Annotated in this window: 47 protein-coding genes, 1 tRNA gene and 1 pseudogene (2 of these 49 cut by a window edge); 27 read left to right on the forward strand and 22 right to left on the reverse strand. The window is 44.0% G+C overall.

Annotation, left to right across the window (positions count from 1 at the left end; genetic code table 11):
* The 3 genes in view from MAR181_RS12745 to purU are tightly spaced (at most 36 nt apart) and all read right to left on the reverse strand, a layout consistent with a single transcriptional unit that may run on beyond the window.
* On the reverse strand, window positions 1–518 hold the beginning of the coding sequence (locus MAR181_RS12745; protein WP_013797010.1) for an FAD-dependent oxidoreductase. 730 nt of this gene lie to the left of the window's left edge; 518 of the gene's 1,248 nt are visible here — the first part of the coding sequence; it begins with the start codon at window positions 516–518; its stop codon lies off the left edge, out of view.
* A gap of 36 nt (window positions 519–554) precedes the next feature.
* On the reverse strand, window positions 555–1,418 hold the full coding sequence (folD, locus tag MAR181_RS12750; RefSeq protein ID WP_013797011.1) for a bifunctional methylenetetrahydrofolate dehydrogenase/methenyltetrahydrofolate cyclohydrolase FolD: 864 nt from the start codon (window positions 1,416–1,418) through the stop codon (window positions 555–557).
* Between the two features lie 18 nt (window positions 1,419–1,436).
* A complete protein-coding gene (gene purU / locus MAR181_RS12755) occupies window positions 1,437–2,291 on the reverse strand; it encodes a formyltetrahydrofolate deformylase (protein ID WP_013797012.1) in 855 nt (284 codons plus the stop codon).
* Window positions 2,292–2,479: 188 nt separating this feature from the next.
* Between purU and MAR181_RS12760 the strand changes: the two genes are divergently transcribed.
* Window positions 2,480–3,235, forward strand: coding sequence for an IclR family transcriptional regulator (locus MAR181_RS12760; protein ID WP_013797013.1), 756 nt, complete (start codon window positions 2,480–2,482; stop codon window positions 3,233–3,235).
* A gap of 364 nt (window positions 3,236–3,599) precedes the next feature.
* Here MAR181_RS12760 and MAR181_RS12765 read toward each other — a convergent pair whose 3' ends face one another.
* The 5 genes from MAR181_RS12765 to glnT form a co-directional block, all read right to left on the reverse strand.
* Window positions 3,600–4,859, reverse strand: a complete 1,260-nt coding sequence (locus tag MAR181_RS12765; protein ID WP_013797014.1) for an ammonium transporter — start codon at window positions 4,857–4,859, stop codon at window positions 3,600–3,602.
* 262 nt (window positions 4,860–5,121) lie between these two features.
* Window positions 5,122–6,450, reverse strand: a complete 1,329-nt coding sequence (locus MAR181_RS12770; RefSeq protein ID WP_013797015.1) for an FMN-binding glutamate synthase family protein — start codon at window positions 6,448–6,450, stop codon at window positions 5,122–5,124.
* Between the two features lie 19 nt (window positions 6,451–6,469).
* Entirely contained in the window at window positions 6,470–7,153 is a 684-nt protein-coding gene (locus tag MAR181_RS12775; RefSeq protein ID WP_013797016.1) for a GltB/FmdC/FwdC-like GXGXG domain-containing protein, read from the reverse strand.
* Window positions 7,154–7,171: 18 nt separating this feature from the next.
* Window positions 7,172–8,071 carry a class II glutamine amidotransferase gene (locus MAR181_RS12780; RefSeq protein ID WP_013797017.1) on the reverse strand — a complete coding sequence of 300 codons (900 nt, stop codon included), beginning with the start codon at window positions 8,069–8,071 and terminating at the stop codon, window positions 7,172–7,174.
* A 42-nt stretch (window positions 8,072–8,113) separates the two neighbouring features.
* Window positions 8,114–9,448, reverse strand: coding sequence for a type III glutamate--ammonia ligase (gene glnT, locus MAR181_RS12785; RefSeq protein WP_013797018.1), 1,335 nt, complete (start codon window positions 9,446–9,448; stop codon window positions 8,114–8,116).
* 374 nt (window positions 9,449–9,822) lie between these two features.
* Between glnT and MAR181_RS12790 the strand changes: the two genes are divergently transcribed.
* The 7 genes from MAR181_RS12790 to MAR181_RS12820 all read left to right on the forward strand — a co-directional run bounded on the left by MAR181_RS12790 (window position 9,823) and on the right by MAR181_RS12820 (window position 18,202).
* Window positions 9,823–10,425 carry a helix-turn-helix domain-containing protein gene (locus MAR181_RS12790; RefSeq protein WP_245546159.1) on the forward strand — a complete coding sequence of 201 codons (603 nt, stop codon included), beginning with the start codon at window positions 9,823–9,825 and terminating at the stop codon, window positions 10,423–10,425.
* Window positions 10,426–11,224: 799 nt separating this feature from the next.
* Complete coding sequence (locus tag MAR181_RS12795) at window positions 11,225–12,217, forward strand: ABC transporter substrate-binding protein (RefSeq protein ID WP_013797020.1); 993 nt, start codon at window positions 11,225–11,227, stop codon at window positions 12,215–12,217.
* An 11-nt stretch (window positions 12,218–12,228) separates the two neighbouring features.
* Window positions 12,229–13,032, forward strand: coding sequence for an ABC transporter permease (locus MAR181_RS12800; RefSeq protein ID WP_013797021.1), 804 nt, complete (start codon window positions 12,229–12,231; stop codon window positions 13,030–13,032).
* Complete coding sequence (locus MAR181_RS12805; RefSeq protein WP_013797022.1) at window positions 13,020–13,889, forward strand: ABC transporter ATP-binding protein; 870 nt, start codon at window positions 13,020–13,022, stop codon at window positions 13,887–13,889. Before MAR181_RS12800 ends, MAR181_RS12805 begins: the two co-directional genes overlap by 13 nt.
* A gap of 20 nt (window positions 13,890–13,909) precedes the next feature.
* Window positions 13,910–15,562: a GMC family oxidoreductase gene (locus tag MAR181_RS12810; RefSeq protein WP_013797023.1), complete on the forward strand. Its 1,653-nt coding sequence runs from the start codon at window positions 13,910–13,912 to the stop codon at window positions 15,560–15,562.
* Window positions 15,528–16,691, forward strand: a complete 1,164-nt coding sequence (gene argE / locus MAR181_RS12815; RefSeq protein ID WP_013797024.1) for an acetylornithine deacetylase — start codon at window positions 15,528–15,530, stop codon at window positions 16,689–16,691. Before MAR181_RS12810 ends, argE begins: the two co-directional genes overlap by 35 nt.
* Before the next feature lie 116 nt (window positions 16,692–16,807).
* Window positions 16,808–18,202, forward strand: coding sequence for an aminotransferase (locus MAR181_RS12820; RefSeq protein ID WP_013797025.1), 1,395 nt, complete (start codon window positions 16,808–16,810; stop codon window positions 18,200–18,202).
* Between the two features lie 113 nt (window positions 18,203–18,315).
* Here MAR181_RS12820 and MAR181_RS12825 read toward each other — a convergent pair whose 3' ends face one another.
* On the reverse strand, window positions 18,316–19,800 hold the full coding sequence (locus MAR181_RS12825) for an aldehyde dehydrogenase (protein ID WP_013797026.1): 1,485 nt from the start codon (window positions 19,798–19,800) through the stop codon (window positions 18,316–18,318).
* 248 nt (window positions 19,801–20,048) lie between these two features.
* On the opposite strand from MAR181_RS12825, the gene MAR181_RS12830 reads away from it, so the two are divergent.
* From MAR181_RS12830 to MAR181_RS12845, 4 genes are all read left to right on the forward strand, one after another.
* Entirely contained in the window at window positions 20,049–21,341 is a 1,293-nt protein-coding gene (locus MAR181_RS12830) for a flavin-containing monooxygenase (protein ID WP_216086344.1), read from the forward strand.
* A gap of 31 nt (window positions 21,342–21,372) precedes the next feature.
* The gene (locus MAR181_RS12835; protein ID WP_013797028.1) at window positions 21,373–21,792 is read left to right on the forward strand and encodes a RidA family protein; all 420 of its coding nucleotides are present in this window, start codon (window positions 21,373–21,375) and stop codon (window positions 21,790–21,792) included.
* A gap of 13 nt (window positions 21,793–21,805) precedes the next feature.
* Window positions 21,806–22,480 carry a DUF1028 domain-containing protein gene (locus MAR181_RS12840; protein ID WP_013797029.1) on the forward strand — a complete coding sequence of 225 codons (675 nt, stop codon included), beginning with the start codon at window positions 21,806–21,808 and terminating at the stop codon, window positions 22,478–22,480.
* Window positions 22,481–22,853: 373 nt separating this feature from the next.
* On the forward strand, window positions 22,854–23,804 hold the full coding sequence (locus MAR181_RS12845) for a LysR family transcriptional regulator (protein WP_013797030.1): 951 nt from the start codon (window positions 22,854–22,856) through the stop codon (window positions 23,802–23,804).
* A 35-nt stretch (window positions 23,805–23,839) separates the two neighbouring features.
* On the opposite strand, the pseudogene MAR181_RS18630 reads toward MAR181_RS12845, so the two are convergent.
* The 3 genes and pseudogenes from MAR181_RS18630 to MAR181_RS18130 all read right to left on the reverse strand — a co-directional run.
* Window positions 23,840–24,174: pseudogene (locus MAR181_RS18630) on the reverse strand (ABC-F family ATPase); the annotation flags it as partial.
* Between the two features lie 107 nt (window positions 24,175–24,281).
* On the reverse strand, window positions 24,282–25,613 hold the full coding sequence (locus tag MAR181_RS12855) for an esterase-like activity of phytase family protein (RefSeq protein ID WP_013797031.1): 1,332 nt from the start codon (window positions 25,611–25,613) through the stop codon (window positions 24,282–24,284).
* A 490-nt stretch (window positions 25,614–26,103) separates the two neighbouring features.
* Window positions 26,104–27,021, reverse strand: a complete 918-nt coding sequence (locus MAR181_RS18130; protein WP_013797032.1) for a helix-turn-helix domain-containing protein — start codon at window positions 27,019–27,021, stop codon at window positions 26,104–26,106.
* Window positions 27,022–27,132: 111 nt separating this feature from the next.
* On the opposite strand from MAR181_RS18130, the gene MAR181_RS12865 reads away from it, so the two are divergent.
* The 11 genes from MAR181_RS12865 to MAR181_RS12915 all read left to right on the forward strand — a co-directional run bounded on the left by MAR181_RS12865 (window position 27,133) and on the right by MAR181_RS12915 (window position 45,797).
* The gene (locus MAR181_RS12865; RefSeq protein ID WP_013797033.1) at window positions 27,133–29,181 is read left to right on the forward strand and encodes a TonB-dependent receptor; all 2,049 of its coding nucleotides are present in this window, start codon (window positions 27,133–27,135) and stop codon (window positions 29,179–29,181) included.
* A 134-nt stretch (window positions 29,182–29,315) separates the two neighbouring features.
* Window positions 29,316–30,650, forward strand: coding sequence for a salicylate synthase (locus MAR181_RS12870; RefSeq protein ID WP_144011245.1), 1,335 nt, complete (start codon window positions 29,316–29,318; stop codon window positions 30,648–30,650).
* Between the two features lie 65 nt (window positions 30,651–30,715).
* Window positions 30,716–32,023, forward strand: a complete 1,308-nt coding sequence (locus tag MAR181_RS12875) for a lysine N(6)-hydroxylase/L-ornithine N(5)-oxygenase family protein (RefSeq protein WP_013797035.1) — start codon at window positions 30,716–30,718, stop codon at window positions 32,021–32,023.
* Window positions 32,024–32,138: 115 nt separating this feature from the next.
* Window positions 32,139–37,523, forward strand: a complete 5,385-nt coding sequence (locus MAR181_RS12880; protein WP_013797036.1) for a non-ribosomal peptide synthetase — start codon at window positions 32,139–32,141, stop codon at window positions 37,521–37,523.
* 16 nt (window positions 37,524–37,539) lie between these two features.
* The gene (locus MAR181_RS12885; protein ID WP_013797037.1) at window positions 37,540–37,752 is read left to right on the forward strand and encodes an MbtH family protein; all 213 of its coding nucleotides are present in this window, start codon (window positions 37,540–37,542) and stop codon (window positions 37,750–37,752) included.
* A complete protein-coding gene (locus tag MAR181_RS12890; RefSeq protein ID WP_013797038.1) occupies window positions 37,752–39,473 on the forward strand; it encodes an amino acid adenylation domain-containing protein in 1,722 nt (573 codons plus the stop codon). Before MAR181_RS12885 ends, MAR181_RS12890 begins: the two co-directional genes overlap by 1 nt.
* A complete protein-coding gene (locus MAR181_RS12895; RefSeq protein WP_013797039.1) occupies window positions 39,473–41,482 on the forward strand; it encodes a condensation domain-containing protein in 2,010 nt (669 codons plus the stop codon). The genes MAR181_RS12890 and MAR181_RS12895 overlap by 1 nt, the downstream gene beginning before the upstream one ends.
* Window positions 41,479–43,149, forward strand: coding sequence for a (2,3-dihydroxybenzoyl)adenylate synthase (locus MAR181_RS12900; RefSeq protein WP_013797040.1), 1,671 nt, complete (start codon window positions 41,479–41,481; stop codon window positions 43,147–43,149). The genes MAR181_RS12895 and MAR181_RS12900 overlap by 4 nt, the downstream gene beginning before the upstream one ends.
* A gap of 14 nt (window positions 43,150–43,163) precedes the next feature.
* Window positions 43,164–43,997 carry a class I SAM-dependent methyltransferase gene (locus tag MAR181_RS12905; RefSeq protein ID WP_013797041.1) on the forward strand — a complete coding sequence of 278 codons (834 nt, stop codon included), beginning with the start codon at window positions 43,164–43,166 and terminating at the stop codon, window positions 43,995–43,997.
* Window positions 43,998–44,089: 92 nt separating this feature from the next.
* On the forward strand, window positions 44,090–44,560 hold the full coding sequence (locus MAR181_RS12910) for a hypothetical protein (RefSeq protein ID WP_013797042.1): 471 nt from the start codon (window positions 44,090–44,092) through the stop codon (window positions 44,558–44,560).
* Window positions 44,561–44,597: 37 nt separating this feature from the next.
* Window positions 44,598–45,797 carry an MFS transporter gene (locus MAR181_RS12915; protein WP_013797043.1) on the forward strand — a complete coding sequence of 400 codons (1,200 nt, stop codon included), beginning with the start codon at window positions 44,598–44,600 and terminating at the stop codon, window positions 45,795–45,797.
* Window positions 45,798–46,410: 613 nt separating this feature from the next.
* On the opposite strand, the gene MAR181_RS12920 is transcribed toward MAR181_RS12915, so the two are convergent.
* From MAR181_RS12920 to uvrB, 3 genes are all read right to left on the reverse strand, one after another.
* Window positions 46,411–46,487: transfer RNA gene (locus tag MAR181_RS12920), tRNA-Val, on the reverse strand.
* Window positions 46,488–46,570: 83 nt separating this feature from the next.
* Window positions 46,571–46,759 (reverse strand): hypothetical protein, encoded by a 189-nt coding sequence (locus MAR181_RS12925; protein ID WP_013797044.1) that lies wholly within the window; start codon window positions 46,757–46,759, stop codon window positions 46,571–46,573.
* 28 nt (window positions 46,760–46,787) lie between these two features.
* Complete coding sequence (gene uvrB, locus MAR181_RS12930) at window positions 46,788–48,812, reverse strand: excinuclease ABC subunit UvrB (RefSeq protein WP_013797045.1); 2,025 nt, start codon at window positions 48,810–48,812, stop codon at window positions 46,788–46,790.
* A gap of 201 nt (window positions 48,813–49,013) precedes the next feature.
* On the opposite strand from uvrB, the gene MAR181_RS12935 reads away from it, so the two are divergent.
* A complete protein-coding gene (locus MAR181_RS12935) occupies window positions 49,014–49,898 on the forward strand; it encodes an MBL fold metallo-hydrolase (RefSeq protein WP_013797046.1) in 885 nt (294 codons plus the stop codon).
* 8 nt (window positions 49,899–49,906) lie between these two features.
* Window positions 49,907–51,643, forward strand: coding sequence for a SulP family inorganic anion transporter (locus MAR181_RS12940; RefSeq protein WP_013797047.1), 1,737 nt, complete (start codon window positions 49,907–49,909; stop codon window positions 51,641–51,643).
* A gap of 23 nt (window positions 51,644–51,666) precedes the next feature.
* Here the strand turns inward: MAR181_RS12940 and MAR181_RS12945 are convergent, their stop codons facing one another.
* The 5 genes from MAR181_RS12945 to ihfB form a co-directional block, all read right to left on the reverse strand.
* Window positions 51,667–51,972, reverse strand: coding sequence for a ComEA family DNA-binding protein (locus tag MAR181_RS12945; protein WP_013797048.1), 306 nt, complete (start codon window positions 51,970–51,972; stop codon window positions 51,667–51,669).
* Between the two features lie 131 nt (window positions 51,973–52,103).
* Window positions 52,104–52,805 carry an orotidine-5'-phosphate decarboxylase gene (pyrF, locus tag MAR181_RS12950; protein WP_013797049.1) on the reverse strand — a complete coding sequence of 234 codons (702 nt, stop codon included), beginning with the start codon at window positions 52,803–52,805 and terminating at the stop codon, window positions 52,104–52,106.
* A 77-nt stretch (window positions 52,806–52,882) separates the two neighbouring features.
* Entirely contained in the window at window positions 52,883–54,061 is a 1,179-nt protein-coding gene (gene lapB, locus MAR181_RS12955; protein ID WP_013797050.1) for a lipopolysaccharide assembly protein LapB, read from the reverse strand.
* 5 nt (window positions 54,062–54,066) lie between these two features.
* Window positions 54,067–54,390 carry a LapA family protein gene (locus tag MAR181_RS12960; RefSeq protein WP_013797051.1) on the reverse strand — a complete coding sequence of 108 codons (324 nt, stop codon included), beginning with the start codon at window positions 54,388–54,390 and terminating at the stop codon, window positions 54,067–54,069.
* Window positions 54,391–54,464: 74 nt separating this feature from the next.
* Entirely contained in the window at window positions 54,465–54,773 is a 309-nt protein-coding gene (ihfB, locus tag MAR181_RS12965; protein WP_013797052.1) for an integration host factor subunit beta, read from the reverse strand.
* A 212-nt stretch (window positions 54,774–54,985) separates the two neighbouring features.
* On the opposite strand from ihfB, the gene ppa reads away from it, so the two are divergent.
* Window positions 54,986–55,516, forward strand: a complete 531-nt coding sequence (gene ppa / locus MAR181_RS12970; protein ID WP_013797053.1) for an inorganic diphosphatase — start codon at window positions 54,986–54,988, stop codon at window positions 55,514–55,516.
* Between the two features lie 158 nt (window positions 55,517–55,674).
* Here ppa and trxB read toward each other — a convergent pair whose 3' ends face one another.
* Window positions 55,675–56,628 carry a thioredoxin-disulfide reductase gene (gene trxB / locus MAR181_RS12975; protein ID WP_013797054.1) on the reverse strand — a complete coding sequence of 318 codons (954 nt, stop codon included), beginning with the start codon at window positions 56,626–56,628 and terminating at the stop codon, window positions 55,675–55,677.
* A gap of 126 nt (window positions 56,629–56,754) precedes the next feature.
* Complete coding sequence (locus MAR181_RS12980; RefSeq protein ID WP_013797055.1) at window positions 56,755–57,525, reverse strand: HesA/MoeB/ThiF family protein; 771 nt, start codon at window positions 57,523–57,525, stop codon at window positions 56,755–56,757.
* Window positions 57,526–57,615: 90 nt separating this feature from the next.
* Between MAR181_RS12980 and MAR181_RS12985 the strand changes: the two genes are divergently transcribed.
* Window positions 57,616–57,671: the 5' end (the start) of an inosine/guanosine kinase gene (locus MAR181_RS12985; RefSeq protein WP_013797056.1), read on the forward strand. Its footprint extends 1,243 nt past the window's final position; 56 of the gene's 1,299 nt are visible here — the first part of the coding sequence; its start codon is at window positions 57,616–57,618; its stop codon lies beyond the right edge, outside the window.

Raw genomic sequence — 57,671 nt, forward strand, 5'->3', positions numbered from 1 at the left:
CACAAGCCAGCTAATATCGGCATGTCCGCTGGATTCATGTTGAGGGTCGGCACCAATTCTTGAATCTGTTGAGGGTCAATTAGCTCCGTTTTACCACCAAAATGCGTATTCACTTCGGTACGTTGACGGAAGGATCGAACCGTCGCATCTGTGTGCGCCAAGGTCAATTGTCCACGGGAGGAATACATGATGTTGAAGTCAAATTCATTGGACAGTCCTTGAAACATATCAACGGACTCTTTATAAAATTTAACCCCTTCCGAGGTCAGGTAATTAGAACGTATCACCGCTGTGTTCCGCGCCGTATTGCCACCGCCTAGATAACCTTTTTCTAAAATAGCGATATTGTTAATGCCGTGGTACTTGGCAAGATAGTAAGCCGTGGCGACACCGTGACCGCCACCACCAATAATGATCACGTCGTAGTGCTTTTTAAGTTCTGTCGGGGAAGGTAAATCCGCATCCTTTTCAAATGGGTAGTCGTTTTTTAAACCGTATTTCAATAGGGAAAAAGGCATTTTTCAGCTCCTTAAAAAATCTGATTTGGCATTAAGCTAACAACCCAATTGATGTTGAGCGGCGGTTAACGTGTTCTGCATCAGGCAAGCAATGGTCATGGGGCCAACACCACCCGGAACAGGTGTGATTGCAGCCGTTTTGGACAATACGCCGTTAAAATCCACATCCCCCACGAGCTTCCTTTTGCCATCCAATGAGATTTGATTAATGCCAACATCAATGACGACGACACCAGGTTTCAACCAGTGTTCTTTCACCATCAGAGGTTGGCCCACAGCCGCCACGAGAATGTCTGCACTGCGGCATATCTCTTCAATGTTTTGTGTACGAGAATGCACTAAGGTCACAGTACAATCCGCTTGAAGCAGCAAATTCGCAATGGGCTTTCCGACTATGTTAGAACGACCAATCACCACCGCGTGCTTACCCGACAAGTCATCCATCTGCCGCTTCAGCATGATCATGCAACCCAGTGGCGTACAGGGCACAAGAACTGGCTGTCCGGTGACCAACTTGCCGACGTTTTCCGGATGAAAACCATCAACGTCTTTTGCTGGTGTGATGGCTTCAATCACTCGAGGTTCCGACAAGTGTGCCGGCAAAGGAAGTTGCACCAAGATGCCATGAACAGACTCATCTCGATTGAGCTGATCAATTAATTCATCTAACTCGGACTGAGTTGTGTTTTCTGGCAAGTAATGGGCAATGGATTGAAGACCTGACTGCTCAGTACGTTTAATTTTATTGCGCACGTATACACCGCTCGCAGGGTCTTCACCCACTAAAACAACCGCCAATGCGGGTGTCACCTTGTGTTTCAGTTTGAACGCCAACACGTCATGCGCCACGTGTTGAACTATCTCATCAGCAAGCGCTTTACCATCAATCATGACCGTCATGATGTTCTCCCTGTTGGCCTACTTAAACACAACCGTTTTATTGCCATACATGAACACACGGTGCTCAAGATGCATCCTCACCGCCGTCGCCAATGCCACTGTCTCAGTGTCTCGACCAACGGCGACCAAACGCTCAGGCGAATAAGTATGATCCACAGGCTGAACGGACTGTTTTATAATGGGCCCTTCATCCAGATCAGAGGTGACATAGTGCGCTGTCGCCCCAATGAGTTTAACACCGCGCTGATGCGCCTGATGATAAGGCTTGGCACCTTTAAATCCGGGTAAAAAGGAATGATGAATGTTAATCGCACGGCCATGCAGTTTTTTACACATTGCATCCGATAAGATCTGCATGTAACGAGCTAACACGACGAGATCCGTATGGGTTTCATTGATAATGTCCAGCAACGCGGCTTCTTGCTCAAGTTTGTTGTCTTTATTGACGGGCAGGTGCACAAAGCGAATGCCTTCACGCTCCACCATCGGCCTTAAGTCCCTATGATTTGACACCACAGCGGTAATCTCCATAGGTAGCTCGCCTTTGCGATGACGGTATAGAAGATCATCCAGACAGTGGTCAAACTTGCTCACCATCAGCAGCACTTTTACCGGTTCGCTTTTGTCAAAAATCTCCCAGTCCATATTGAATCGAGCCACTTGTTCCTCAAAGCCATCTCGAATGGAAGTGATCGTCTGAGAGTGACCTTCTATGCGACATTCAGCTCGCATAAAAAAGCGGCGGTTTTCTTCGTCATCAAATTGGTGCATTTCAGAGATATAGCAATCATGCTCAGCAAGATAAGACGACACGGCCGCTACAATGCCGCTCGTCGCATCGCAAGAAGCCTTTAAAACAAACTCGTTAGACATACCACCAAACCTCAAATATAAAAAAATTATTCATATATAAATTAAGAAAGTTGATTTTCATGCTTTAAAAATCAGTTACATTCAAATATATTAAATTCAATTATTTTTGAAAGTTAAAAACTAAAAAACCTTCAAATAAAACAAAACTAGTACATATATAAAAAAATTAATCATATATGGAATAAATCATGACAAAAACCACTGAATATCAGGTTCCGGCGTTATCTCGAGGTCTGCAAATAATCGAGATGTTTGATAGCCAAAAAAGAGTCTTAAACACACAAGATTTTGCTGACAATTTGGGGGTCAGTGCCTCTTCCACCTATCGGATTGTGCAAACCTTGCTGGATATGGGTTACCTAAAGAAAGTCACCAGAAATGCCTACGAGCTCGGCCCTCAAGTCGTTTCCCGTGGCTTTGCCTTTTTGGCTGGCAAAGATTTGGTCGACATTGCCGCACCTTATCTGAACGACCTAAGAGACAGAACGTCGATTTCCTGTCATTTAGGCATACGCGACGGCTTAGAAACCGTTTATATTTATCGCTCTCAAGCCTCTCAACGCTTATCAGTGAATATTCCACTGGGCTCTCGCTTGCCTTGCCATACCAATGCGATGGGGCGCGTGTTACTTCAACAACTCAGTGACATTGAACTCAATGCCATGTATCAAACTCAACAGTTAGACTCTTACCCAGGCCCCTACCCGCAATCTTTTCCTGAGTTAAAAGCCCTGTTAAAAAAAGAATGGGAGCAAGGCTATTCAAGCAATCGATCGGATAATGCCACCGCCATTGCCGTCCCCATCACCAACTATTTAGGCAAAACAATAGCCGCCATTAACATCTCGGGGGCCGACCAAGTCATGAATCACCAAGCACAATTTGAAGCGGCGAAAGAGGAATTACTCAATACAGCAAGCGCCATTTCACAGCTCGTGCCTTAACGCTGTCTCGGCCTAAATAATGTGCTAAAAAAGCCCTAAATAATGTCCAAAAAAATGGGCGTCTCTGACACTCAATTCAGCGACGCCCATCTCATTCAGAAGTGATTAAAAGCGTTAACCATCACCTTAACCAACATAGTGTGAAGCTAGGGAAGGTAGGAATAGCAGGCTTTTATCCACATGCTGATACCTATATGGAGGTAGGTTATTAGAGCAATGCTGGAGCAATTGCCGAGGCAAGGGGACTTGTTCGCACCTTCCCTAGGAGAGTGAGAGTAGCGCCACTAAAATAGAAAATAAAAGGCCCCTTTCGGGGCCTTTTAGGTCACGCTAGTGGGGGGCGCGACATACAGTAGTGTAAACACTACTTATTGGCTTCTACACCAAACTCTGGGTAGGCATGCATACCGCATTCATGCATGTCCATCCCCTCTAATTCTTCCTCTTCACTCGCACGCAGTCCCATAATTTTCTTAATGATCCATAACGTAATCAGGCTCATTACAAACATCCAAATAAAGGTACAAATCATGCCGGTAAATTGACCGAAAAAAGTCGCGTCGTCATTTGATATCAGAACGGCAAAGATGCCCCAAATACCAGCCGAACCGTGAACAGAAATCGCACCGACTGGATCATCAATTTTCAATTTATCCATTGCCAAAACAGACAGCACAACAACAATGCCACCAATAGCACCAATCAATGACGACATAGCCGCTGATGGCGCAAGCGGTTCGGCTGTAATCGCCACCAAACCGGCTAAAGCTCCATTAATTGTCATGGTTAAATCGGTTTTACCAAATAAGAAACGTGCAAAAAGGGCCGCTGTTATCATGCCTGTTGCGGCGGCGGCATTGGTATTAACAAAAATTTTGGCCACCGCATTGGCCTCTTCAACATTGGCTATTTTCAGCTCAGAACCGCCATTGAAACCAAACCAGCCCATCCAAAGAATAAACATACCTAATGTAGCAAGTGGCAAGTTAGCACCTGGAATGGCACGAATTTCTCCGTTCTTTCCATAACGACCTTTACGAGGACCCACCATAATCACAGCCGCTAATGCCGCTGAAGCACCAGCCATATGCACAACAACCGATCCAGCAAAATCCTGAAAGCCCAATTGATCCAAAAAGCCACCGCCCCATTTCCAATACCCTTCAACTGGATAAATAACGGCAACCATGACCACGGCAAACACTAGGAAAGGCCATAAACGCATTCTTTCTGCAACGGCACCGGACACAATCGACATTGTTGCGGCAGCAAAGACGGCTTGAAAAATAAAGTCCGCCATAGACGAATAATAAGGGGCATCATCAGCCCCCCCTATAACCGCATCGACAGCATTATCTTCTCCCAAGAAAAATTGAATACCCGGAATATAAGCACTCATAGGATCAGCCGGATACATTATGTTGTAACCAACGCATAGATAAACAAAGCACGCTATCCCATAAAGCAATGCGTTTTTATTTAATATCTCCACTGTATTTTTGCCACGAACAAGCCCGGCTTCTAACATTGCAAAACCCGCGGCCATCCACATTACGAGCGCAGCACACATTAGGAAATAAAATGTATCTAACGCATAGCTAACTTCCATTACCATATTACCCATAGATATAAGCTCCAAGTTGAGAAAGTAGAATTCACTAACAAGAAAAAGATTTCTTTCTGAGATAACTTCAAGATTTAGGCCAGCATTATTTAAGACTCTGAAAAATAAAGAGTAATTTAATGATGTTTGATATATGAAATGAAAATTTATATGAGCAAATAAACAGCCGCAATAAGGCACAATAAAGAGTCAAAAAAATGCATTTTGCACAAAAAAAAGCCACGTTAAAAACGTGGCCCCAAATAGATGTCATGCCATTAATTTAAAACTTCTGACCTGGGATCCAACTTGTACCCGCTAAAGGCACTCGCGCCATGGCCGCCGATTCCACTGTTAAAGCCACAAGGTCTTCTGGCTCTAAATTGCGTAAATCATTCTTACCACAAGCACGTGCCAAAGTTTGCGCTTCAAGCGTTAATACACGTAGGTAATTGGCCAAACGGCGTCCAGCATCGACAGGGTCTAATCGCTTCATTAGCTCAGGGTCTTGAGTCGAAATACCCGCTGGGTCTTTCCCCTCTTGGTAATCGTCATAGTAGCCTGCTGCGGAACCAATTTTCTTAAATTCATCGTCCCATTTAGGATCATTACAACCCAGAGCGACTAAGGCGGCCGTACCGATGGCGACGGCATCCGCTCCTAGAGCCATACATTTAGCCACATCGGCACCATTGCGAATGCCACCAGAAACAATAAGCTGCACTTTACGATGCATGCCCATTTCCTGTAACGCTTGAACCGCTTGAGGAATCGCTGCCATGGTTGGGATACCAACATGTTCAATAAACACGTCTTGCGTCGCCGCAGTACCACCTTGCATGCCATCCACAACAATCACATCAGCACCCGCTTTAACGGCTAACTTCACATCATAATAGGTACGTGTTGCCCCCACTTTAATGTAAATAGGCACTTCCCAGTCCGTAATTTCTCGTAATTCTTGGATCTTAATCGCCAGGTCATCCGGCCCAGTCCAATCAGGGTGACGACATGCTGAACGCTGATCAATGCCTTTTGGTAAGTTACGCATTTGAGCAACTCGGTCGGTAATTTTCTGACCTAATAGCATACCGCCGCCGCCAGGTTTCGCACCTTGACCAAGTACCACCTCAATCGCATCGGCTTTACGCAAATCGTCTGGGTTCATGCCGTAACGAGAAGGCAGGTATTGATACACCAATTTACTCGATTGACCACGCTCTTCCGGCGTCATACCGCCATCGCCTGTGGTGGTTGATGTTCCAACCATCGACGCACCACGACCTAAAGCCTCTTTGGCATTCGCCGATAACGCCCCGAAACTCATCCCAGCAATGGTCACAGGAATGTCTAACTTAATGGGCTTCTTAGCAAAGCGATCGCCCAAAACCACCGAGGTGTTACAGGTTTCGCGATAGCCTTCTAAAGGGTAGCGAGACATACTCGCCCCTAAGAACAAAAGGTCATCAAAATGAGGCACCTTACGTTTTGCGCCAAAACCACGAATATCATAGATGCCCGTATTGGCCGCACGGCGAATTTCAGCCATAGTGGCGCGATCAAACGTGGCGGACTCTTTTAAGCTAGGGTTATTGTTTGTGTCATTGCTCATGGTAAAAACCTCTCAAAAATTAGTAAGCCGATGCATTGTCAACTTTAAAGGTGTAAAGCTGACGAGCCGATCCATAGCGTTTAAAATCAAGCGGATTTTCATCCACTCCGGCTTTTTCTAATAAGCCCTTCAATTCCGCAATATGCTCGCTACGCATGTCTTTTTCGATGCAATCTGCGCCAAGAGATTTAACGCTTCCTTTCACATAAATGTGCACTTCATACAAGGAATCACCCAGTGCTTCACCGGCATCGCCACACACCACCAGCGACCCTGACTGCCCCATGAAACAACTCATGTGACCAATGCTGCCTTTAACAACTATGTCGACGCCTTTCATCGAGATACCACAACGAGCGCCCGCATTGCCTTCGATCACCAACAATCCACCTTGAGCCGTCGCACCAGCCGCTTGAGAGGCATCGCCTTTGACACGAACCACACCTGACATCATATTCTCAGCAACGCCTTGGCCAACATTGCCATGAACCGTAACATTGGCGGTTTTATTCATGCCGGCGCAGAAGTAGCCTGCATGACCATGAATATCCACAGAAATCTCTGCATCTAGCCCAACCGCAATATTGTGGTTGCCTTTCGGGTTGGTCACGACCCATTCTTTTTCCGTTATATTCTCTTTGCACTCATGTAAGGCTTTATTTAAATCTCGTACAGATTGAGCCGCTAAATCAACAGTCATCATTTTCACATTCTCCTAAAACTATTTACGTTCCCAAACATAGAAGGTCGCTGGCTCAGGTTCCCAAACTTTGGCATTTTCGATACCCGGTAAACTAACCAAAGCCTGATATTCAGAGGCCATTGCAACGTAATCATCTGTTTCAGCAAGAACCGCAGGTTTACACGCAATTGGATCACGCATCACCGCAAAACCGTCTTTCGTACCAATCGTAAAAGTGAAAAAACCATCTAGATCTTTCAGCGCATTTTCCAAGGCCACTTTCAAGCTATCGCCTTGGTTAAGTCGCCAAGTTAAATAACCAGCCGCCACTTCTGAATCGTTTTCCGTTTCAAAGGTAATGCCCTCACGCTTTAACGTATCGCGCAAACGATTGTGGTTTGATAACGACCCATTATGCACAAGACACAAATCCGAACCGGTCGAAAAAGGATGACTGCCTTCCATGGTGACAGCGGACTCAGTGGCCATACGAGTATGACCAATGATGTGACTGCCCTTCATGCCACTTAGGTTAAACTTGGAGGCAATATTTTCAGGCAAGCCAACTTCTTTGAGAATTTCGATGGAGGATCCGGCACTCAAGATCAATACATCAGAATCAAGCTCAGCCAAAGCACGGCGAGCAGAACTTTCATTCGTGTTAATTTTCAGCACAACGACATTGGCGTTTTGCATCCATTTGATTTCACAGCCTAATGACGCCGATAAATTGTCACTCAACTCTTCCCAGCGATAGTCTTCGTCAGGATGTCTTAAGGTTAACTTGACCCAACCTTCGCCTACTTCATCGCCATAAATGGCAAATCCCGCACTATCTGGGCCACGATCTGTCATTGAAATAAGCATTGGCTCAAACAGTTCACCTAAACTGTTTTCAAACTTATCATTTTTTAAATAAAGCCCAACAATTCCACACATAGAAGAAACCTCAATATATTTTTAAAACGTCACAGTGGATAATCAAAAGAACTCAGCGTATTTTTCTATTTCCCAAGCGGACACTTGGCGCGAATACTCATTCCACTCAGCTCGCTTCACTTTAATGAATTCGGAGACTAGGTTTTCCCCCATGGATTCAACAAACACAGAATCCTTTTCCAATTCATCAAGTGCATCGCCAAGGGATTGAGGAAGAATAGAGATGTTCTTGGCTAGAATGTCTTCTAGAGAAAGGTCATAAAGGTTGATGTTCATCGGCTCACCTGGATCAAGCTCGCGCTCAATGCCATCCAGACCTGCTGCAATTAAAGCGGCATGAACAAGATAAGGATTACAACCAGAATCCGGTAAGCGAAACTCCAAACGACCATATGGCACACGAACCAATGCCGAACGGTTATTGTCGCCGTAGCATACATAGGCTGGTGCCCAAGTCGCGCCGGAGCTGTTCCCGCCAACCACTAAGCGCTTGTAGGAATTCACTGTCGGCGCCGCAAAAGCACAAATCGCTTTAGCGTGTGCCAAAATCCCAGCTGTAAAGTGATATGCCAATTTTGAAAGGCCCATGCCATTTTTATCACTATCATCATTGAATAAGTTTTTACCTGATTCATCTGTGATGGATAAATGGAAATGCATGCCATTACCAGTTTTATCAGGCGCTGGTTTCGGCATGAAAGAACAAATCATCCCCATGTCATTTGCAATTTCACCAGCGGCCATACGAACAAAGGTAAAGCGATCTGCGGATTCAAGGGCATCGCCATAGGTATAGTTAATTTCGAACTGACCATTCGCATCTTCGTGATCAATTTGGTAGACATCAAAATCGACCGCTTGCAATGACTCAACCAAACGCTCTAGGAACTCTCGAGAACGAGACAGCCCTTTATAGTCATAACAAGGCTTAGCAAGCGTATCGGAGTCATCCACTGGAAGTAGCTCGCCATACTCGCCTTTTTTGAACAAATAAAATTCCGGCTCAAGACCCGTGTTTAATGTCCAACCTTTCGCTTCTAAGCGTTTGATTTGATTTTTTAACACCACACGAGAACAGTATGGATGAGGTTCATCATTCACATAACCATCACAAGCCAATCTTGCGTAACCTGGCTGCCAAGGGACAATGCTTAAGGTCGACAGATCACCACGAGCCAAAAAGTCAGGTCCATGAGGCTCCATTGCTAAACCACTCACAGCGAAACCAGCAAAACCAGCCCCCTTTTCCACCACATCAAAAATATTTTTGGCGGGCACAGATTTGGTTTTTGCAACGCCATGAATATCCACAAACTGCGCTAAAACATATTTGATGTGATGTTCGTTAAGAAAGCCTTCTACTGCATCAGATTGCATTGCTGATCTCCTTACTCATAGTGAACTTAATGAATATTCCAATCGATCAGGGTTAAAAATGAGAAAGGCATCAAGCATTGTTGCTAACAGTATGAGTGACTGCCCTAGATACCCTTTCCTAAATTCAAACTCATCGACTATGATAGAAATAAAATATTCCTTAAGGGAAAATTTATTTCCCAATAGGAAAGCAACAAGTTTGCCAAAAATTGATTTTTAGGAATTTTTTTTTCCTAATAGTGTAAGATTTTGATTTTTATGATCTAAAATCATCCTGTTAAAATGATATCCATGAAATGCAGGTAGGAAATTCAAGGGCAATGAAGAAAAACGCACCATCCAGGCACGCAATCGCTCTAAATGAGGGCGAAATAGTGATTACAAGAGACTCATCGCCTAAATTAAAGCTTGAGGAATACATTGCGATGCACGTAAGACGTCGACGTGTCGCCCAAGATTTAAAAATCACGGACGTCGCACGCATCGCAAAATTAAGCCAAGGCATGGTCAGTAAAATCGAAAATGCCCAAGTTTCCACAAGCCTTGATACCCTTAGCCGTCTTTGCGACGCCATTGGTTTATCCATTTCACAATTATTTGCCGACTATGATCGACCTGAAGGTGGCGCTCTTCTCACCAAATCCGGCCAAGGCATGGAAGTGGTTCGCAGAGGAACCGAAAAAGGCCATACCTATCAGCTGCTCAGTTACAGTCGCGGCAAAAAGCAACTCTATGAACCTTTCTTAATTACCATGGATGATGCCAGTGAAGTGTTTCCTACCTTCTCGCACCCAGGACAAGAATTCATTTACCTGCTGGAAGGTCAAATACTCTACCGTCACGGCAACCACCTATATAACATGCAAGCTGGCGACTCTTTATCATTTGATGCAGAAGTCCCCCATGGCCCAGAGGTACTGGAACAAGTCCCAATCAAACTCTTGTCCTTTATCATGCATGACAATAAAAATGAGTAATCTGCCTGCTCTACAATGTGCAGCCCTTTAGAAGCTCTTTTCAAACACAAAAGCCCCGCCTATAAAAGATCGGGGCTTTAATATTTCGTATAACAAGCGATTCGAACGGCTGATCTCTGCTATCCCGAGATGACTTTTATAACCTTTTGATGTGATTAATAGTAAACCAACCGCAACACGCCATCTTGCGGCTTTAGTTGAACAAGGTTGTTTGATTCGATCCGAATCTGGCGGACGCAGTACGCGGTATTTACTGGCTCGGTAGAAAATGAGCCTATGAGCCTGAGTTGGTTCATGGTTGATTGAGAATCTTAGTTGGCATAAGTTGGTGAGATTGTCTCATGTTGCCAACTGATTCGCAGCTTCCCTATCCGACAAGCGCCCTCGCGAATAGTACTTTTACTTTATGAGCAAGCCGCCTTTTAAACAATTTAATATAATTTTTTTTGAGGGCAAGTAACCAATTTAATCCCCTCTCCAATCAAAATTAAAATATATGCCATATTTATAAAAATCTATCTAAATAGTTTAAATGCTTTTCTAACGATCTGTATTTTAAATACTTTTCAAACTAAAAAGTTCAAAAAAATCCGATATAGAAAAAATCACAACCGCTTTAATAAAGGATAAAAAGCGCCAATATTGGGCATTTAAAAAGCACTAAGCACCAATAAGAAACACCTCTCATATTGCTTCAAAAAAAATTATTTAAAGCTACAAAAAAAGATAATTGTTTAGGTCAATAGAACACGATTAACTGTAAAAAAACGCAATAATCAATCATCGAGAGGAACAAACAATGCGATTACTAGAAACAGTGTCGAAAAAGCTCGTTAAAGGTACTGCCGTTACCATTTCAGCATTAGCCCTCACAGCAGGTGCCGCAAACGCAGGTACTATTTCATTAGGCCATACGACTTGGGTGGGCTACGGCACGCTCTATTTAGCGAAAGATTTAGGCTACTTTGAAGAAAAAGGCTTAAATTTAGAACTCACGACTATCGAAGAATCTTCCATGTATATGGCTGCTGCTGCGTCAGGCCGTCTAGATGGTTCTGCGTCAACGATCGACGAAATCCTTAAATACCGCCCGAAATTTTGTTTTAAATCGGTTGCCGTTCTGGACGACAGCTTTGGAGGCGATGGCATCTTAGTGGAAGACGGCATTAATTCCATTGCAGATCTAAAAGGGAAAACCGTTGCCGTAAACGAAGGCTCTGTTTCTCAGTTTTGGTTATCAGACTTGCTAAAAAGCGAAGGCATGAGCATGTCTGACATTACGGTTCAAAACATGACAGCCGACGACGCTGCAAGCGCTTTCATTGCGGGCAGAGTTCCAGTTGCAGTCACTTGGGAACCGAACTTGTCTTACGTACGATCTCATAATGTAGGCAAAGTGCTGGTCGACAGTAGCGCCACTCCGGGCGTGATTGTTGATGTTGTTGCACTGAACTGTGATGTGATTGAAAACCAACCTGAAGACGTGAAAGCGCTGGTTGATGGTTTGTACCGTGCTGTTGAGTTCACTAAAACGAACCCAGACGAAGCCAATAAGATTATGGCAAAAGGCATCGGCGGATACCTTTCTGACCCAGCTGAACTTGCTGCTGCTGCGTCAACAGTTCGCTTCTACGATAAAGAAATGAACATCGAATTATTAGGCGCTAATGGCAATGAAGGCAAAATATCTGAAGTGATTGACCTTGCAAATAAAACTTGGAGTGAATTACAAAACGTAAACTACAACGTGACATATGACGAACTTGTAGACAATTCGTTCATCACACAGTAGAGGGTTTCGATATGTCTTCTAAGCAAGTAAGTTTTAAGCAGCTGACTTCCCCACAGGAAGAGTTGCCCAAAAAAGTTGTGCTTGGGGCAGGAACGTTAAGCTGGATAGTACTCCTATCCAGCTGGTTTTTACTCTCTGCCAGTAACCTTGTTCCTACTATGTTTCTTCCTTCTCCGATGGATGTTCTAAGTACTGGCGTACGTCTTGCGGAAGACGGCACCCTGTTCGAACATATGTGGGCCAGTGTTCAGGTTGTTTTAATTGGTTTCATTGTCTCTTCAATGCTTTCCATTCCTCTTGGGATGTTAATGGGCAGCTTCAAAATAGTACAAGCCATATTAGAGCCCCTTGTAAACTTCATCCGCTATCTGCCTGTCACGTCTTTTGTGCCGCTTTTTATCTTGTGGATCGGCATTGGGATAGAACAACGCGTAACCGTTATTTTCTTCGGCGTATTTTTTCAACAATTGGTGATGATATCCGACGTCTCTCGTGGGGTTTCGAAAGACTTACTGCATGCAGCCTACACACTGGGTACAAGTCGTTCGAAGGTTGTCACTCAGGTCATCGCACCCGCATCATTACCCGGCATATTGGATACATTACGCGTCACCATTGGCTGGGCATGGACATATCTAGTGGTGGCCGAATTAGTCGCAGCAACCAGCGGCCTCGGATACATAAGCCTCAAAGCCATGCGAGGTTTTCAGGTCGACGTTATTTTCTTGGCAATTGTCATCATTGGCCTATTGGGACTTTTGACGGATCAGTTTTTTAGAGTTTTAAGAGCGAGGTTAAGCGCATGGGCCAACTAGCAGAGCCACTGCCGTCTACTGTAAGCGACGAGCAACAAAAACAGGACAATACGACGCCGACTAAAGAGGCGACAACTTCGGAAAAGATCCAACTGCACATTGACGAGGTAACACTCAAGTTTCCAACATCGACGGGGACCGATTTTACTGCGCTGGATAAAGTCTCAATGGAAGTACGAGAAAATGAATTCGCCGTCATTGTTGGGCCATCAGGGTGCGGTAAATCCAGCCTACTTTATCTAACAGCGGGTCTCAACAGTCCAACTGACGGTGAAATCAAAGTCGCAGGAAAAGTGGTCGACGGCCCTGGAGCTGAGCGAGGCATGGTCTTTCAGAGCTACACCTTGTTCCCTTGGCTCACCGTCTCCGAAAACATTGAGTTTGGTTTAAAGCAAAAGAAAATGCCTGCGCCAGAACGAAAGAAAATCGTTCAAAAATACCTCAAAGAAGTCGGCTTAGAGAGCTTTGCAGATCGTAACCCAAAGCAACTTTCTGGTGGTATGAAACAACGCGTAGCAATCGCACGTTCGCTAGCGAATGACCCAGAAATTTTACTTATGGACGAACCGTTTGGTGCTTTGGACAGCCAGACTAGAATGCAAATGCAGCAGTTATTACTGCAAGTATGGGAACACAGTAAAAAGACAGTTGTGTTCGTCACACACGATATCGATGAAGCCATCATGCTCGGAGACAGAGTGTTTGTGATGGGCGCAAGACCCGGACGCATCCAGAAAGTTCTCGACGTAAATATCCCACATCCCAGAACACTGGATATGGTAATGGAACCGGATTTCATCTCGTTGAAAAGAGAAATACTGTCTCTTCTTCACGATGATCTTACAGAAATGCATTAAGTGCTTTAAGAGGCAAACCCATGACTCACAAAACGTTTGATTATATTGTCGTTGGAGCTGGTTCAGCAGGTAGCGTGATTGCTAGCAGATTATCTGAAGACCCTGCGATTAGGGTTTGCCTTATTGAAGCTGGAGACAAAGACAACTCGCCTAGAATTCAAATCCCAGCGGGCACCATATCTCTGTATAAAAGTAAGAAGTACAGCTGGAACTATTATTCTGCGCCACAAAAAAACATGAATCATCGAGTACTCCACTGCCCTCGAGGAAAAGCACTTGGAGGCTCTTCCTCAATGAACAGCATGATTTATATTCGAGGTGATGCAAAGGATTATGAACAATGGCAAACATCTGGCGCAACTGGCTGGGGCTGGAACGACGTACTCCCTTACTTCCAAAAATCTGAAAAGAACCTGTTGGGTCAATCAGAACAATTCCATGGCACGCAAGGCGAGTTGCATGTCGACAAACCCAATAGCCCAAACCCGTTTTCTCTAAAGTTTGTTAAAGCCGCCTCACAGGCATTGGGCTTAAGTCAAAACTCCGACTTCAACAGTGATACTCAAATGGGTGTCGGCCTCTATAATGTGACTCAAAAAGATGGTTTTCGCCAATCCAGTTTTAAAGCGTTTGTTCAACCTATCGTTAAACAGCGTACAAACCTCACTGTGATTCCCAATGTTCAGGTTGAAAAAGTTCTCATAGAGAATAAAAAAGCCATAGGTGTGATCGTCTGGCAGGAAGACGAAAAAACAACACTGATTGCCAAGCAAGAGATTGTCTTGAGCGCTGGCGCGTTGGGTAGCCCATTCATTTTGATGAAATCAGGCATCGGTCCAAAACAAACGCTCGAACAAGCTGGAATACACGTTCAGCATGAGTTGAAAGGGGTTGGGCAAAACCTACAAGATCACTTAGATGGCTTGGTTACGGTAAGGTCAAATGCAACTCAAACATTGGGCTTTTCATTTGGCTCCTTACCTCAGGTTTTAACGTCTCCTTTCCAGTTTTTCCTAAAACGAAAAGGTTGGTTAACAACCAATTATGTTGAAGCTGGCGGGTTTGCCTCCACGACAAATGACAATCGCCCAGACATACAATTCCACTTTGTTCCCGGATACCGCAGTCACCGAGGTCGGCTGTTTGAATGGGGGCACGGCTACGCAATCCACACCTGCGTATTGAGGCCAAAAAGTATCGGGCATATCTCGATCACCAAAGAACAAAACTTATTGCTCGATTACAACTTTTTATCGAATGAAGACGACGCAAAAACCTTAATTGAAGGAATACGCTGCGCTCGAAAAATCCTCTCCGATTCTGAATTTGATGAGGCGCGAGGAAAAGAGATGCTGCCCGGAGAGCACTGTCAAACGGACGAGCAGCTTATGGATTATGTAAAAGAATATGGCGCAACCGTGTTTCACCCTGTCGGCACCTGCAAAATGGGCACGGACACGCAATCGGTCGTCAAGCCAGACTTAAGTGTTCATGGCATATCGGGTCTACGTGTCGCCGATGCCTCGATCATGCCGACTCTAATAAGCGGTAACACCAATGCCGTCTGCATAATGATTGGAGAACGCGCTGCTGATTTCATAAAGAAAACTCAAGAAAGTTACACAAAAAGGCAAATTGATGGCAACCCAGCTGACGATAAACACGCTCACTAAACTTATCTCATTCGACACCACCAGTGTGCATTCTAATCTGGCGTTGATGGCTTATATTCAATCATTTCTCAATGAATATGGCGTTGAATCAACACTGGATTACAATCAAGAGAAAACCAAAGCTAACCTGTATGCAACGATTGGCCCGATAGAAAAACCCGGTATTTTATTATCCGGACACACAGATACGGTTCCTGTAAAAGGCCAATCATGGTCAACTGATCCATTTGAGCTAACACTTCTGGACAACAAAGCATTCGGACGCGGCACAGCGGATATGAAATCTTTCATTGCCGTTGCACTAGCCTCGGTGCCCAAAATGCTAAGCACAAACCTGACCAAGCCGATTCATTTTGCGTTCTCATACGATGAGGAAATTGGCTGCCTTGGCGTGCGCAGTCTAATAGAAAAACTGAAGCATCTGGATGTAAAACCCGCTGCCTGTATTGTTGGCGAACCGACTGAAATGAAATTGGTAACGTCACACAAAGGAAAGCTTGCAGCGCGTGTCACCGTGACAGGAAAAGAATGCCACTCGGGGATGGCGCCACACGGCGTAAATGCAGTGAACTACGCTGCCAGACTGGTTAACTGGCTTGAGAACGCAGCAAACGATAAAGCACAAAATGGCCCCTTTCACACACAGTATGACATTCCGTACTCGACCATCCATACCGGCATAATACAGGGCGGAACGGCATTAAATATCGTACCAAATCACTGCCAGTTTGATTTCGAAATTCGCAATATCGCAGACGATAATCCACAAGACCTGTTAGGACACTTTGCTGACTACTGCCAAGAACTAATCGGCGAAATGACACAAAAAGCGTCTGATACAGATATCGCCATCGAAGTACTTACCGAATACCCCGGACTCGCTAAAGCTAATGATGACGCAATCATCTCATACCTGAAAAATCTCACTGATGACGCAGAAGAAGGTCAAATAAACTTTGGCACAGAAGGTGGCTTGTTTAGCGAGCGCTTAAAACTTCCCACTGTCGTGTGTGGACCCGGAAGTATGCAGCAAGGCCATAAACCCGATGAGTTTATTTATATTGAACAATTGGCTAAATCAGAAGCCTTCATAGAGCGATTAATTGACTCGTTAAGCGAGTCACCGTAAGCCTTTTGTCGCTTTAGTTTTTCCTATGCAAACAAAGAAAAAACATATTTTACCGAAGCCAGAACTCTCTATAAATTATTTAAACAGATTATAATTCTATTCCGAGGAACCATTCGATGTCTGAAAATAAATCCGCCGAAATGTACCAAGTCTGGCAGCAAGACAAGGACCATTACATTCATCCATGGACAGACTTCTCCACGTTTAAAGAGACAGGTTCGATTGTCGTTGAAGACAGCGACAATGTTCACATCACAGATGGAGACGGAAATCAGTATCTAGATGGTATTGGCGGTTTATGGTGCGTCAACATCGGTTATGCTCGTGAAGAAATGGCACAAGCCATTGCAGAGCAAATCATGAAAGTTCCGTATTATTCTTGTTTTGGACACCACACTACCGTTCCTGCGGCGAAATTGGCCGCAAAAATAGCAGAGCTGGCACCGGGTAATCTGAATCACGTTTTTTATGGTTGTGGAGGATCAGTAGCAAACGACACCGCTGTTCGCATTATTCACTTTTACTTTAATCAGCTTGGTAAAAAAAGTAAGAAAAAAATCATTTCACGCATTGATGGATATCACGGCAGTACCTATATGGCGATGTCTATTACAGGCGTTAAATTTGACCACATTGGCTTTGATATCGATGAACAGCTTGTTCATCATATTTCCTGCCCCAACCCTTATCGTCGCCCTGAAAGCCAATCCATTGAAGACTTCTGCGATGAAAAAGTTCAAGAGCTGGAAAACAAGATTTTGGAGCTTGGGCCTGACAATGTTGCCGCTTTCTTTGCTGAACCTATTATGGGCGCAGGCGGTGTCATTGTTCCGCCGAAGGGCTACCACAAACGTACGCTAGACGTCTGTCGTAAGTATGGCGTGCTTTACGTATCGGATGAAGTTGTCACTGCATTTGGCCGTCTAGGACATATGTTTGCCTCTAAAGACGAGTTCGACATAGTGCCAGACATCATCACCTGTGCAAAAGGCCTCACCTCAGGCTATTTACCGTTAGGCGCGACGATTCTGTCTGACGATATTTACGAAGTAATCAGTAAGCCTCAAGCAGAAGGCGCTCTATTTACGCATGGCTTTACCTATTCCGGCCACCCAGTAAGCTGTGCAGCAGGCCTTAAAAATATAGAAATCATGGAGAGAGAAAACCTCTGTGGTCACGTCCAAGAAATCGGTTCGTATTTTGAAGAGCAACTAAAGACGCTTATGGATTTGCCCATAGTGGGTGACGTGCGCGGTAAGAAATTTATGGTTTGCGTCGAGAATGTGGCCAATAAGGAATCAAAAGAACTGATTGATCCTGAAGCTCAAGTCGGTAATAGAATTGCCGATCATTGCCAAAAACGAGGACTCATCGTCAGACCGTTAGCACACATGAACATATTATCCCCGCCGCTAACCTTATCGAAAGATAATGTGGATTTCTTAGTATCGACATTGCGAGAAAGTATTGTAGAGACAATGAAAGACTTAAAACAGGACGGTTATTTATAAGACTATTGCCCCCCATATTCAACCGCCTACTTGGCGGTTTTTTTTTACTATAAAAACTAAAAAAACTAAAAAAGCCCTTTACTCAAAAGTAAAGGGGTTAACATTATTTTGTGCTAACCGAGTTTAATCCAAGTAGTTTTTAATTGAGTAAACTTGTCGAAAGCATGCAGGGAAAGATCACGGCCAAAGCCAGACTGTTTATACCCCCCAAAAGGCGTCGACATATCCAATGCATCCATAGTATTTACGGAAACCGTACCCGCTTTAAGCCGCTTGGATACCAAATGAGCGCGGTTGAGGTTAGTCGTCCAAACCGACGCGGCCAAGCCATAAATCGAATCATTTGCTAACCTGATCGCATCCTCTTGATCGTCAAACGGCATAATAACGACCACAGGGCCAAACACTTCTTCACGGGCAATGTTCATTTCCGGTGTGACATTGTCCAAAATCGTTGGCGGAACAGAATTGGTCGTGCAGTCTCCCAAACCACCTGTCACCAAAATCGCCCCTTCGTCCAACGCCTCCTGAATATAAGTGCGGACTTTAGCTGCGTGATTAGAATCGATAAGCGCCCCAACTTGCGTATCTGGATCCATCGGATCACCAACCACCATAGATTCCGCTTTCACTTTCAACTTTTGTATAAAAGCGTCTTTAATACTGCACTCAACTAAGATTCTTGAGTTTGCAGAACACACCTCGCCTTGGTTGAAAAAGATCCCCATCGCGGCATGTTCCACTGCATTATCCAGCTCACAATCGCCAAAAATGAGATTGGGGCTCTTACCACCTGTTTCAGGCCATACGGGTTTCATATTGGATTCTGCAGAGTAACCCATCAGCAACTTTGCCGTCGGCGTCGACCCAGTAAAAGTAATGCAATCAATGTCGTTATGAAGACCCATTGCTTTACCAACAATGTGTCCGTGTCCCGTCACTACGCTCAGAACCCCGTCGGGTAATCCGGCTTCCTTGGCTAATGCCGCAATACGTAACGCAGTATGAGGAGACTGCTCAGCGGGTTTCAATACCACTGAATTACCTGAAATTAGAGCGGGGGCCAACTTCCAAGCCGCCAAATCTAACGGGAAATTCCACGGAACGATGGCGCCGACAACACCAACTGGCTCCTTGGTAATTGTCGCAATGTTTAAACCGTCTGTTGGCGCGACTTCACCGTATATTTTATCGATGGCTTCAGCATACCAATCAAAACACGCAGCGGCGCCCAATATATCGACATTCATTGCGTCCATGATGGGCTTGCCCACGTTTATACTTTCTAGTAACGCAAGCTCTTCTTGATGTTCGCGAATCAGTTCAGCTAAGCGCTTCATGACAGCTTTACGGTCTGAGGGGGATTGATTCGCCCAAATGCCCTGCTCGAACGAATCTCTGGCATGTTTTACTGCCGTATCGACATCCTGTTCAGTACACGCAACCACATTAGCTATTTGTTCTTTTGTAGCGGGATTAACCACCGCATACGTTTCGCTATTTAACGCATCGACAAACTTCCCTGCTATAAATGCGCGGGATTCAATTTCTAAATTAGCGTTTTTTTCAAGCCAATATTGTTTTGTATATGAAGACAAACCACTAACCTCTCAAATGTTATTTAGGGAGGCATCTCTCCCTCTACGTATTTATACCCTATTCTACAAACATACCCATTTATCAATTAAACCTAAATTATAATTAAATAAACTCCTAAATAAGTTTTATTAATTCGATCAAGGTTACATAAAATTTTTCAATTCAAGGATTTAGATAATCGTATTTTATTAATAATTCGACCTACCGTAACCTTCCAGTCATCAGTGCAAAAATCTTATGCATAAAGGTGACTAAATTGAAATTAGATAACACAGTAGTTGATACGCTAGTAATTGGCGCAGGTCAGGCAGGGATTGCAACCAGTGAGCACCTTACTGCCCTTAATGTTCCGCATATTGTTGTAGAAAAAGATCGGATAGCAGAAAGATGGCGTTCTCAACGCTGGGACTCGCTGGTCGCCAATGGCCCTGCATGGCACGATCGCTTCCCAAATCTTCAATTTGAAGAGCTTGACCCTGATGCATTTCCAAGTAAAGAACGCGTGGCGCGTTACTTTGAAGAGTATGTTGAAAAGTTTAGTTTACCGGTTTACACCGACGTCACGGTAAAGCAGGTCTCAACGCTTCAGGGGGAAGCAGGGTATGCAATCGAAACCAGTAAAGGGTGCATAAAAGCCAAACGTATTGTGTGCGCAACTGGGCCATTTCAGAAGCCATCCATCCCCCCGATCGTGCCCGAGCTTACCAACCTAAAACAGCTCCACTCATCTCATTATTTTAATCCAGAGCAGCTTGATTCTGGCGCCGTACTTGTCGTGGGGGCAGGTTCATCAGGTGTTCAAATTGCGGATGAAATAAACCGATCAGGTAAAAAGGTCTACCTTTCTGTAGGCCCACATGACCGTCCTCCGCGTTCATATCGTGGCCGAGATTTTGTATGGTGGCTTGGCGTGTTGGGCAAATGGGATGCGCCCGCTGCTGCGCCGGATGCAGAACACGTTACGATCGCCGTAAGCGGCGCACACAAGGGTATAACAATCGATTTCAGAGAACTTGCCAATAACAATATCACGCTATTAGGACGCACCCATGCATTCACCAATGGCACACTGAGTTTTTCAAATGATCTTGTTCAAAACATTGAGAAAGGTGATGAAAACTATCTTTCATTGCTAGAAGAAGCGGATGCTTACATCGAGAAAAATGGCTTAGATCTCCCAGAAGAGCCCAGTGCAAAACGAATTTTACCTCAGCCAGAATGCATGCTAAATCCAATTCGTGAGCTGGATTTAGCCGCATCAGGGATCACCACTATTATTTGGGCAACCGGTTTTAAGTCAGATTACAGTTGGCTGGATTTAGACGTTTTTGATGATAAAGGTGCTCCACAACACCAACGAGGCGTCACTGCGTTATCTGGAATCTATTTCGTGGGGTTGCCTTGGTTATCTCGTCGTGGATCAAGTTTCATCTGGGGATGCTGGCACGATGCAAAATACATCGCAGATCACATTGAAACTCAAAGAAAGTATCACGAGTACGAATGCCATGTTCCAGAACCAAGCGTTGAAATTGCCTAACTCCATCATCATCCGTTAATAGGAAAAATACATGCCGACTCATACTCGAATTCGTATGTTTAATACTAAAGAAACCTACCCTAACCAATCGCTTGATAATGATCTATGCCAAGCCGTTGTGGCAGGCAATACCGTGTATGTTCGCGGTCAGGTAGGTACTGATTTTGACGGTAACCTTATTGGCCTAGGTAACCCTCAAGCTCAAGCAGAGCAAGCCATGAAAAACATCAAACAATTGCTGGAGGAATGTGGTTCGAATTTAACGCATATAGTGAAAACAACCACTTATATAACTGATCCAAGATTCAGAGAGCCCGTCTATAAAGAAGTCGGCAAATGGTTGAAAGGTGTCTATCCCATTTCAACTGGATTAGTCGTGGCCGGATTGGCGCAGCCTGAATGGTTGATGGAAATTGATGTTATCGCAGTTATCCCTGAAAGCGACGTATAAACTGGAGTCCAATATGACCTTTTCTATCGCAGGTTACTGTAAAAAAACAGGCATGGTGGGAAGCGCAATCACATCATCCAGCATTTGTGTTGCAAGTCGGTGTGCATTCGCAAAATCCGACGTCGGTGTCGTGTTGACACAAAACGTCACGAACCCTGCTTTAGGTCCGTTCGGTCTTGAGCAATTAAGCTCCGGAGCCACACCTGAAGAGACGCTTGAAAAGCTAAAAGAGCACGAAACCTATATTGAATATCGCCAACTGGGCATTTTAAATGCTCAGGGCGAAGGCGTTACATTCAGCGGAGAAAATGCGCTAGGAATCTATAACGAAGCGTCTGGCAATGCGTGTATTGCCATGGGAAACCTTTTGGATAACTCTGACGTTCCCGCTGCAATGATCGCTTCCTTCGAAAGTAATGAAGATTTGCCCCTCCCACAACGACTGCTTTCAGCGTTACAAGCAGGGTTAGACGCAGGTGGCGAAGCGGGTTCAGTACAATCGGCAGGGCTACAAGTTTACTCAAACCCAAGTTGGCCTATAGTGGACTTGAGAGTGGACTGGCAAGACGCTCCTCTGTCAGAGCTTCAGATTTTGCTCGACATGTATGAACCTCAAATGAACGATTACATATTGCGAGCCGAGTCTCCAGCACACGCTGCAAGCTACGGTGTACCGGGTGACTTGTAGAGAGATTTGTAACCATTGCCCGCTTTTTCTTAACCGACATGCTTTCTTAACCGACGCCTCCTGTTAACCTATGCTTCTTCCGCCCTCTTGTGCATTGATCTCATTAAGGTCAATGCACAAGACCGATACGCTGCGCGCGCACTGTCATAAAGCAAAACCTACCTCAAGGTTACAAAACGCCGCATTTTGATGTGAAAAAGCGCAACTATGCGACGTTTGTAGCTTCAAAAATTGGCAAAACAATTGCATTTAAAATTCAAAACCCAGTCACGGTTAGTATTTGTTTTATCAATGCTAACGACGACTAAGGCAATACGTCAAAATGCGTGCTAAACCAAGTTGATGCAATAGACCATAATTAGGGGTACAACCAATGGCGAACAAATTTACACTAAAACAGCTGACCTACTTTGTCCTTGCCGGAGAACACAGCAGTGTCACTAAAGCAGCCGAGCTTTTGTTTGTCTCCCAGCCTTCGATTTCCTCTGCGATCCATCATCTTGAAGACGTTACAGGCTTACAATTGTTTATTCGTCACCATGCTCAAGGGTTGTCTCTGACCACTCAAGGATGGCAATTTTTCCACAAAGCAAAAGCATTACTAAAAGGGGCGGATGATCTGTCTCAATTTGCTCAAACGCTTGGCACGGAAGTTTCCGGTTCTTTGAGTATTGTAGGCTTCCCTACATTTACTTCTTTAATGATGCCTTCGATGCTTAAAGAGTTTGTTGATCAATACCCTGCCGTAAACGTGCAATGCGATGAAATGCACCAAAGAGATTTGATCCAAGGGCTCATTAACAGTAAATACGAATTGGCAATCACTTACGATATGCAGCTTCCAGCCAATATTGAATTTACCCCTCTTATCAGCCTTCCCCCTTATGTCGTTGTAGCGCTGAATCATCCGTTAGCTAAGAAAAAACAAGTCTCTATTCATGAACTGGCAAAACACCCAATGGTGATGTTGGATTGGCCAATGAGCCGAGAATATTTTAGCTCTCTATTTATTGGTCAAGGAATCGAACCTATGATTAGCCATAATGCTCATTCGTTAGGCATGGTGAGGGGCATGGTCGCAAACGGTTTCGGTTATTCGATTTTTAATACGCCAGTGCACAGTAATGTCGCGCTGGACGGAACAAAATTCGCGTCAATTCCATTAAAAGAAGAACTTATGCCATTAACGATGGGCGTCGCGAAATTAGAACAATCGCAGCTTACGCCAGCAGCAGAAGCGTTTGTGGAGGTTCTAAAAAACTTTGCATCCGGCATATTGACGCCAAGCCAAGAGAGCTCAGCGGAAAGGAAAACAGCCGTTTAAAAGAAAATTCCTCCAAACGAGGATGTTTTAAATGCTTAACCTTCGCTACGACTAGCAAGGAACTCATCGTAGTGGCCTCGGAAATGATCCAACTTCTTGTCTTTGATTTGAATGATTTCAGTAGCAAGAGAGGAAACAAACTCACGGTCATGGCTGACGAATATCAGAACATATCAAGCGCCATGTTCAAAGATTCAATGGACTCCATGTCTAAGTGGTTAGTAGGCTCGTCCATTATCAGTACGTTAGGCAGTTGCATGATTATCTTGCCAAACAGCAAAGGGGTTTTCTCACCACCAGAACAGACTTTCGCTCTCTTCTTAATGTCATCAGAAGACAACAACATACGCCCCAAAATGCCACGAGCAATTAAAGGGGTCAGACCCCTTTAATTGCTTCCTTTAATTGCTTTAATTCGCCCACGGCCCAGAAGTACTGGAACAAGTCCCATATTCATAAGTAATTGTTCCACTTTTATTATTTTGCTTTTAGGAAGTCTGCGACCTTTAGCAAGATGAACTCATTATCATCAGCTTTCCCTTGCTGACGACCTACGGAGAATGGGTAATTATTGTCGTTTGCGACAACGATTGTATCTTCATCCACTCGATCGACATCTTCAATCGTCACAAAAGGAAAGCTGAACACGCCGTTATGTGAGCCGCGTGGTGCAATGCCATCAGGATCTTTAATTTTCATCAAATCGATATAGGCAATTTTACGCAACACATGTTGAGCATCCATCTCGCGTAAATCGATCAGGTAGATTCGTTTGAACTGCGCTGGCTTTTTGGACCAACCTTCACGAGGATCTCCTTGACCACTATCTCGCTCGATAATCAAAGCACGATGCTTATCAATCATATTAAAGTCGCCAATGGCATGATTCGCTGCCGCTAGTGGATAATAACGAACACCGTCTAACCATTCTTGGGTTTCTTTATTAAATGCCAAAATCCGTAACACTGGCTGATCATTGATGACTTCGGTAGTCTCTGTTTTAGTGTCAAAAATGGGTTTTTCTAACAGTGGATATAATGTTTTCCCATCTTTTGAGATTGCCATTCCCTCATAACCACCAGATCGCTTAGTGATGATTGTAGACCCATTTTCATCTGGGTTAGGCAAGCGTTCAAAAGCATTATCCGGAGAAACATAAAGCATTTCATCCGTCTTAGTAGCAACCACATTTTGAATCACTCCCGATTTATCGGTTTTGATCAACCAAGGGCCAAATTCATCACCAAACCAGTAGCCATCCTCAACAGGTTGAATTGACTCGATATCAAAATCTGCGCCGGTCAAATAACGGTACTCACCGGTTTCATCAATGATAGGAAAAGGCACCTTGTTATCTGGGTCTGATAGAAAAATGGTTTTCTCCACCATCACCCGACCGACTTTCCAGTCGAGTTTAACTTCATGGAACATCAGCATGGCATCCGCCGAGTTCGCTTTTGTTCCAAAACCGTTATCGGTCAGAACAAGAAAACGATTATTTCCAAGCGAGCGGATACCAGAAAAGCCCTGTAAAGGTTGACCTGGAAAAGGACGAGACAAGCCTGTTACCTCATCATAAATCCCATAACTCGTGTCAACACGATGATTATCTTTCGAGGTAAAACGACCCGACTGATTAAAATAATGCGGCGCATTCTTCGGCGGTAATACGAAGGTTTGAGCTGGTAATTGTGCATGAGCAGTTAGTGTCGCGTCATACTCAGGTACCAACTCAGCAAAGGTTACTGAGGAAAAACTAAACGCTGTTATTGAGCTAGTAAAAGCGAGAACAATGGCTAAACGAGACATGGATGACTCCTTTTATGTTTAAGCTACGTGAAAATATCAGCAGTACAGGAGTCAAAGACTAAGGCCAGCTCATGAAATAAAAATTACAGGGGCATGTTATTTCCATTACACCTGAACAGTATTGATCTTGACTAAATAAACATAAGATTAAGGAAGGTACGAATAAGTCTACTAAGACTCAATTAAAGGGTTCAGACCCCTTTAATTCAAGCTCGGTAACCCATTGAAATAACATAATGACTCACCACCCCAGAAAAAGCGTGCGATCAAAACAAGCGTGTGAATAGAATTTTGAAGAGAGATAAAAAAGCAGAAAAAATCCTTATCAATCTAGCCGTACATCCCTTACGTTCAGCTCATCATAGATCAGTGTTTTGAATTGTGCGAATTTAAATTTATTTGCCGATATCGCAATGTCTGATGGCGCTTCGCCGACCAGACCTACAAGCTGTTGTTGGCGACGAGAGGATTTGAGGTTAATGGGTGAATTTTATTGTTTAATATGTTCCTTACGCCATGTATTTGGAGTCACACCAACAATTCGTCGAAAAGCTGCTGAAAATTTACTTGGATTTGAATAGCCAATACTGATTGCCACATCAGTGATATTTAAGTTCCCTTGACATATTAGGCGCTTGGCGTGTTCCATTCTACGCAAGGTAAAATACGCATAAGGCGTGTACCCTGTGGCCGCGGAAAATGAACGAGTAAAACTTTGAGTATCTTGTCCAACTAATGTGGCTAATTCAGCAACACTAACATCACTGCACACTCTACTTTCGATATACTCAAGTACGGTTTTAAGGTGTCGCTTACTTAAAGAGTAAACCGGTTTTTTCGACACCGGCTTATATTCAGCATTACTCAAGTGCTGGAGAATAACATTCAGACCTTGTTCAAAAAAAGCACTTGATAGCCCATGTAGTTCTGCATCACGCCATAATGCATTCATAATTGAACTAAGGTACACATCGTTATGCAATTGAGAGGCTGCTGGAATAAAATCTTCTGTAGTATAAGTATGTTCTGCAAGAGAATTTAAAGCGCTTAAATTCACAGCAATACCCAGCATTTCAGTGCCGGGGAAAGAACCAAAAACTGACGTGTCTGGCAAAGCCATAGTGAAAGTGCCAGGACGTAATACACCCTCAAGAGATGGCCCTTCACCAAATCGATGCATTCTCCCAACCTTTGCAGTACATAGTGTTAGCATTAAAAAAGGGGCCGCCTCAATTTCACCTTCAAACGGGGAAAAACGTGCATGGGCAAGCATTGCCAAGCCTTCTTTGTCGGACACCGAAATAGAAGGTGTTGCATCTAATTCAGCCATTCTGACGTTAAAATCATCAACTTCATTTAACCAAATATCAGACTCTTTTCTCTGCATATTATCGACCTGAGACTTCATTTAATTATCTCCTGTTTTGGAGTATTTCGCTGCTATTGGAGTAGTCAGTAACTAAAAATAGATGCTAATCTAATTGATAAGCATTATCAATTAGATTCTTTGGAGAAGTTAATGACTCAACAGAAAGCCCTGAAAAAGCTGTTATTACCACTGGTTCTTATGAGTGAAATCGCTATGGCTGATGACAGCTCTGACACGATCAATTTAGACGCCATCATTGTAAGTGCCGAGTTGCTCGACAAGTCAGCCAAAGAGAGTGCACAAAGTATTGAAATATATGATGAAGACACTCTTAAAAATCAAGCGGGCCTAAACTCTGCCAAAGACATTTTAAACACAACATCTAACGTTAATTTAGTAGAAGGTACAGGAACAGCCGCCACAGTACGAGGCATAGACGGTACCGGTGCAGCACAAAATACTATTGCCATTTACGCAGGCGGCAGACAAAGACTCAACTACGAAGTAGATGACAGACCTTTGTCTTTTAATGAAGTCGTCTACAGTGACATCAATTTATTTGATGTAGAAAAGGTCGAGGTACTGCGTGGAGCCCAAAGCACACTATCTGGCCGAAATGCCATGGCAGGGACGATTAACATTAAAACAAAAGACCCTGTATACGAAGACGAAACCATACTTCGTGCCGCCGCTGGGAATTATGATGCACAAGAACTGTCCGCAGCCGTTAACAGAGCCATTGGTGATGATGACACCATGGCTTATCGTTTGTCTGCAGACCTAAAAGACAGAGATTCCACGGTTAAATACGGATCAACAGATAATGTCGATGATGTGAGTCGGTATGAAAGTGTGAACCTCAGAGGTAAGTTACTGATAGAACCAGATTCAGAAGACAACAAACGATTACTTTTAGGGGTATCTCATACGGACTACGCAGGACCACACCTAGAAACCGTAGCGGCTCCTTATGAAGACAGAAAAGCCGCTACTTTTGATGGACAGGCTTATCATAATACTATCGCTGACACAGTATCCTTGGATTATTCACAAGACCTCAACTCTGACGCGTATTTCCGATTAAATAGCTCACTAACAAACGCAGAGTTTGTTCGGACAACTGCAGACAACGGCACCAATGTCGACATTGACAGCACTGAGATAGTCCTAGAGCCTCAGCTCCACTATAGCAATGAAACTTTAAGTCTTGTCGCTGGGATCTATTACTACAGCGCAGCAGAAGATGAAGATACCGAATTGTTCTCTACCAAATATCGTTATAACGACGATACAGAAGCACTCAGCGCTTATATTGAAGGGGCGTTTAATTTATCAGATAACCTCACTCTATCATTGGGCGGGCGTCAAGAGCATGAATCAAGAAAACGCGATGGTGGCGTTTACAGTAATGGCGCAACGAGTAACGACTTTGATTACGATGAAAATTATTCACAATTTCTACCTAAAGTCGGCATCAATTGGCAACAATCTGAAATGATTAGCTGGGGCGCACAAATATCAAAAGGCTACAACGCTGGAGGAGCAGGAATCTATTTTGATAATTCATTTGCAGTACAGGATTATGATTTCAAAGAAGAAACCTCTTGGACCTATGAAATTTATAGCCGCCAACAGTTTTTACAAGGCAAGCTAAGCAGTAGCCAAAACCTTTTCTATTCTCGCTATAAAGACCTACAGCTCGCCTACAGTTCAAGCGGTGATTTCGATAAAGACCTTTCGTATTTAATTGCCAATGTAGACAAGGTAAATACTTGGGGCTTTGAGCAAGGCTTAACAGCAATACTGTCAGACGAATTTACTCTATCAGGCAGTTTAGGCTTTCTAAATACTGAGATTGTTGAGTTTTCTAGCGACACCAGTTTAGAAGGTAATGATCTTGCGATTGCACCTTCAGTTACTTCTAGTATCAGCCTAGATTGGCACAAAGACAATTGGACAACCAACCTAAACCTTCGTTATTCCGGTGCGTATTACACCTACCCAAATAACGAATCTGCCTCAAAAACAGATGCTTATGTTGTTGCTAATGCAAGAGCTACCTACCAAATGGGTGATGCCCAATGGTTCGCAAGCATAGACAACTTATTCGATGAAGACGCCATTATTTATCAACGCTCAACGTCAGCCGTATTGTTACAACCACGTACTTTCCTAGTGGGAGTGGAATACGCACTTTAAACCGAAAACATCAGCAATTCGATCAAGAAGGTGCAAATAACTAGTTTTATCAATGTGTTAAGGAATTCAGTTATTTGCATCCTATTGAGCTGACACTTAAATGTTTACCAGACAGTCGAGATGGAGTTTTGAACATGAGTAATATTGCCCTAGACCTAAATATAACAAGCTCAAACACAAAAAATGATGTGTTCGAATTAGCCGCTAGATTAGCAAGCAGCAAGCTTTTTGAAGACTATATGATTTATGAAAAAGACGGCGAATGCTGGTTCGGTGGGGGTATCGAACGGTCGGTGACTTTATATGCAGACCGTTTAGAGTCCAGCTATAAGGGTCAATCATTAGTAGTAGAAGCTACAGATAAAACACTATTTGAATTACTCAACACAGAGCTGTCTTCATGGGAAGGTGCCTGGCAAGCAAACGGATGGGCCTGTTTCGAACTGGCATACGCTGTAAATGAACCTAATGTTCTCAATGACGATGAGCAAGCCGGAAAAGTCCCCCTACTGTTTTTATCTCAACCTAAAGCGATCGTGTCATTAGGGCAACACACTCCTGAAATACAAACTAAAGACGAAAGCCTAAAACAAAAAATCAACGAACTCCTAAATACTCCCAAAGTATCTAACGCCTCAACAAATGGCGTCTCCATTCCAGATAGTGAAGAATACAAACAATGGGTCAATAACTCATTGACTCAAATAGAAAAAGGCACGTTAGAAAAAGTCATTTTATCAAGAAAACTAAAATTGGACTTTTCACCTGACTTTGTTGCTACTTGGTTGCGTGGTCGCAAAGAGAATACACCGGCTCGATCTTTTTCACTGAATTTAGGCGATTGGCAAGCCAGTGGCTTTAGCCCTGAACTCGTTATGTCTATTGATAAAAACCGTATTGTCACGACAGAACCTCTTGCCGGAACTCGTCGTAGAGATGGCATTTTTGCAGAAGACATCTCTCGTTTTAACGAGCTATACCGAGATCCAAAAGAAACACATGAACACGCCATTTCGGTCTTCTTAGCAACAAATGAGCTAAAAGCGGTCTGCCATGAACCTTCCATTGTTGTTCGTCGGTTCATGGAGCGAAAGGAAAGAGGATCTGTTCAACATCTTGCATCAACAGTATGTGGTGAATTGAAAGATGGATTGAACCCATGGGATGCATTCGCAAGCCTATTCCCTTCTGTTACTGCTTCAGGAATCCCCAAAAAACCTGCCTTTAAAGAAATACGCCGTAATGAAGTTGAAAGTAGAGGCCTGTATGCGGGAGCCGTTCTTCGTCTCAGCCATGATGGCACCTTCGACGCAGCGCTGGTACTGAGAAGTTTGTTAGGCCATAAGGGCAAATCCTGGTTGCAAGCTGGCGCGGGCATCGTCAGTAACTCTACTCCTGAGCGAGAGTTAACTGAGACAACGGAGAAACTGAGCAGTGTTGCTCCTTGGGTCATGAAGCAAATGGCATAGTTCAAACCATTTGCTTGATGACAGATTCCAATAGCTAACACATACTTAATTAAGGGATATAAATAGTGCAATACTCAAACACACCAGAATTTTTTGATTTGATTGGGGTCGGATGTGGCCCATCTAACCTAGCTTTAGCCATCGCATTAGACGAACAAAAACAAAACCTAAACACTGTATTTTTAGAGAAACAAGCGGACTACAGCTGGCATGGCAATACCATTACAGGTAATAGCTATTTACAAATTTCATTTCTTAAAGACCTTGTCTCCTTTCGTAATCCAATGAGCTATTACAGCTTTATTAACTATTTAAAAGTACACAACCGTTTACACGATTTTATTAACCTTGGCACCTTTTACCCTAGCCGATTAGAGTTTAATGACTACTTACGCTGGGTCGCTAAACAGTTTTCTCATCAATGCCAATACGATGCTGAAGTGATTGCGATTGAACCGATCAAAACACGCGATACTGTCACTTCATTGAATGTACTTTCTCGTGATCATGATGGAAAAGAAACCTCTCGCATCACTCGCTCACTGGTCATTGGCACAGGCGGAAAACCTTACATTCCAGAACCTTTTAAAGCCTTAAAAACCGACTCACGCGTTTTTCACCACTCTACTTATTTAAAATCTGTAAACCTTATTACCTGTAACACAGAGAAAAGAGTGGCCATTGTCGGTGGAGGACAAAGTGCGGCAGAAGCATTCTTAGATATTTACGAGAATGATCCATCTATAAAAATTGATTTGATCGTCAGAGGCTCATCATTGAAGCCTTCAGACTCAAGCCCTTTTGTAAATGAGATATTCGCGCCGAAAGCAACAGATGCCATGTTCAACATGACAAACCATAGCCGCGCCGAAACGCTAAAAGAGTATCATCACACAAATTACGCTGCGATCGATTTGCCAATGATCGAACAGATATACAGCATTTTATACAAACAAAAAATCACCGGCGATATTCGCTACAGATTTTTGCCTAATACGAACGTTGAAGCCTCTAGCACTCAAGAAAACGGTATTTCACTAAAAATCATCAACTCATCTAATGGTTCATCCGAAACCAATGTTTATGATCAGGTCATTTTGGCTACGGGTTACGAGCGAAATACACACCGTGAGCTGCTTTCCTCTATATCTGATTATACAAAAGATTTTGAAGCCGACAGAGACTACCGACTACTGTCTGACCCGCGTCTACAAACGCCTATTTATCTACAGGGGTATTGTGAACACAGTCATGGGATTAGTGACACCTTACTTTCCATACTGGCAACACGATCGGGAGAGATCACCACGTCTCTATACAAGGCCCTAAATTCAACTAATAAGAAAAAAGAAGTGTCTAGCGCTCTTATCTGACCATCACAAGATCCATGTTAATAAACGGTAAGTATGAGTGGGCAGTTCCTATGCTCACTCAAGAGCCCATGCTGTTTAAAACCAGAGTTCTCTTTTACAACAAGGCTTAATGACAATGAATATCGCACAAAAGCAATTACTGCTAAAACGGTTAGCTAAATCACGCGGCTTAGAGGTATCCACTCATATAGAAGATCCTTCTAGCAACATACCGCCTTTAGAAAATACGCTTTCAGTGCCTCTTTCTCACGCCCAAGAAAGAATGTGGTTTCTTCATCAATTAGACCCAAGCTCATCGGCCTACAATGTATGCGTTCTTTGGCACTTAAAAGGGCCGCTAGACTACAAAGCACTTAAAGAAAGCGCTGTTCGAATTACCATGCAGCACAGTATTTTTAGAACGCTTTACTATACAAATGACGAGGGTAACTCTAGACAAAAAATAGTGTCAAGCTTACCGCCTGAATGGCACACACAAGATCTGAGAAAGTATGAGAAAAAAGAGCAAAATGAAAAGCTCAATGCGATTGCTCAAAAAGCCAGCACAGACCCTTTTGATTTAACCCAAAAGAGTGGATTACGCTTAATACTAGCCACTCTCGATGATGATTACCATGTGTTGGTTATGATCGGCCAGCATATTTCATGGGACGGCCCGTCATTCGGCATTTTTTCCAATGAACTTGCCCGTGGCTATAACTTATACCTAAAAAACGACACATCTAATCAGTCATCGACACCATTACAATACGTAGATTTTGCTGACTGGCACCGTAAGCAATGGCAAACTGACACAGAAAAACGCGAAACGGCCCTAGCCTTCTGGCAAAAAGAGCTTTCACCATTACCCGAGAAGCTAGACTTCCCTACTGACTTTGTTCGCACAGCAGGGAATGATGAGTCTGGTGGCTGGTGCAGCACAGATTTAGACAAAACCACAACGGCCTCTTTGCAGAAACTGTGCGCCGAAGAGCAGGTTACCCCTTTCGAAATTTTAATCACCACGATCGCTATTCTTATCACTCGCCTAGCACGGGCCTCTGAAATAACAATTGGCACCGTTGCCTCTCACCGCAATATGCCAGAGCTCAATGATGTCATCGGCAACTTTGGTAACGTGGTTCCTATTCGTTTAAAAGTATCGCCAAGCTTTAGTTTTCGTCAGCAATTACAACAATGCGCCAAAGTCTGTCGCGTGGCCTTTTCAAACTCAGACATTCCATTTGAACATTTATTAGAACGACTGGATATAACCCGTGGAGAATCCTCTAATCCTTTATTAGATACCATGGTGACCTTCTTAGCCCACGGTATGAATCCACCTGAAATGGATGGCTTAAATGTAGAATGGCGCAAGCACTTCAATGGTACAACTCAGACCGATTTATCCTTCGACGCCTTATTGCAAAACGACTGCTTACAGATACAAGCCACATGGAGAAAGTCTCTTTTCCACGCCAACACCATACCAAAGCATTTGCAACGTTTAGCAAATTTACTAGGTACATTTGCTAACGCCCCTGATCAGATTATCGCCGCTGAAAGTCTATTACTCAAAGAAGAATACAGTCAACTTGTTGACTCATGGGGACACCGCCCAGCGCTCTCGAAAAAAGCGCCAACCGTCATTGATTGGTTTGAAAACATAGTCAATGAAAAACCAAAAGACATTGCGGTTTATCAAACTCGCGCACTAAAAAAGCATGATAAAAAAGACGCTACCCAACCCGAAGAAAAATTGGATTTTGAAACCTTAAATGCTCGAGCAAACGCCTTGGCTCGCTGGCTCATCAAACAAAATATCGGACCAGAAAAACAAATCGCTATTTGCTTACCTCGAGAAAAAGAATGGTTTGTTGCCATGCTAGCCATCTTAAAAGCAGGTGCTTCTTTTATCCCTATTGATCCAAATTACCCAAGCGATTACATAGACAGAGTGGTTCGCCTTGCTGAGCCATACTTCATCTTTATTAATAAACAAGCATCGACTGAAAGCTCTTTGACAGGCGCAATCACACAGCAAAGTGGCAAACTTGTCGACCTTCATACTGCCGAAACGGCCGCAATGGAAGGAGGTTTATCTAACACCAACGTATCGGACAATGATCGTCTCGAAAAACTGTTACCAGAACACCCTGTGTATACGGTCTTCACTTCTGGTTCCAGCGGTCAACCCAAAGGGGTTGTCATCCCTCATTCAGCCTTAGCCAATTTACTTAGCAGTCATAAAAAAGACCTTTATGAAGCAGCCATAAAGCGCACAGGTCGAAGCACCCTACGAATAGGCCACGCATGGTCATTGGCTTTCGATGCCTCTTGGCAGCCTAATTTATGGATGTTTGAAGGTCATGAATTGCACTTATTTGATACCGATGTTATGCAAGATCCTATTGCTCTGGCTCAAGAAATCATTCAACGTAAACTGGATTTTATCGAGCTAACACCAGGCATGTTAGACGAAGTTCTGCCTTGGTTGGAGTCAGGGGTTACCTTGCCAAGTGGCGAATACCTAGCAGGGCATATCCCAGCCTTGCTTGGCTTTGGTGGCGAAGCGGTCAAAGCCCAACTTTGGCAAAAAATGATCGACCTAGAACAGACCACTGGCTTCAACCTGTATGGGCCAACTGAAACCACAGTCGACTCCATGATTGCCCGTGCAGAAGCAAATAAATCCCCAAGCATTGGTATGCCAATATGGGGCGCGCACGCTTATGTTCTAGACAAATGTATGCAACTCGCACCACCTGGCATTCCAGGTGAGCTGGCTATCTCAGGAGAAGGACTAGCAAGAGGTTACCTTGGTCGTGGTGACCTTACCGCCAGCCATTTTGTCGCAAACCCTTACGGCCTGCCTAGCTCAAGACTATATCGCACTGGTGACCGAGTCCGTTGGTTGCGAGATGGCATGATGGAATACATTGGACGTATTGACGAGCAGATTAAGATTCGGGGGTTCCGTGTAGAACCATTAGAAGTAGAAGCCTCTGTCGAAAGGATTATCCAATTACCTTGTGCAATCGTCGTCAAAAATCACAACAACAAGGTACAACTACTGTGCTTTTATGAGCTAGGCAATCAAGCTGATGAGGCAGACATTTCCCGATCTCTGAAAAACAAATGTGCTCACTCCCTACCAGATCATCTAATGCCTAAACATTTCATGGGAGTTGAGAAATTACCACGTTTGCCAAATGGCAAAATTAATCGTCGTTCTTTGCCCGATATCACCTTATCAGATAGCAATATTGGACGAGAGCCAAGCACAGAATTGGAACATACTTTATGTGCTCTTTTTGCTGATGTATTGGGTCTTAAGAAAATAGAAATTGATGACAGCTTTTTCGAATTAGGCGGGGACAGTATTTCCGTTATCCGACTCGTAAGTTTGGCTCGTCGGGAAAACATATTGTTGTCAGCAAGACAAGTTTTCACAGCCCGTAGCGTGGCAAAAATTGCCCTTGAATTGGAACAAAGCGGCACAGCCAATACAACCAAGCCTAAAACCCCAGATCAGGCCTCAAACAACAAAAACTGTAAGGCCAACCAGTTAGCAAGGCAAATGGGCTTACCACTTCATAGCTTACTGCCTGTACTTCTCGCCACAGCAGGCGTTGGTACAGGGCTTATTGCCACCAATAAACAAGGCAATGTTAACCTGAAAATCCAGCAAACAAAGTGCCTTTCTACGCAAAACGATCAAGCGCTATCTATTATGCTATCTAAGCTCGGAACTGAGTTGACACACAGCAAACAACTTAGTGCGCAAATTAGAGGTTGGTGCTGGCAAATTGCTCATTCAGAATCCGCTATCAACCTTGAAGATCAAGCGGTTATTCACACAATAAATCATCAGCAAAAGCATGATTTAGAGTTTCGTTTCCTTCACACCTTCGCCACAGCCGATGCAGCAGAAACAGAACTCAACCAACAAGTAAGCACTGACACCAACAACGCACTGGTCAGTGTTTTTGCTTACCACCTGCAAGAAGATCCAGAGCAGAAATTGCGTTTTGCGGTATTCACAGAATCCTCAAAAATAAGCGACTCAGCACTTAACAAACTGCTTGCAGAGTACCGAAGAGTCATCCAATTGTTGTCAACAGCATCGGATCTAGAAGCCTCTTTAACCGACTTATTGCCAGCAAATTCAAGCACCAAAATCACTACCCCCTTACAACGGAAGATGGTTCTAAACTGCGATGATGAAAATGACCCTTGGACCATTCAATTAGAGCTGACACTCACATCATCGTTAGACCCTAAGCATGTTGAAACTACCCTAAAGCGCAATACCCATCATTTATTAAATAAACATGACGTATTGCGTTCTGGTTATTTCAATAATGGCGAGCAAACCTTTATAGCAGAAAACTTACAGCCTGATTGGCAGTATGAAGACTGGAGCCACTTAGCAAAAGCGGATCAAAACAAACAAATCAATGAGTTCAGAGAAAAATGGGAATCTTACAGGTTCACACTCCACCAGCCACCACTAATTCGGTTCATGTTAATTCGTTTAACAGACGATCATTTAACAGACGATCATTTAACAGACAATGAATGGCTACTCTTCATTAACTCCCATCATTTGTTATTGGATGGTTGGTCAACACCACGCCTGTTACACGAGCTACTTAATAACGCAGATGATATTGATACACAAGTCACACCTACATTGGCTTGGGCGGATTATTTAAGCTGGTTACAAGAACAAGATAAAAGCCAATCTTGGTTGTACTGGAATCGTGAACTAGACAGCATAAAAACACCCTCAGTCATTGCACCAGAACGCAAAAGCCGTACGCCAACACAAGACATATCGGAAGTATTAAGCTCATCAAAAAATACTTCATTGATCGCAACGGCCAATAGAATAAACACACCTCAAGCGGCACTTTTCCAGCTCGCTTGGGCTCGAACTATCTCCACCTCTTTAGCCCAAAAAGACGTTGTCTTTGGCTTGTTTGACTCAGGCAGAGCCTTAAACCTAGATGGCATAGAATCACTCATCGGCATGCTTGTACAAATTGTTCCTATACGGATTAACACAGCCGATCAAACACCGATAAGCGAACAGTTAAAAGAGCTACAAACAAAAAAGTTTGAGTGGCAATCATTGGCACCGATTCATCTTGACCACCTTGCGGCAACAGAAAAACACGGGGAGGTTTTTGATACCTTGCTAGTGATAGAAAACGCACTAGAAGGCGATGTAGAAATAACGCGAGCCTCTCCAAACGCAAAACAGCAGACAACAACCGTTGCCAACATCACCAACCAACGCTGGCGTGACTCGATTGCCCAAAGTCTTGGATTGTTTGTCTACCCCGGCAAAGAGCTAACTCTTCGCCTGTGTTATGACCCAATTGCGCTGAGCCACCAATTTGCGCAAGAAATATTGCTCAGCTTTAAAACACATTTGAGTGACATAACACAGGAAATAAACGCAGAGACAACATCAAAAGATGAGTCCACAACACCTCAAATGACCACACCATGATCACGGAGAAATTAACATGAGTGACAGTATTTTTGACGATGAGTCGATTTTATTTTTAATTCTAATAAATGCTCAAAAACAGTATTCGATCTGGCCAAATATTCTCCCAATTCCTGATGGTTGGCTGGCTGATAATGGCCCTATGTCTCGCAAAAAATGCATGGACTGGCTCGAAGCCAATTGGACCGATTTACGCCCTATTCAATCTCAACAAGAGCAAGCTGTCTGATGGATCAATTAATCACCCCTAACCAATCAGGGGACACACTTCATGACCGTTTTGAACAACAAGTACAGATTTGGCCCGATAAAATAGCGGTGAGTTACCAAGATCAACAACTCACCTATCAACAGCTAGATGTATTAGCAAAAGCACACAGTGAAGAGCTTATCAGCCGTGGGGTTCAGTCGGGCGATATGGTGGCCGTCATGCTTTCAAGAAGTGTCGACCTTATTGTACACATTATTGCTGTCTTGAAGACTGGCGCTTGCTATGTCCCTATTGACCCTAATTACCCTGCAGATCGAGTGGAATGGGTTATAGAAACCAGCACCCCTGTCTGTTTCATTAGCCGCCGTGAGTTGTGCCAGAACATATGGCCTGAGCAACTTCCTTCGCAGCTAAAAGAACGCTTTTATTTCATTGAATCGGCTCCTCAAGTCAATGTAAACAATAGCCAAGCATCGACTGATACACCTTCACATCAAGAGACAGAAAATAACCAGCACTCAGACCTTGCTTATGTGATTTTTACATCAGGTTCCACAGGGAAACCCAAAGGCGTCATGGTTGGCCACAGTCAGGTCATTAGCTTGCTAGATGCAGTCACCCCCATGTTAGCCAACGACCATAATGATGTGTGGACACTGTTTCACTCCTTTGCCTTTGATTTCTCAGTCTGGGAAATATGGGGGGCACTCACTACTGGTGCGCGCCTATGCATTGTTCCTCAGGAATCCACATGGTCAGCAGATGCTTTCTTAGAATTATTAAAGCAAGAACAAGTCACCATTCTGAATCAAACCCCTTCTGCTTTTTACGCATTGACTGCTGCAGTCAATGAGGCACATACCAAAACAGGAGCAAGACAAACACTGTCATTACGCAGTGTGATCTTTGGTGGTGAAGCGCTCAACCTAAACAAACTGAATGCATGGTGGAAACATTACCCAGAAGGCAAACCACGATTAATCAACATGTATGGCATTACAGAAACCACTGTACATGTCACTTGGTTAGAGCTTTCTAAAACTCTCTTTAATAATGATTCAAGCCCTATTGGCCATGCGCTCACAGGCCTGCAAGTTCACCTGCTCAATGAAAAGTTAGAGCCAGTCAATGAAGGTGAAGTGGGCGAAATGTTTGTCAGTGGAAAGCAATTGGCGATCGGCTATTTGAAGCAAGCGGGATTATCTGCAAGTCGCTTTGTCGCTAGCCCTTTCCATAAGAGCCAACGCTTGTATCGCTCGGGTGATCTGGCCATGTGGCAAGATGGGCAACTTTATTATCAAGGGCGAGCAGATCGACAATTAAAAATCCGAGGTTTTCGTATTGAACCCGGTGAAATTGAGTCGGCTATGGAGTCACACCCTGTCGTACAAAATTGTGCTGTTATACCAAAGCCTGAAAAAGATGGCTCATCACCAAAAAGCTTGATCGCATTTTTGATTGCCACAAAAGACTCTCACACTGAAATGAATTCAAAAGACACGCTCTCAGCGCTTAGGGATCACGCAATAAGCCTGCTGCCAGCACACTATATTCCGACCGAATATGTCTTTGTTTCCTCTTACCCACTTACCGTCAATGGCAAGCTTGATCAGGCCGCCCTGTTAGAAATCTGGCAACAAAAATCAAACGTCCCAACCGCTCATGATAATCGTATGGCACTTCTTCAAAAGAAGTTAGCCAAACTCCAAAAAAACTACGCTCAAAAGGAGATAGAGTAATGTCTGATTCCCAAACAATATTGCATGAAATTACGGCGCTTTTAGCACAAAAAATCAATGTAAATGCAGACAGCATTTCCCCTAATGACAACCTTTACGCATTAGGACTAGATTCAATCACCCTAATGGGGATTGTGGCTCACTGGCGTGCGCAAGGCTATCTAGTAAATTTCACCGCTTTGTCATCCAAACCATGCGTGAATGACTGGGTTAATATATTAGCTAATGCCAAACACCCTGAGCACGCTTCTGCTCCTCAAGCCACACAGAAAATCGCTTCAACACCAACCGAAAAAGCATTTCCACTTGCCCCAATGCAACAAGCCTACTGGTTAGGTCGCAACCCTGAACAACCTCTTGGTGGCGTCTCTGCGCATTTATATACCGAGTTTGAAAGCGACAACCAGATCGTCCCAGAAACCCTTGAAAAAGCTTTAAATAAATTAGCTGAACGTCATTCTTCTCTCAGGTTAATAGTGACCCGAGATGGTCAACAAATTCACAAATTAAGTGAAAACAGCACACCTATTCCTCTAGTGATTAATGACTTACGTGAAAAAGACGCTACCACAATTGAACAAACACTAGAAAATACACGTCAGCTGCTTTCATCACAGATGCTCGATATTGAAAATGGTGAAGTGCTTGCCATTGCCTTAAGCCAATTACCCAATGGTGGCAGCCGATTGCACCTAGATGTGGATATGGTGGCCGCTGATGCCGTGAGTTACCGAGTACTGCTACGTGAACTTGCCATGCTCTATCAAAACCCAGAAATCGAACTTGCTGAACTACCTATGAGCTTCAGTGATTGCCGTCACAATATAGAACAGAACTATTCAGACGTGAAAAAGCGCTCTGGTGAATGGTGGAATAATCGTCTTCACCAAATGCCTGAAGGCCCAAAACTTCCGTTAAAAACCAGCCTATTCGAAACAAAGAATACTCAGCCACATACCACAAGACGTCACTTTTATTTTGATTCCACACTGCGTGATCAGCTTTATCAAGTATGTCGTGAACACAACCTTACACCGGCTACTGTCTTAGCAACGGTGTTAGCAGAAACACTTGCCGGCTGGAGCAGTAACTCACACTTCCTTATTAATGTGCCTTTATTCCTTCGCCCAATCGATGGACCTGATCTATCAGGCGTTGTCGGTGATTTTAGCAGTTCAATCATGCTTGAAGTGAATTTAAGCGAAGTAGAGACATTCCTTGACCGTGCCAAAACAATCCAATCACAACTACATGAAGACGCCTCCTATGCGGACTATAACGGCGTTCAAGTATTACGTGATATTGGCCGCTTAAAAGGCCATCAAGTTACCGCCCCCATCGTCTTTACCAGTGCTTTAAACCTTGGAGAACTATTTGAACCTGTCGTACGAGACGTCTTTGGCGACCCAATATGGATCATCTCTCAAGGCCCTCAAGTATTACTGGATACCCAAATAACCGAACTGGATGGTGGCTTACTGCTCAACTGGGACTGTCGAGAAGACATGTTTATTGATGGTGTCTTGGATGCCATGTTTGAATTTTTCCATACCTCTGTTCTTGCCCTTGCTAATAAAGCTGACACTTGGTCTCAGTGCCTATCCGATAATTTACCGAGCGAGAGAATACAAGCCGAAACAAGCAACAACGAAACGTTAGCACCTGAACAAGAAGCTGTTTTACCAACCACCACAACAGAAAAAGCGGTTGCCTCAATCTGGTCAGAAACCATTGGCTCTAAAACAGATGACATCAACCTCAATTTGTTTGCCTCTGGTGGTGACTCCGTTTTAGCCACAACGCTAGTAGCCAAACTAAGAGAGGTTTTTGGCGTCGACTCCATTGACCTTAAAGCCCTGTTTAACGCCCCAAGCATTGCTGGTGCAGTTAGCTCTATCATTGCTACATGTGGCGATGAAATGGTGAATGAAATCGCGACTTTCTATTGCGAAATCATTGAGTTAGATGATGAAAGTATCAAAGCAGAATTAGAAGGCACTGTATTATGAATGCGGCATTCGATGGACTTACTCCGTGGCCAGAAGAATTGGCAGAAACCTATTGCAAAGGCGGTTATTGGCAAAACCAAAACCTAGCCAGCTGGTTTGCTGAGAAAGTCTCTAATAAAGAAAACATTGTTCTCAGTGGACTGGGGATAGATGGTAAGCCTCAGGACCTCACAGGGAAAGAATTACACCTTTGCGTGCAGGAACTTGCGCAAGGCTTGGCGAAACTAGACATTCAACCAAGTGAGAAAGTGGTATTACAAATGGGTAATACCAATAGCTTTGTTATTACCTTGTTTGCACTGTTTGAACTAGGTGCTATTCCAGTGATGGCACTGCCTGGCCATAGGTATAGAGAAATAGAACATTTCCTTAACCTAACCAAGGCTCGTACATGGATTGCAGGAGACATTGAAGAAAACTCTCCTATTCCAGACTTGGCCGTTAAGCTAAAAGAAGGTGTACCTAGCTTACAAAATATCATTCTTGATAAACAAGATACTGGCTCGTTTCACTCATTAGGGTCCTTACTAAAAAAAGGGAATAAAAAGTTTGAAAGCACCAATCTCGGTCATGCAACTGACCCAGCTGGAATAGCTGTATTGTTATGCTCAGGTGGCACAACTGGATTACCTAAGCTGATTCCTCGAACGCATCGTGATTATCTATTCAATGCAAAAGCCAGCGCTGAAGTATGTGAATTAGATGAAAATGATGGCTATTTAGTCGCATTACCAGCAGGACACAACTTCCCATTGGCTTGCCCGGGGATTTTAGGCGCCTTCGAACAAGGTGCTAAAGTGGTTATGTGCCCTTCTCCTAGCCCAGACATTGCCTACCAATGGATCACAGATACCAATGCCACTGTTACCGCCCTCGTCCCTCCCCTAGTTCGAGTATGGCTACAAAATGCTGAGCTTGGCTTTAAAGCCCCAAGCACATTGAGAATGCTGCAAGTAGGTGGATCACGCCTAGATGCAGATTTAGCCCAATGTATTCCGAATAAGTTAAGCTGCAAATTACAGCAAGTATTCGGCATGGCCGAAGGCCTATTAAACTTCACTCGCAGTAAAGACCCAGACCTTTTGGTACAAAAAACACAAGGTCGACCTTTGTCTGAGCTGGATGAAATTCGAATAGTTGATAGCCAAGGACAAGACGTACCCAATGGCCAACGAGGCGAACTTTGGACAAGAGGCCCTTACACTTTAAGAGGTTATTACAAGGACCCAAAAGCAAATGATTCTTCATTTTCGGCAGATGGTTATTACAAATCAGGCGACCTTGTCCGCCGTTTAAGTTCTGGTCACCTTATTGTTGAGGGACGTATAAAAGAAGTCATTCGTAGAGGCGCAGAGACCATACCAGCAGAATCTCTCGAGACGCACTTAAGCCTACATTCAGAGATTCAAGCCGCCGCGGTGATTGGACTACCTTGCGAACGTTTAGGACAGCAAGTATGCGCTGTACTGGTTAACAAAGAAGAGACAGATCTAACACTGACGCTAAATGAAGTCCGTCATTTCTTAATTGAAGAAGGCGTTGCGCATTTTATGCTGCCCGATTCAATCGAATATGTGCCTGAACTTCCTCTTACTGCTGTAGGTAAAGTGGCCTACCAACAATTGATCTCAAAATTTTCTCCCCCTTCACCTGAGACCACATATTAAGGAATATTTCTATTATGACAAATGACACTTTCAGCAAGTCGTTCACCCAAACTAAGGACTCTAAAGTTACTCAGCCAGAATGGTCAGCAAGCGAATATGAAGAAGGCAATGAAGGGCAATTCCAAGCGGCTTGTCATGCCATGGAATCCATTAATGCTTGGAATACCAGAGACAAAGGCTATGCCGCCGATATTGGTTGTGGCAGTGGTCGATTAGTGGAAGCACTGGCTCGTAAAGGAGGTTGGCAAGTCGATGCAAAAGATGTGTCCCAATCTATGATCGATGCCGTTATAAAACGCTGTGAAGGTTTACCCGTTACCGCCAGTGTGTGTGACGCCAGTGATCTATCATTGGAAAAAAATAAGTACGCGCTTGTGTCTAGTTGCTGGATGTTGCATTGGCTTAAAAACGCAACCAACACATTAGAGCAAATGGTCAACGCACTTACCCCATCTGGCAACTTAGTACTGCAATGGAGTTGTGGACAACCTAGATCCGAAGGGTTTCTGTTACGAGACACACTGCAAGAAGTTTTCGACCGTCCTAAATGGATCGAACGACTAAAATCCGCGCCGCTGGCAATGTATCACCATCCAATAGAAGAAATGAGTAGCCTGCTTGAGAGTATGGGGCTAGAAATCGTTTCTACCCGCGAAAATATTCTTATCAGTGGCGGTGAAAATATTGCCGGCCTAAAACGCTCACTACGTTCCGCTGCCTTTGCCGCGCAAACCGTTGTATTGGGTGACGATGTAGATGAACTGATCGATGAAAGTTTGTACTTATTAAACGCACGAAATGCGCTGCGTATCTCAAACACGGAAATCATTGCTCGAAAACCTGACTAAAAATGCCCTCACAATCCGCAAGGGTATAAAAAATATCAGCCCTATCAGCCAACTAAAAAGGAGTTGGCTAACGTTAACTTATGGAGATACTTATGAGCTTATTAGCCCATGAAACCAAACACTGTCCCCTAATGCTCGCTATCGCTAAAGGCAAGCCAACTATGGAACAACATTTAGAGTCATTAACCCATTGGGATAATTGGTTTGCCGATGAAAAACCCATTCATGTAATACGTTTTTTTGATGATGCTGACTCCCTTCATCCGCCTTCAGGTGCAGGCAAAGAGACCAAGAAATGGATGAATGAAGGCGCCGACAATAAATTCCGCGCCTTTATAAAACATATGATGATTGTTGTGCCAGAAGACCAATATGAACGTATGAAAAATATGAGTGTCACAAAAGTGTTTGGCATCCCTGGAGGCATATTCCCTTCCACCGATGACGCGTTCGAATGGTTAGCTCAGCAGGCTGACACAGATATTTTTGACCATGATGATGCTTGGCGAAATGACATAAAAGAAACAATCAGAGCACACCTTGTAGAAGAACTACCAAAGTAAAAACAGCCATGCCACCAACTAAATTTAGAGGTAAAAAATGACAACATATAAACGCTCTACTTGGTCGTTATTGTTTAGCTTATACGCTACACAATATGTAGGGATTAGCTTTTTATTGGTGGCACTAGTGGCTATTTTACGCAGCCAGGGAATGCCTTTAGAGAAACTAAGTATTGTGTATAGCCTAGGTGTTTTCTGGGTATTTAAGTTTCTTTGGGCACCTTTGATTGACCGTTTTTCATTGCGTCGATTTGGTCATTACCGAACTTGGCTGCTGACTTTACAGGCCGCCATGATGATCAACTTAATTATTCTAGGATTTTATGATCTCTCAACCGACTTTGTATTAGTCATGTCTCTTTGCGCTACATTCTCATTTTTCTCCGCAACTCAAGATGTGGCGGTGGACGGTTTAGCTTGTCGCCTTCTCGATGTGAACAGTCGTGGAGTGGGAAATGGCATACAGCAAGCTGGCACCATGTTTGGGAGCTTGGTTGGCAGTGGTTTGGTATTGTCTATTTACCCAATGCTAGGATGGCTTGGCTGTATGTTGCTTATGGCAGGACTGACCGGTATCTCTTGGCTTCAGCTAATTTTCTATAAAGAACCGACTGGAAAGGTACGACCCCAAATAGGCTATAAACGTTTAGTGGGATTTTGGCGGTACGTATCAAAACCATGGCTGGTGCTTTTGTTTCTGTACCCAATAGGTGGCGGTATGGCATACGCCATCATTAACCCTATGCTTGTCGATATAGGCTGGTCGTTAAGTAGTATTGGAACAGCTATATACCTTGTGGCAACACCATTTGGTATCGTCTCAGCATTAATTGCAGGAAAACTCATTCAGCTCGTTGGAAGACGCAAAGCTCTGCTTGGCTTAATGTCTACGCAAGCCTTGTTTTTGTTGGTGCTACTCATTCCTGCTTACGGTGTGAATGAGACACTCCCTGTATACGCATGCCTTATCACGTATTTTATTGTCCATTCCCCGATACCTGCCGTGCTGTATACCCTAATGATGGATCAAACAGATCAAAGGACGCCTGCAACGGATTTTACCATTCAAGCCAGTACTCTCATGCTTATTGGTATTATCACATCTGGCGCAAGCACGGCATTAGCAGGTGCATTCGGCTACATTGCTGTTATCTGGATGGCTTCCGCAATGTGTGTTGTGGCGTTTATTGCCGTATGGTTTCTAGGCACAACAAACAGACTCACAGCTTCCACATAAGTGTTTTAAATACGACGCAAGATGCTTAAAGACGTCCTTGCAACTAACGATCAGTCAGCCTGCAAAATAGAAAATAAGTGCGATTCTGTAAAAGAGACATGAAAGAAGCCAGCTGCTGAAGTTAGAACTACAATGAGAAAGAACAGGAAGTTTGGTTTGGTATGGAACGCTGTTAAACGTATAAAGAGATAATGAGCCATTGGTGAAAACCTCGACGCGCTTTTTATGCAGTGAAAGATTGGCGAAAAGATTAAAGCGACTTTTTACGTTTTTCTGTAAAGAGTTTTTTTGCGCTAGACAAAAGATCCCCACTTCGTCTTCCCCTTGAAAAACTTTCCTTTCAAAGAAAATGGGAAGGAACACGAGATTTGGTATGGTTTGGAACGCTTTTAAACGTAAAAAGAGATAATGAGTCACTGGTGAAAACGCTCGACACGTTCCTGAATGTGCGAAAGGATTAAAAAGATTTTTTGGTTACTTTTGCATCGTTTGGCAAAAGTTACCCGCCTAGCAGGGCGGAAAAATAATGTTCCTCAACCAAAGCCATTCAGAGGGAACAAAAAACAGGCACAAAAAAGCCCCGACCTTTTAAAAAGATCGGGGCTTTCGAATGTGGTAGGACTAAGCAGATTCGAACTGCTGACCTCTACCATGTCAAGGTAGCGCTCTAACCAACTGAGCTATAGTCCTAAAAAAGTGTTGGCTATTATACCCAGCGCTTTACGTTTGACAAGCTTTCTTACGCACTTTTTTAGTCTTTTCGTGATTTGCTTTTAGGCCTCGAGGGGAACCAGCAATTCGTGACCGATGACTTCATCAATCAGGTGATACGGCACCTTGTATTTCTTGTCTCGAAATTTCACTAAGGCAAAGTCGTAACACATTTCAATCACAGTGCAGTTAACGATCACACCATTATCAATCACTCGAACTATGTTGTAATTTCTCAAGGTAATCGCCATCAACTCACCTCTGATTGTAAATGCGTTACTATTCGCCGACGTCTTTTAGTTTTTTCTGTAAGACACGAATCTGGTCACGATAGCCAGCGGCCAATTCAAACTTCAGCTCTTCTGACGCCTGTATCATTTCTTTTTGCAGTTGGATCATGGCTTTACGCACTTGTGCCACGTCATCCATGCTTTCCACTTGGTACTCTTTCGCGGTTTCTGCGACTTTCTTGGTCTTATTACCACGCTTCCCAGCCCCTGGGTTATAAGCACCTTCTAAGATATCTTCCACCGATTTATTAATACCTGTCGGTGTAATGCCGTGCTTAGCATTATGTATTTGTTGTTTCTCTCGACGCCGTTCGGTCTCACTGATGGCACGTTCCATAGAACCTGTGATTCTGTCCGCGTATAAGATGGCTTTACCATTTACATTACGAGCAGCACGACCAATGGTCTGAATCAAAGAACGCTCGGAACGTAAGAAACCTTCTTTGTCCGCATCTAAAATGGCCACCAGACTCACTTCAGGAATATCCAAACCTTCTCGCAGTAAGTTGATTCCCACCAGCACATCAAACTCGCCCAGACGTAAATCTCGAATGATCTCAACCCGTTCTACGGTGTCGATATCAGAGTGCAAATAACGGACACGTACCCCATGATCATTTAGGTAATCGGTTAAATCTTCCGCCATGCGTTTGGTTAACGTTGTCACTAACACTCGCTCACCGATTACAGTGCGTTTGTTGATTTCCGACAACAAGTCATCCACTTGCGTGGCAACAGGTCGAACTTCCAACTCTGGATCAATCAAGCCCGTCGGACGCACAATTTGCTCGACCACCCAATCCTGATGTTCTTCTTCGTACTTCCCCGGTGTCGCGGACACAAAGATGGTTTGTGGTTTGATCTGCTCCCATTCCTCAAAGCGCATCGGTCGGTTGTCTAACGCTGATGGCAAACGGAAGCCATATTCCACTAAGTTTTCTTTACGAGATCGATCGCCTTTGTACATGGCACCAATTTGCGACACGGTCACATGAGACTCATCCACGACCAACAAGGCATTGGCGGGCAAATAATCAAACAAGGTCGGTGGTGGCGACCCTTCTTCTCGACCAGACAAATAACGCGAATAGTTTTCGATACCAGAGCAATAGCCGAGCTCTTGCATCATTTCCAGATCGTAACGGGTGCGTTGCTCTAGACGTTGTAATTCAACCAACTTGTTAAGGGATTTAAGCTGTTCAAGGCGCTGATCCAGCTCTACCTTAATTCGATCGATTGCCCCTTCAATGGTTTCTCTTGGTGTTACATAGTGGGTTTTAGGGTAAATCGTCACGCGAGGTACTTTGCGTAAGGTTTTATTGGTCAAAGGATCAATAAAGGACAAATTCTCGACTTCATCATCAAACAATTCAATACGAATCGCCGTGTCTTCGGAATCCGCAGGAAAGACTTCAATGACATCGCCGCGCACACGGAAATTGCCACGCTCCAGTACTAAGTCATTACGACTGTATTGCAGCTCCGCCAAACGACGCAATACCGCTCGCTGATCGATACGATCACCTCGGTCCAGATGCAACATCATTTTTAGATAGGATTGCGGGTCGCCCAAACCGTAAATCGCCGACACGGTCGCGACGATGATAACGTCTTCCCTTTCCAATAAAGCCTTGGTGGCAGACAGACGCATTTGTTCTATGTGTTCGTTGACGGAGGCATCTTTCTCGATAAAGGTATCTGACGCCGCCACATACGCTTCTGGCTGATAGTAATCATAATAAGAAACAAAATACTCGACGGCGTTGTGAGGAAAAAACTCCTTAAACTCTCCGTACAATTGCGCCGCTAGGGTTTTGTTGTGCGCCATGATGATGGTTGGGCGTTTCACCTGAGAGATAACATTCGCCACGGTATAGGTTTTACCGGATCCAGTCACCCCTAATAGGGTCTGGTGAGCCAAGCCAGCGTCAACCCCTTGCACCAATTTCTCAATGGCTTTTGGCTGATCACCAGCCGGCGAATAAGATGAGACAACTTGAAACTCTTGCGACACGACTTTGTTCCTAAGCTTAAAAATCAATTCGATAGATTAGCAAAAATTCTCTCTCTCGTCTGGTCTTTCCACAGGCCTACTCCGATTGATTAAGATCAAACTCCACGATCTTTCCACAAACCGACAATACATTAGACTTTACTAATTTAATAGCCATATATAACATAATGAAATATACTTATAACCTAGTGAGGTTTTATAATGATGAATACTAAAACGCAATCCGACGTTCAAATAAAAGCCTTCTTTGATGAAGCAACATTCACTGTCTCCTATGTGGTCACTGACCTAGCAACAAAGCGATGCGCTATTATTGATTCCGTATTGGACTATGATCATGCCGCTGGAACCACAGACACTCAATCTGCCGACGCCATCATTGACTATGTCAAACAACACCAACTTCAACTCGATTGGTTGCTGGAAACCCACGTTCATGCCGATCACCTTTCTGCCGCGCCCTACCTGCAAAACACCTTGGGTGGCAAAATTGTTATTGGTGATCAAATTACTCAAGTGCAAGCCACTTTCTCTAAAATCTTAAATGTCGAAGCTGAGTTTCGCCGTGACGGATCTCAATTCGACTTATTGGTGAATGAGCAAGATACCTTGCCACTTGGGGAAAACAATGTTCGCATTTTACACACCCCAGGACACACGCCCGCCTGTTTGACCTATCTGATTGCAGACGCGGCTTTTGTTGGCGATACGCTGTTTATGCCAGACTTTGGAACAGCACGCTGTGATTTTCCTGGTGGCAATGCCAACACCTTGTACCGCTCTATCCAAAAGATTTTTGCTCTACCTGACGAGACACGCCTTTTCATGTGTCATGACTATAAAGCCCCTAATCGCGATGTGTATGCGTGGGAAACCACAGTAGGCGAGCAAAAAAATCATAATCAGCACATTCATACTGGCATTTCCGAAGACGCTTTTTGTCAAATGCGCAACACCAAAGATGCCACACTCAGCATGCCAAGGCTGATTTGGCCAAGTGTACAAATCAACATGCGCGCAGGGCATTTACCACCAGAAGAAGAGAATGGTGTGCGCTACCTTAAAACCCCCATTAATCTTAAATAAGGATTGGGATGAAAACATTGGATCGCGGCTTGCCGGCCATGGCATGGTTAAGACAGTATTCTCATAAAGACCTGGCTACAGACGGCATGGCCAGTTTTATTGCGACTATTTTGCTGATTCCACAAAGTATGGGCTATGCCATACTAGCCGGACTTCCTGCGTATTTGGGCTTATATGCCAGCATACTGCCGTCCATTGTTTATTCTTTACTGGGCACCAGCCGCAGCCTTGCGGTGGGTCCGGTGGCCATCACTTCAATGATGACAGCCACCGTTATCTTACCTTTGGCCATGCCCGGCAGCGATGCCTACGTTAGCTTGGCCATTTTATTGGCGTTTGTATCAGGGGTCTTTCTAGTATTAATGAGCCTATTAAAAATGGGCTTTTTAACCAACTTATTAAGTCACCCTGTTATATCCGGTTTTATCAGCGCCTCAGCCATCTTGATTGCGGTTGGTCAGCTCAAACATTTATTGGGCATTCAGGCACATGGTAATAATCTGATTGAACTCATCCAAGACATGCTAAGCCACGCTGATGAGATTAATTTGCCAACATTCATCATCAGTAGCTTGGTGATTGGGTTATTAGTCTTTTTTAAACAATACCTAAGTAAAATATTGAAAGCGCTGGGACTATCGTCTGAAACCGCTAACTTACTGAGTAAAGCGGGTCCAGTCTTGGTGGTGGTACTTACCACTGTGTGTGTGGCCTTGCTGTCACTGGATCAACAAGGCATTAAAATCGTTGGTCACATTCAATTAGCCTGGCCTTCCATTGACTTAACCAACATAGAAACAGACACCTTATGGTCTTTACTGCCCGGGGCATTTTTAATCAGTGTGGTGGGATTTGTCGGCTCAGTGTCAGTGGCGCAGTCCTTTGCCGCCAAGCGTAAAGAAGACATTCAACCTAACCAAGAATTACTTGGCTTAGGTACGGCAAACATCGCCTCAGCCCTAAGTGGTGCTTTTCCTGTTACCGGCGGCTTTTCTCGTACCGTGGTCAACACCAGTGCTGGTGCCAAAACGCCGATGGCCGGAATTCTAACCGCATTATTCATGCTGCTTGTGCTGTTCTTTTTAACGCCTCTTTTTTACTATCTGCCCAATGCGGTTTTGGCCGCCAGCATTATTGTGGCCATTTTACAGCTGGTCGATATAAAAGATTTCATCCGACTTTACCACTTTTCAAAACAAGAAGCCTTGGCCTTAGCGGCAACCTTTTTAGTGGTGTTATTTGTTGGTATGGAAACGGGCATCATCGTCGGCATTAGCTTATCCTTGTTGTTTTTCCTATGGCACACCAGCCACCCTCACATCGCTGTGGTTGGCCGTGTCCCTGGAACCGAGCATTTTCGAAATGTACAACGCTATCAGGTTGAGACGACCCCAGACATTGTCACCATACGAATCGATGAAAACCTTTTCTTTGCCAATGCGAGAGTATTAGAAGACTATGTGTTGAGCCTCATTGCGCAACAAAAAGACGTGAAACACGTTGTGCTGATGTGCAGTGCGGTGAATATGATTGATGCCAGTGCGCTAGACAGCTTAGAAGCCATTTCTGAACGCCTTAACTCAGCTGGGGTTACTCTGCATTTCTCGGAAATCAAGGGGCCAGTGATGGACAAACTCCGTCAGGCGACCTTAATCACAAACTTAACAGGGCAGATATTCTTAACCCAACACCAAGCCATGCAAGCATTAAGTCATCCTGTCGAAGCACAAAATCAGGGCGAGTAAAGAGACTCGCCCTGAGCGACAGGTTATTGCGCTTCTTCTGTCTCTGGCACTTGGATAAGCGCCCTATTACGCTGTAATAAGGCATGGCCAATGCCTTTTACTTCAACAAGTTGATCAACGGAAGTAAAGGGGCCATTGGCTTCACGGTATGCCACTATGGCTTCGGCCTTTTTCTGACCCACTCCCGACATAATGGCTGCGAACTGATCCGCTGTGCCGATATTAATGTCCAAAGGCGAAGCCGCCATGAGCAGAGTCGAAAAACACAAGGAAAGCGCCATAACGCAATGAGTAATACTGGAACTGAGTTTTTTAAGTAGGGTTTTCATATAAAGGTCCTTTTCAAATTAACACTGGCATCATGCCAATAAAAAACCACTCATTGATTAAAATTTAATCAATGAGTGGTTTTAGAGTAAAAGTTTTTTTGTCTAACTTCAAGACAGTGACGAAGTGTCCTTTAAAGACCTAAGCTCTGATTCACTTCCGTTAACACCGCTATCGGATCCGCTGCCTGCGTGATAGGACGCCCAACGACAAGGTAATGACTGCCTGCCACCATGGCTTCGGCTGGTGTCATAATGCGTTTCTGATCTCCTTGATCAGAGCCTGCTGGGCGAATACCCGGAGTGACCAAAACAAAGTCCTTACCCAATTCAGTGGATAACATTTGTGACTCTTGAGCCGAGCAAACCACACCGTCCATTCCAGACGATTTGGCCAATGCCGCCAAGCGTTTCACATGCTGTTCTGGTGTCATATCAATACCGATTTCACGTAAATCCGACTGATCCATGCTGGTTAATACCGTCACAGCAATCAATAACGTGTTTTGATCTGGCAATTGCTGTAAAGCATTGGCAGACGCCTCCATCATTCGACGACCACCAGACGCGTGAACATTCACCATCCACACTCCCGATTTGGCAGCCACGCTCACTGCATTGGCAACGGTATTTGGAATATCGTGAAATTTTAAATCGAGAAAAATCTCAAAGTTTAATTTATGCAATTCCTCTAAAATGGCTGGGCCAGACGTAGTGAATAACTCTTTACCGACTTTAACTCGACATTGGCTCGGGTCAAGTCGCTTTGCCATCTCGATAGATTGCGCCATGGTTGGAAAATCTAGGGCAACTACGATAGGGGATTGGCAGCTCATTTAGTGTCCTCTTATGCAGTGACAAGCTAAGGTACTTGTCATGTCTTTCTATTAACTTAGTAAAATCAAAAGCGAATTTATTCGCCTTCTAAACCATGAATGGGTTTCACAACACCCCAGGTTTTACAGCTCGGGCATTGCCAATGTAGCTGATGACCAGAAAAGCCACACTGGCGACATTGATATTTATGCTTGGCCTGAACCAACTGATCAATCAGCTCATACAGAACCGATAAGTGTTGTTGGTTATAGCCTTGAGAGTCGGCTATCTGTATGTTGATCAGCTCTTTAAAGCCTTTAATCGTAGGGTGTTTTCTTAATTGCTCAACCAAAAACATCTCCGCGTACTCGCGGTCATTGTCCATATAATGTTCAACCAAAGCCATGATCAGGGTGGTCGAAGGCTTTATATCGTTCTGCTCTTGTAAAAACTTAATATAACCACCGCTGCCCCAAACTTTTTGATAGCATTCTTTTAATTGCGGTATGATCACAGACACAAAATCACTATCCTGTTCTGCGACGTGTTTCAGCTCTTTAATGGCATCTCGATAGCGGTTTTGTTTTTTCAATACATCTGCAGCGCCGATACTGGCTCGGACACAAGTAGGGTCCACTTCCAACGCTTGTTTGTATTGTTGATAGGCTGGCTTCCACTGTTCTTTCTTTTGATGCTCTTGCGCCATTTCACAATGAAAATGCCCTAGGCGTTTTATCTCTTTTTTTGTAGCGGTTTCTTTGACCAACTCTGAGCCAATTTGAATGGCTTTGTCCCAACTTTGCTCAAACTCATACAGATCCACCAAGAGGGTCAAAATTTTCGGCTGAAACTCGCTCTTTCGTGCTGTAGACGCCATATTGAGCAACAAGCGTCCAGCACGATCCAATAAACCGGCCGACATAAAATCACTGGCAAGCTCAAGCTGTACCATGCGCATTTCTCGTTGCGAAATTTCAGGGCGTGCTAATAGATTCTGGTGGATATTAATGGCTTTTTGGATCTCGCCTTTTTTGCGAAACAAGTTACCGAGAGTTAAATGAATATCAAAGGTTTCTGAATTGACTTCCAAGGAATCAACAAAAGCATCAATGGCTTCGCTGTGCTGATCATTTAATAAATGATTTAGACCACGAAAATAGTCATTAGGAATGGATTTCTTCAGGGTTTTGCTTTTTTTAGTCGGCGTTTTACGCCCCATTGTCCAACCGACAAAGAGTGCAACAAACAATACTAGGAACAAGCCGACTTCGGTCAACGCCGCTACTCCTTCCCTACCGACAGCTCTTTCGTAATGGATGCTTTTCTAAGGGCATCAACTTCATCTCGCGCTTTTTCATACTTACGGTTTAATACCCGAATTTGACGTTCGCTGCGTAAATAAGCAACAGAACTGACTAATAAGGCAATACAAGCTCCGACTGTAAACGCCAAGATGATGTAGAGCGCAACACTCAGCTCTGGGCCTTGCCAGAAGACCAAATCAAGATGGATAAGTTGTGGGTTGCGGATAGCAAAAAATACTCCCACCGCAAGAAAGAACAGCACAAGAACCGTATAGATAACTCTTTTCAGCCATTTAAGCATAAAACAACCTATCGAGAATAGAATGGCGATATTATGCCGTGATAGCTGAAAAATTTCGAGGTATTAGATGTAAATTAGTTGAGTTCGTTCGCCGTTGACTCTGACGATTCGTTGACCAACTCACGTAATTCCTTACCAGGCTTAAAATGAGGGACATACTTAGCACTTAATTCAACCGATTCGCCCGTTTTAGGATTACGTCCAATTCTTGGCGCTCGATAATGCAACGAAAAACTACCGAAACCGCGAATCTCAATACGCTCACCATTCGCTAAAGAGTCAGACATATGTTCTAACATCGCTTTGATGGCTTGTTCAACCTCTTTAACAGGCAAATGAGATTGCTGATCGATAAGCAGTTCTATCAGCTCAGATTTTGTCATTACCTTCCTCGCGTCTAATATTTGACCAGTATTATGTAAGACTAGCTAAATTTGGAAAGAAAGCAATAAGTTATAGCTTATTACGCAGATTTTTATCCATTTTATTCAATCCTTAGGAGGAATAATAGTTTTTCACTTGGTTCTACAACTAGCATCTGAACAAGCTAGCTTTTATAATAGCGCCCATATTCAACCAGATCGGAAGAAAAATAATGAGCTACAGCAATATTCCAGCGGGTAAAGACGCACCAAACGACATCAATGTCATTATCGAAATTCCAGCGCAAGCAAATCCAGTTAAATACGAAGTCGACAAAGACATGGATGCGCTTATCGTAGACCGTTTTATGACAGCGCCTATGTTTTACCCAGCTAACTATGGTTATGTTAACCACACGTTAGCTGACGACGGCGACCCTGTTGATGTATTAGTGATCACACCTTACCCAGTCGTGCCTGGTTCTGTCATTCGCTGCCGCCCTGTTGGCGTTTTGAACATGTCTGACGAAGCTGGTATGGACGCAAAACTGGTTGCTGTCCCACATGAGAAATTAAGCAAAGAATATGGTCACATTCAAGATGTGAACGACATTCCGCAATTGCTTCGTGACCAAATCGAGCACTTCTTCGAGAACTACAAGAAGCTTGAAGAAGGTAAGTGGGTGAAAGTAGAAGGCTGGGCGAATGCTGACGAAGCACGCAAAGCCATCGTTGAAGGCGTAGAAGCTTACAACGCACAATAAGACGACTTCTCGCTGACCGCTTCTTTCTTCAACTTATAGCAAGAGCATCACCAGCAAGAGACGAAAAAAAACCGATCCATTTGTGATCGGTTTTTTATTGCCTATCAGTCAGGTTTAAAGGCCTATCAAATGCAGAAGCCTGACAGGCTCAGCAAAGCTTACTCTTGTGAATCTAAGTAACGCTCAGCATCCAAAGCGGCCATACAGCCAGTACCAGCAGACGTAATGGCTTGACGATAGATATGGTCACTGACATCGCCTGCAGCAAACACACCTTCAACACTGGTTTGGGTGGCATTGCCATGTGTTCCTGATTGTACTTTCAAGTAGCCGTCTTTCATGTCCAATTGACCTTGGAAAATATCCGTATTTGGCTTGTGACCAATCGCCACAAACAAACCTGCAACGGCCAGCTCTTTCATCTCACCTGTTTGATTATTCTTGATGCGTACACCCGTAACGCCCGTACCATCACCTAACACTTCATCCAGCTCTGAGTGCCATTCAATTTTAACATTGCCATTTGCCGCTTTATCCAACAACTTGTCAGCTAGAATTTTCTCTGAACGGAACTTGTCACGACGGTGAATAACAGTGACAGACTTAGCAATATTGGCTAGGTATAACGCTTCTTCAACGGCTGTGTTACCACCACCAATCACCGCGACATCTTGATTACGGTAGAAAAAGCCATCACAAGTTGCGCAAGCCGATACACCTTGTCCCATGAATTTGCTTTCACTTTCAAGACCAAGGTATTGAGCACTAGCTCCCGTCGAAATGATCAGAGCATCACATGTGTATACACCACTGTCACCTTCTAGACGAAAAGGGCGATTTTCTAAATCCACCTTATTAACGTGATCAAAAATAATCTCGGTTTCAAAACGTTCTGCGTGTTTACGCATACGCTCCATTAGCTCAGGACCTTGCACGCCTTGGTCATCACCTGGCCAGTTATCCACTTCCGTGGTGGTCGTCAATTGACCACCCATTTGCATACCTGTGATCATTACAGGATTCAGGTTCGCACGGGCAGCATATACCGCGGCTGTATAACCAGCAGGTCCTGAACCTAAAATCATTAACTTAGCGTGTCTCACATCGCTCATTTTGTTGCTCCTGTAATTGAATGTTTGCTCGATAGACCTGTCTATCGGCGAAATGTTGTGGTGAATTCTACCGAAAAATACAAAAAATGCTTAACGAAAAATATTAATTACTGAAATAGGGCTTATCTATGACTTTTCAACCGTTATACTTGCCTTTTCTGAACAGACACAACAGGCTGGATCTTGTGTTAATTGCATTTCCCGCCAACTCGCTTGAAAGCCATCAAACAGCTTCAATGAACCATGTTTAACCACCCCTGTCTGACTCACCACCTTCATAGCTTCCAGTGCTTGGTAGACACCGAGTAAGCCCACGACTGGTGACAATATACCACTTTCATTACAACTTAATGCTTGATCGGATAACGCAGGATATAAGCACTCATAACAAGGCGAATCTTGCTGGTCATACAAGAAGCTGACTAATTGCCCTTCCCAACGAATCGCGGCGGCACTAATCAAGGGGGTTTTCAACTGCCAACATGCTCGGTTGATGGCTTGTCGAGTGGTAAAATTATCAGTGCAATCAAGTACCGCATCCACTTCAGAGATCACTCCCTGCAAGCTTTCATCAGACAATCTTTGTTCAATAGTTTGAAATTCTGTGGCGGAGTTTTTAGCCCGCAACTGACCCACCGCGGCCTCAACCTTAGTTCGCCCTATCTGGCTTTCTTCGTACAGGACTTGGCGCGGCAGATTGCTGTTTTCAATACGATCATCATCGGCCAATAGCAGATGCCCAACACCTGATGTAGCCAAATAAGTGGCCGCAATATTGCCCAATCCACCTAAGCCAACAATCAGCACTTTCGCCTGCTTTAACCTAAGCTGACCTTCAACGTCGAAGTCTGCAAGCAATAGTTGACGACTATAACGGTCTAACTCATTTTCGTTCATGTTCACCTTACTTTTCTTATGTTTGATTCTGCCCGAGTGGTCAATTTTTTGCTAAAATCTTTTTATTAATCCATTCAACGAGCAAACAGCATGAAATTCCCCGGTAGACGTAAACTCAAGCATTACTTTCCAGTATCTCAACCTAA

This window comes from Marinomonas posidonica IVIA-Po-181, from assembly GCF_000214215.1.
Taxonomy (GTDB): domain Bacteria; phylum Pseudomonadota; class Gammaproteobacteria; order Pseudomonadales; family Marinomonadaceae; genus Marinomonas; species Marinomonas posidonica.

Coding starts and splice junctions, on each gene's coding strand:
- folD (WP_013797011.1), bottom strand. CDS start 1,418: ATGACGGTCATGATTGATGGTAAAGCGCTTGCTGATGAGATAGTTCAA.
- purU (WP_013797012.1), bottom strand. CDS start 2,291: ATGTCTAACGAGTTTGTTTTAAAGGCTTCTTGCGATGCGACGAGCGGC.
- MAR181_RS12760 (WP_013797013.1), top strand. CDS start 2,480: ATGACAAAAACCACTGAATATCAGGTTCCGGCGTTATCTCGAGGTCTG.
- MAR181_RS12765 (WP_013797014.1), bottom strand. CDS start 4,859: ATGGGTAATATGGTAATGGAAGTTAGCTATGCGTTAGATACATTTTAT.
- MAR181_RS12770 (WP_013797015.1), bottom strand. CDS start 6,450: ATGAGCAATGACACAAACAATAACCCTAGCTTAAAAGAGTCCGCCACG.
- MAR181_RS12775 (WP_013797016.1), bottom strand. CDS start 7,153: ATGATGACTGTTGATTTAGCGGCTCAATCTGTACGAGATTTAAATAAA.
- MAR181_RS12780 (WP_013797017.1), bottom strand. CDS start 8,071: ATGTGTGGAATTGTTGGGCTTTATTTAAAAAATGATAAGTTTGAAAAC.
- glnT (WP_013797018.1), bottom strand. CDS start 9,448: ATGCAATCTGATGCAGTAGAAGGCTTTCTTAACGAACATCACATCAAA.
- MAR181_RS12795 (WP_013797020.1), top strand. CDS start 11,225: ATGCGATTACTAGAAACAGTGTCGAAAAAGCTCGTTAAAGGTACTGCC.
- MAR181_RS12800 (WP_013797021.1), top strand. CDS start 12,229: ATGTCTTCTAAGCAAGTAAGTTTTAAGCAGCTGACTTCCCCACAGGAA.
- MAR181_RS12805 (WP_013797022.1), top strand. CDS start 13,020: ATGGGCCAACTAGCAGAGCCACTGCCGTCTACTGTAAGCGACGAGCAA.
- MAR181_RS12810 (WP_013797023.1), top strand. CDS start 13,910: ATGACTCACAAAACGTTTGATTATATTGTCGTTGGAGCTGGTTCAGCA.
- argE (WP_013797024.1), top strand. CDS start 15,528: ATGGCAACCCAGCTGACGATAAACACGCTCACTAAACTTATCTCATTC.
- MAR181_RS12820 (WP_013797025.1), top strand. CDS start 16,808: ATGTCTGAAAATAAATCCGCCGAAATGTACCAAGTCTGGCAGCAAGAC.
- MAR181_RS12835 (WP_013797028.1), top strand. CDS start 21,373: ATGCCGACTCATACTCGAATTCGTATGTTTAATACTAAAGAAACCTAC.
- MAR181_RS12840 (WP_013797029.1), top strand. CDS start 21,806: ATGACCTTTTCTATCGCAGGTTACTGTAAAAAAACAGGCATGGTGGGA.
- MAR181_RS12845 (WP_013797030.1), top strand. CDS start 22,854: ATGGCGAACAAATTTACACTAAAACAGCTGACCTACTTTGTCCTTGCC.
- MAR181_RS12855 (WP_013797031.1), bottom strand. CDS start 25,613: ATGTCTCGTTTAGCCATTGTTCTCGCTTTTACTAGCTCAATAACAGCG.
- MAR181_RS18130 (WP_013797032.1), bottom strand. CDS start 27,021: ATGAAGTCTCAGGTCGATAATATGCAGAGAAAAGAGTCTGATATTTGG.
- MAR181_RS12865 (WP_013797033.1), top strand. CDS start 27,133: ATGACTCAACAGAAAGCCCTGAAAAAGCTGTTATTACCACTGGTTCTT.
- MAR181_RS12870 (WP_144011245.1), top strand. CDS start 29,316: ATGAGTAATATTGCCCTAGACCTAAATATAACAAGCTCAAACACAAAA.
- MAR181_RS12880 (WP_013797036.1), top strand. CDS start 32,139: ATGAATATCGCACAAAAGCAATTACTGCTAAAACGGTTAGCTAAATCA.
- MAR181_RS12885 (WP_013797037.1), top strand. CDS start 37,540: ATGAGTGACAGTATTTTTGACGATGAGTCGATTTTATTTTTAATTCTA.
- MAR181_RS12890 (WP_013797038.1), top strand. CDS start 37,752: ATGGATCAATTAATCACCCCTAACCAATCAGGGGACACACTTCATGAC.
- MAR181_RS12895 (WP_013797039.1), top strand. CDS start 39,473: ATGTCTGATTCCCAAACAATATTGCATGAAATTACGGCGCTTTTAGCA.
- MAR181_RS12900 (WP_013797040.1), top strand. CDS start 41,479: ATGAATGCGGCATTCGATGGACTTACTCCGTGGCCAGAAGAATTGGCA.
- MAR181_RS12905 (WP_013797041.1), top strand. CDS start 43,164: ATGACAAATGACACTTTCAGCAAGTCGTTCACCCAAACTAAGGACTCT.
- MAR181_RS12910 (WP_013797042.1), top strand. CDS start 44,090: ATGAGCTTATTAGCCCATGAAACCAAACACTGTCCCCTAATGCTCGCT.
- MAR181_RS12915 (WP_013797043.1), top strand. CDS start 44,598: ATGACAACATATAAACGCTCTACTTGGTCGTTATTGTTTAGCTTATAC.
- MAR181_RS12925 (WP_013797044.1), bottom strand. CDS start 46,759: ATGGCGATTACCTTGAGAAATTACAACATAGTTCGAGTGATTGATAAT.
- MAR181_RS12935 (WP_013797046.1), top strand. CDS start 49,014: ATGATGAATACTAAAACGCAATCCGACGTTCAAATAAAAGCCTTCTTT.
- MAR181_RS12940 (WP_013797047.1), top strand. CDS start 49,907: ATGAAAACATTGGATCGCGGCTTGCCGGCCATGGCATGGTTAAGACAG.
- MAR181_RS12945 (WP_013797048.1), bottom strand. CDS start 51,972: ATGAAAACCCTACTTAAAAAACTCAGTTCCAGTATTACTCATTGCGTT.
- pyrF (WP_013797049.1), bottom strand. CDS start 52,805: ATGAGCTGCCAATCCCCTATCGTAGTTGCCCTAGATTTTCCAACCATG.
- MAR181_RS12960 (WP_013797051.1), bottom strand. CDS start 54,390: ATGCTTAAATGGCTGAAAAGAGTTATCTATACGGTTCTTGTGCTGTTC.
- ihfB (WP_013797052.1), bottom strand. CDS start 54,773: ATGACAAAATCTGAGCTGATAGAACTGCTTATCGATCAGCAATCTCAT.
- ppa (WP_013797053.1), top strand. CDS start 54,986: ATGAGCTACAGCAATATTCCAGCGGGTAAAGACGCACCAAACGACATC.
- trxB (WP_013797054.1), bottom strand. CDS start 56,628: ATGAGCGATGTGAGACACGCTAAGTTAATGATTTTAGGTTCAGGACCT.
- MAR181_RS12980 (WP_013797055.1), bottom strand. CDS start 57,525: ATGAACGAAAATGAGTTAGACCGTTATAGTCGTCAACTATTGCTTGCA.